Raw genomic sequence first — 57,671 nt, 5'->3', positions numbered from 1 at the left:
CCGGTTTTGGTAAAGCGCTCAGGTCAAGAGCAACGCCTTTACTCAAATCGGCATCTTGTTGGTGAATTTTCACTTCCATCGGCGTCGGGATAATCTGCCCGCGCAGGTTAGCTGCTGCCAATGTTTTCACCGCTTCATTTTTAACAAAGCGGGATTCCGGCGTCATCAGCACGTTATTGTCGTCTTTGGTGCGCTTCCACTGATCGCCCGTAAACTGAGTCAGATATTCATTAATATCCTCAGTATCAGTGCTTTTCAGGACTTTTGGTTTCGCATCACCTGAAGTGGCGTACCAACGCGGCATAAAGTCAGTGGCAAATAACTGCCAGTATTCACCAGTGATCGGGATTTCAACCGCCTGATTGGCGGGGAAGCCGGTGAATTTAGCGGTAGGTTCAATTTTATGCAGATCGCCGGTCAGGTGAGTAATTTTGAATTGGTCGTCATCGACAGTCAGGATCCGACGGATGCTGTGGAAGTAAATGGCCCAGTCTTGGCCTTTGATCTCATCCCCGGTGTTGGTCAGAGTAATCAGGACTTTATTACATGATGCCCAGTCAGCGCCCAATTTGGCGCAATCTACACCATTTTCAGCCGCGCGGTTATCCAATATTTTATAGTTAACTTTCAAGGTGCTGAGTTGATCAACCAGCTGTTGGTTGGTGGTGTCCGCATGAGCGTACCCCATCAGGCCAAAGGTTGCGGTTATCGCCGCTAATGCATTTAATCTGAATTTGTTCATCACTAACCTCATCCGTAATGAATAACCGCTGTCAAAATAGCTACTGGAAGTCGCGCAGATGACAGAATTATTGTTAGTTCAAGTGATATTGCGAATTAATTATTTTGGCGAATTTCTTGCCACAACTTGCCACACTGCGCGTCATAGGCCTGGCCATTACCGGTATGGGCCGCATCAATACAACGCTGATAATCCAATACCCGAACGGTCTCTTTGTCAGTAAAGGCTTGATGCGCTTTTTCTTGTTTCAAGACGTTCAACACCGCCTTACAAGGGATCAGCCTTTCCGGCTGGCCTTCGCTGGCATTGATACAAGCGCTGTAAGCTTGCTTAAGTTTGCTGTCTTCTGGCTGGACTGGGCCTTGTGTGGCGCAAGCACTTAATCCCATGACTGCAGCAATGATAAAAAATATTTTTTTCATGGTGGCACTCCATTGTGTCCCCGGCACGGCGGCCGGGGATGGCAATCAAACGGGGTAAAATCAGAAGATAGTAAATGGCGCAATCACGATGAATTTGACGTCTTTTTCATCCTGGAATACGTTGCCGAAACCGCCACCATAGCTTGGGATGTTGGTGTGGTTGTCATACATGGTGTAATGCAGTTTGAATAATGTGCCTTTCGCCCGGCCTTCTTGCAGGGTGTAGAGCACGTCAAAGTTCCATGCAGATTCTTTCAAACGCACATTCTGGTCATAAATTGGATTGGTGCTCGGTTTGGCATCCCAACCATAAGCATAGGAAGTCCCAACTGACCAACCGGCCATATTCCAGTTTTTCAGGTCATACATCACGCCACCAAACAACGCTTTTTCGCCGTTGGCGTTGAAGTCAGAACGGGAATCCCACCACACGTCCAAGCGACCATTGGAAGTTGCATAGCCTGGGGTCATACGTTGCAAGAAGTAACCTTGGTTACCCTCAGCTTTGGCCCAAGTCCCCTCCAAACGCCAATCCAATGGCCCGGTGGTATAACCCAGAGTCAATGCTTGTAACCAGGCAAGACCGTCATAGACGTCATTCACATCGTTGAAACCGCCATCGACTTTATCTTTCGCGCCGTAGAACTGGTAAGAAGTCCGCAGATCATTACCCGCCACCGGGAAAGCATAAGAGGCTTTCGCAAAGTATTGGTCCATGTAATCTTTGGCTTGACCGAATGCGGCTTCCAGCACTAGCTTGTTTTTAAAGTCGTATTTGGCACCAATTGATTGCAGGTAACTTATGCCAGTCTTGCCATCAGCTTGGCGGAAGTTATACATATTCTGATACCACGGCGCTTTATATTCATCAGTCCACATGTAAGACATGGACAGTGCGCCCGCAGAATCGAAATCGAATTTCGCGCCACCCTCAGCACCACGATAGGTGCCTGGCATAAAGCTCCAGTGTGGGGCTAACAGTGTCTGGCCAGTAGGTTGGATATAACCACCACGCGCCCAGAAATCACCTAATTTGAATTTGGCGGCAGCTTTGTAAATACTGACACCACTCTTATCGCCGGTCCATTTTTCATCCCAACGGGTTTTGGCATCACTGAAGCCAATTTCGTTTGGTGCCGCGGGGCCGCTGTTGGTCATTTCAACTGCGCCAAAAGCCGCTAAGTCGATACCGAACATATCTGCGGCATAGCCGGACGAGAAGTCCAGGTTGGCGTTAAATGTGGAGTGATGCAGGTTAGCAACATACTTGCCATACTCTGCGCTACCCGGCGTTAAATCCTTACGGTCACGCTGACGCTGCCAATAGTAAATACCACCCGTCAGTGATGAATCATCAACAAAGCCCTCTGCCTTGGCTTCTGGGGCAACCATAAACCCCGTTCCTAACAATGCACCCGCGACTGCGAGCGCCAATGTTTTACGTTTAGCACCGTGCGTAACCATATGAAAAAATTCCTCTTTGACATCACATTTAAAGTGCCGTCCCTGTGTCCACCACAGCTCACAGGTTTAGCCTCAAAAAAACCCTAGTGGGTAAAGTTTTGCTGGGAAGAAATCTCCACCAGCAGTTGCTCATTTAAAAAACAACCCTCGCTGTCGAAATACACACTCACGAAGATTGCTGCTGGAATATAGACTATTTTTCGCGACGCGAATTATCAATCAAAAAAGGAGCTAATTATTCAAAGTATGACAATGAGCACATAACTGTGAAAAAATATTACAGAGTTCACAAAAGCTTTAAAAACAATGCATAAGAGGATGGCGGCGAAGTAAAATCGTCTCATATTGACATCTTGAATGGTTTCAGCTTAACCAATAAAACATAAGATTTATCCGAGTAAAATAGTGTTATTTACTTAGTTAATTCGTAAAGCGAATATTTAAGAAAGACTTACAGATAGCCACTCAAAGGAGGGAAAAGAATACAATCAGTCGAGATTGACCATAGAAGAGGATGGGAAAGAGAGAAAATTGAAAGGATAGGGCCGCGTTTAGTAAAACTAACAATAACCCTATAATGGGCATAAAAAAGGCGTGGATTAAGCCACGCCAATTGAAGTGAATCTGGGGACTAAAATCAGTTAGTGACTTTAGCAGCCCAAGTATCACGCAGACCTACAGTACGGTTAAACACCAGCGAGTCTGGGCGTGAATAGCGACTATCGGCACAGAAATAACCTTCACGTTCAAACTGATAGGTTTTTTCTGGTGTCGCATCAACCAGGCTCGGTTCAACAAAGCCCTGACGGATAATCAAAGACTCAGGGTTAATGGTGGACAAGAAGTCTTCCGCTGCCGCAGGGTTTGGTACACTAAACAAACGGTCATATAAACGGATTTCCGCTGGCAAGGCATGTTTAACCGAAACCCAATGGATAACCCCTTTCACTTTACGGCCGTCAGCAGGATCTTTGTTTAAAGTCTCTGCGTCATAGCTGCAATAAAGTGTCGTGACATTACCTTCTGCGTCTTTTTCAACGCGCTCAGCTTTGAGCACATAAGCATTACGCAGACGCACTTCTTTACCCAGTACCAAGCGCTTGTATTGTTTATTGGCTTCTTCACGGAAATCAGCGCGATCAATATAAATCTCACTGTCAAAAGGTACCTGACGGGTGCCCATATCCGGGTTATTCGGGTGATTTGGCATGGTCAGCCACTCTTCCCCTGCCGCACGGTTCTCAATAACCACCTTGATAGGATCAAGAACGGCCATAGCCCGTGGGGCATTTTCGTTGAGATCATCACGGATACAGGATTCCAGCGCCATCATCTCAACGTTGTTATCCTGCTTGGTGACACCAATACGGCGGCAGAATTCACGAATGGATGCGGCAGTATAGCCACGGCGACGCAAGCCAGAGATGGTCGGCATACGTGGGTCATCCCAACCCTCAACTACCTTCTCAGTCACCAATTGGTTCAGCTTACGCTTCGACATAATGGAATATTCGAGATTCAGGCGCGAGAACTCATACTGACGCGGATGACATTCAATGGAGATATTATCCAGCACCCAATCATACAAGCGACGGTTATCCTGGAACTCTAAAGTACAGAGTGAATGGGTAATTCCTTCGATCGCATCAGAAATACAATGGGTAAAGTCATACATCGGGTAGATGCACCACTTGTTACCAGACTGGTGATGCTCGGCAAACTTAATGCGATACAGCACGGGGTCACGCATCACCATAAACGGCGACGCCATGTCGATTTTAGCACGCAAACAAGCGGTGCCTTCAGCAAAACCACCGGCACGCATTTTCTCAAACAGCGCCAGGTTCTCTTCCACACTGCGATCGCGATAAGGGCTATTTTTGCCCGGTGCGGTCAGTGTGCCGCGATATTCGCGCATTTGCTCAGCAGTCAGCTCATCCACATACGCCAAGCCCTTGTTAATCAGCTCTACAGCGTACTGGAACAATTGATCAAAATAGTCTGAGGAGTAGCGTACATCACCGCTCCAGGTGAAGCCTAGCCACTCTACGTCGTGTTTAATCGACTCGACGAACTCGACATCTTCTTTCACCGGGTTGGTGTCATCAAAACGCAGATTGCATTGGCCCTGATAGTCTTGTGCAATACCAAAATTCAGGCAAATAGACTTCGCATGGCCAATATGCAAGTAGCCGTTTGGCTCAGGTGGAAAGCGGGTATGAACCGACGTGTGTTTGCCGCTGGCTAAATCTTCGTCAATAATCTGACGGATAAAATTACTCGGGCGGGCTTCTGCCTCACTCATTGTTCTATTCCTCAATGCAAACGCAACAAATATAACCGCATATTTACCTAATAGATTTCAAGCATGCAGGAAGGCGGCAAACGAGAGAGTCCCGATGAGCTTACACAAGTAAGTGATTCGGGTGAATGAGAGCAGCCAACACACCTGCAACTTGAAAGATGACAGGTATAATCCAACAAGCCCGACTTGGAAACAACCGTTTGTTACAGTAAATAAAACAAAAAAGCGGGAAGAGATTGCTCTCTTCCCGCTGCTTCGATTAAAACTCAGGTCAGTGACTCAGTACATCAGCACTTTTTCACTGCGAATCTTAAACTGATTATTTGCCTTGGATCTCAAATAACTGGCTTTGACCGGCAACCACAGAGCCGCCCGCCAACACCGAGATACCGGCATAATCATCAATATTACTGACGACAACTGGGCTAATCATTGAGCGCGCATTAGCATTCAGATAAGCCAAGTCCAGTTCCAGCACCGGTTGACCAGCAACCACAGTGGCACCTTCTTCAACCAGACGTGCAAAGCCCTGGCCGTTCAGTTTCACGGTATCAATCCCGATATGAACCACAATTTCAGCGCCGGTTTCAGTTTCCAGGCAGAAAGCATGGTCAGTATTGAAGATTTTTACGATGGTACCGTTCGCCGGAGAAACCACTGTTTTATCCGTCGGACGAATGGCAATACCTTCACCTACCGCTTTACTGGCAAAGGCTTCATCAGGAACCTCTTCCAAAGCCACAACATCACCGGTGATTGGAGAAACCAATATCAAGGAAGCTGTTTTCGCGGTATTAATGACCGCTTGAGGCTTGGCCGCAGCAGGAGCAACGGAGCTACTTGCCGCTGGAACCGGGCCACCGGCCAATACCGTACGCATTGCCGAAGCGATTAATTCCGCACGAGTACCGACAATCACTTGCACACTTTGTTTGTTCAGACGAATAACACCTGAAGCGCCCAAACGTTTGGCAACACTGTCATTGACCAAAGCAGAATCTTTCACGTTCAAACGCAAACGGGTGATGCAAGCATCAATCCCTGTCAGGTTATCTGAACCGCCGATGGCACCAATGTAACGACGCGCTAAACCATTAATTTCGCTTTCGTTAATTTCTGGCGTTTTATCAACATTCACGTCATAGCCATCTTCTTCACTGCCTTCAACCGCCAGTTCACGGCCTGGAGTCAGCAAGTTGAATTTATTGATGGTGAAACGGAATACCACGTAGTAGATGACGAAGAACACCAGACCTTGCGGGATCAGCATGTACCAGTGTGTCGCCAGCGGGTTGCGGGAAGACAGCACCATATCCACCAGACCAGCACTGAAACCAAAACCTGCAATCCAATGCATACTGGCGGCAATGAACACAGAAATACCGGTCAGCACAGCATGGAGGAAGTACAACACTGGAGCCACGAACATGAAGGAGAATTCAAGTGGTTCAGTGATACCGGTGAAGAAGGCAGCGAATGCCCCCGCCAACATGATACCCGCTACTTTTGCTCTGTTTTCCGGGCGTGCGCAGTGATAAATCGCCAGCGCAGCACCAGGTAAACCAAACATCATAATTGGGAAGAAACCTGCCTGATAACGGCCAGTGATACCGACCACAGCTTTACCGCTATCGATGGACTGTTGGCCACCCAAGAAGTTAGGGATATCGTTAATACCGGCAACGTCAAACCAGAACACCGAGTTCAGGGCGTGATGCAGACCGACTGGAATCAGTAAGCGGTTGAAGAAGGCATAGATACCCGCGCCCACAGAACCCATATCTTTGATGTATTCGCCGAAAGTCACCAATGCGTTATAAATCAGTGGCCAAACGTACATCAGAATAAAGGCAACCACGATCATCAGGAAAGACGTCAGAATCGGAACCAGACGGCGACCGCTGAAGAAAGAGAGTGCTTTTGGCAATTCAACGCTGCTGAAGCGGTTGTACAACTCAGCAGAGATGATACCCACCAGGATACCCACGAACTGGTTGTTGATTTTGCCGAAAGCAGCAGGAACCTGATCAACCGGAATCTTTTGAATCATTGACACCGCGGCTGGCGAACACAATGTCGTCAATACCAGGAAGCCCACAAAGCCGGTCAGTGCAGCAGCACCATCTTTGTCTTTTGACATACCATAAGCCACACCAATGGCGAACAGCACGGACATATTGTCGATGATGGCGGCACCGGACTTGATAAACAATGCCGCTAGCGCATTATCACCACCCCAGCTGACCGGATCTATCCAGTAGCCCACACCCATCAATATCGCGGCAGCAGGCAGTGTGGCCACTGGGACCATCAAAGCCCGACCCACTTTTTGCAAGTAACTAAGAATATTCACCTTTCCCCCTATTCGTCCGATATCGGACCCTTTAAGTAGTTTATTTATTTGACTCACTACCTTTTAGAAAAACGCATGGCACACTTTCTATTTATTCACGGCACGTATTACTCATTGCGGAGTGTAAAAAATTTATTTCGTAACGCAAATTAAAACCCCCTATTTTGTGATAAATGTCACCAAAAACCAGTCAAAAAGCACCAATGCACTAGCCATGACACAAAACTTATTTTATCATTCGAAAAATGAACAAAGCATTGTACCAACGCATGAGTCAAAATCTGAGTTACGCTTATCTGAATGATTCAATCCGCGTAGAGTATAGCCATTATTAGCAATCAAAGAGGTGCAAGATGAGACTTATCCCACTGAAAAACACCACAGAAGTTGGTAAATGGGCCGCACGTTATATCGTTAACCGCATCAATGCATTTAAACCAACCGCCGAGCGCCCATTTGTACTGGGTTTGCCTACTGGCGGCACACCGATGGAAGCCTATAAGCACTTGGTTGCGTTGTATAAAGCCGGTGAAGTTAGCTTCAAGAATGTGGTTACTTTCAACATGGATGAATATGTTGGGCTGCCGCAAGAGCACCCAGAAAGCTACTACACCTTCATGCACACTAACTTCTTTGATCATGTCGATATCCCGGCTGAAAATATCAATCTGCTGAATGGTAACGCGCCTGATATTGATGAAGAATGTCGTCGTTACGAAGAAAAAATGAAGTCTTACGGCAAAATTAACCTGTTCATGGGGGGCGTGGGTGTTGATGGCCACATTGCCTTTAATGAACCGGCGTCTTCTTTAGCCTCTCGTACCCGCATCAAAACCCTGACCGAAGAAACTCGCATCGCGAACTCACGCTTCTTTGGTGGTGATGCAAACCTCGTGCCGAAATATGCACTTACCGTCGGTGTGGGCACATTACTGGATGCTGAAGAAGTGATGATTCTGGTGACCGGTCGCGGTAAAGCGCAAGCCTTGCAAGCCGCCGTCGAAGGCAGCATCAACCACATGTGGACCATCAGTTGCCTGCAACTGCATGCCAAAGCCATCATGGTGTGCGATGAACCTTCTACTATGGAATTGAAGGTTAAAACTGTAAAATATTTCAGCGAATTAGAAGCTGAAAACATCAAGAATCTGTAACAGTTATTAGGGGGCTAAGATGTACGCTTTAACTCACGGCCGTATTTATACCAGCCATGAAGTACTGGATAATCACGCTGTTGTCGTGGCTAACGGATTGATCGAACGTATCTGTCCTGCCGATGAACTTCCGGCTGGCATTGAGGTACGCGACCTGGGTGGCGCCATTCTGGCCCCCGGTTTTATCGATGTTCAGCTTAATGGCTGCGGTGGCGTGCAATTCAATGATTCGCTTGAGGCCATCTCCGAAAAGACGCTGGAAATCATGCAGCGCGCGAATGAAAAGTCAGGATGCACCAGCTTCCTGCCAACACTGATTACTTGCAGCGATGAATATATGAAGCACGGCGTAGATGTCATGCGTGCATATCTGCAAAAAAATCAGCATCAAGCTTTGGGCCTGCATCTGGAAGGGCCTTATATTAGCCCGCAGAAGAAAGGCACTCATAACCCGGCATTTATCCGTAAACCTAGCGCTGAAATGATTGATTATCTGTGTGCCAATGCAGATGTCATAACCAAAGTGACTTTGGCTCCAGAAATGGTTGACGCCAAATATATTCGTCAGCTTACAGAGGCCGGTATTTTGGTTTCTTCCGGTCACTCAAATGCGACCTATCAGCAAGCCCGTCAAGGTTTTGCCGCCGGTATCCGCTTTGCCACGCACCTTTATAATGCAATGCCTTACATCTCCGGGCGCGAACCGGGCCTGATTGGGGCAATTTTCGACACGCCAGAAGTGTACACTGGCGTCATTGCTGATGGGTTGCATGTAGATTGGGCCAACATTCGTAATGCGAAGAAGCTGAAAGGCGAAAAGTTGGTGCTGGTCACTGATGCAACTGCTCCGGCTGGCGCGGGTACTGAAATTGATCAATTTATTTTTGCTGGTAAAACAATATACTATCGCAATGGCTTATGTGTAGATGAAAATGGCACACTAAGTGGCTCAGCACTGACCATGATAGAAGCAGTACAAAATAGTGTTGAGCATGTTGGCATTGCGCTGGATGAAGCATTGCGCATGGCGACACTTTATGCGGCCCGCGCAATTGGCGTGGATAAGCAGTTAGGGAGTATTGAAGCTGGCAAAGTGGCCAACCTGACTGCCTTTACCCGCGATTATAAAATCACTAAAACCATCGTTAACGGTAACGAGGTTTTAAAATAAGCGAGTAATTTTATTGATGAGCACCGGCGTACAGTCACAAATTGGTAATGTGGATCTTGTGAAACAACTCAATGGCGCCGTTGTTTATCGGCTCATTGATCAGCAAGGCCCGATTTCGCGCATTCAAATTGCCGATCTCAGCCAGCTCGCTCCCGCCAGTGTCACCAAAATTACTCGTCAACTGTTGGAGCGCGGGCTGATCAAAGAAGTCGATCAGCAAGCCTCCACCGGTGGTCGCCGGGCGATTTCTATCGTGACCGAAAATCGCCAATTCCATACCATCGCGGTCCGTCTGGGCCGCCATGATGCCACTATCACGCTGTTTGATATGAGCGGTAAGTCGCTGGGTGAAGAGCATTATCCTCTCCCTGAGCGCACACAAGAAACTCTCGAACACGCATTATTTAATATCATCAGTCAGTTTATTGAAGCTTATCAGCGCAAATTACGTGAATTGATCGCCATCGCCGTCATTCTCCCTGGTTTGGTTGAGCCGAGCAAAGGTATCGTGCGCTATATGCCACATATCAATATTAGCAACTGGCCGTTAGTCGAAAATCTGCAAAATCGGTTTAATGTCACCAGCTTCGTCGGCCATGATATTCGTAGTTTGGCGCTGGCTGAGCACTATTTTGGTGCGACCCGTGACTGCGAAGACTCCATTTTGGTTCGCCTGCACCGCGGTACCGGTGCCGGTATCATTGTTAACAGCCAAATATTTTTAGGCAGCAATGGCAACGTAGGTGAGATAGGCCATATTCAGATTGATCCCCTGGGTGAACGCTGCTATTGCGGTAATTTTGGTTGTCTGGAAACCGTGGCATCTAATGCGGCCATTGAAAACCGCGTACGCCACCTGCTCACGCAGGGCTATCCGAGCAAGTTAACCTTGGATGATTGCCATATTGGTGCCATCTGCAAGGCCGCGAACAAAGGTGATTTGCTGGCAAGTGAGGTAATTGAACATGTAGGCCGCTACTTGGGGAAAGCCATCTCCATTGCGATCAACTTGTTTAACCCGCAAAAAGTCGTGATTGCTGGGGAAATTATTGAAGCCCATAAAATCCTGCTCCCCGCCATTCAAGGTTGCATTAATACACAAGTGCTGAAAAACTTCCGCCAAAATTTACCGGTGGTCACTTCTCAGCTTGACCATCAATCAGCCATTGGGGCTTTTGCCTTAGCCAAGCGCGCTATGTTGAACGGGGTATTACTGCAACGCCTGTTGGAAAACTGACTTTAAGATAAGGCAGTTGCATAGTCGATCCTATAATCGGCCATGTTATAGTGACTCATTGCTGCGGCTAAAAGAGTAATTTAAACAATGACAATTAAAAGCGTTATTTGCGATATCGATGGTGTGTTGTTGCATGATAATCACCCAGTACCCGGTGCTGATGTATTTCTGAACCGAATTCAAGAAGCCGGAATGCCGCTGGTTATTTTGACCAACTACCCCTCACAAACGGCTCAGGATCTGGCGAACCGTTTTCATTCTGCTGGGCTGGAAGTGCCGGAAAGTGCTTTTTATACCTCTGCAATGGCAACGGCCGATTTTCTGCGCCGCCAGGATGGGAAAAAAGCTTATGTCGTGGGTGAAGGCGCATTAGTTCACGAATTGTATAAAGCAGGCTTTACCATTACTGATATCAATCCTGACTTTGTGATTGTGGGTGAAACCCGCTCATACAACTGGGACATGATGCATAAAGCGGCCTATTTCGTCGCCAATGGGGCGCGTTTTATTGCTACCAACCCCGATAGCCATGGTCACGGTTTTGCACCGGCCTGTGGCGCATTGTGTGCACCTATCGAGAAAATCTCTGGCCGTAAGCCATTTTATGTGGGTAAACCTAGCCCGTGGATTATCCGCGCTGCACTGAATAAAATGCAGGCGCATTCAGAAAGTACCGTCATTGTGGGGGATAACCTGCGCACTGATATTCTGGCGGGGTTCCAGGCGGGTCTTGAGACTATTTTGGTTCTATCCGGTGTCTCAACATTAACGGATATCGAAGCAATGCCATTCCGCCCAAGCTACGTTTACCCCTCTGTTGCAGAAATTGACATCATCTAATTTCAGTTGGCGGTCATGGCCGCCATCCCCCTTTTTCACCACTCTCCCTTGCCAAGCTGCGCCCTTTTTTAGTGCAACACACCAAAGTTTCTTGCCATTACGCCCTCTTTTGGCGCATTTTATTTTTATATTCTTCGCCCTTAAAGCTGCAAGGCTGTTAGCTGCACGCACTTATCCGTAGCACGATAAATTGGCGTATTTTTTGCATGTTTTATACAAATTATTCGGATGAATGCATCGTCATTGAGCATAGCTTGCATCAATTACAGGCAAGTATGAGAAAACAATTTCAGCGATGACCGAGTCAAATTCAACATCATCACCGCCAAAGCAGAAAAGTTAGGGAGATTACTATGTGTTCTATTTTCGGGGTCCTCGACCTTAAAACCGACCCCATTGAATTACGCAAAAAAGCGCTGGAAATGTCACGTTTAATGCGCCACCGCGGCCCGGACTGGTCTGGTGTGTGGGCAAATGATAAAGCCATACTCGCCCATGAACGTTTATCTATTGTTGACGTCAATACCGGTGCCCAACCGCTGTATAATGCTGCTCATACGCATATTTTGGCAGTCAATGGTGAAATCTATAATCATCAAGCATTGCGCCAACAATATGCTGACCGCTATGAATTCCAAACCGGTTCTGACTGCGAAGTCATTCTGGCGCTGTATCAGGAGAAAGGGCCTGAATTCCTTGATGATTTGCAAGGTATGTTCGCTTTCGTCTTATACGATACAGAAAAAGACGCCTATCTGATTGGCCGTGACCATTTGGGGATTATCCCGCTGTATATGGGCCACGACGAACACGGTAATATGTTCGTTGCTTCCGAAATGAAAGCCTTGGTTCCGGTTTGCCGCACCATTAAAGAATTCCCGGCAGGGAGCTATCTGTGGAGTCAGGATGGCGAAATCCGCGAATATTATCATCGTGACTGGTTTGATTTCGATAATGTCAAAAACAACGTCACTGACAAAGTAGAATTGGCAAACGCATTAGAAGACGCGGTAAAAAGTCATTTGATGTCGGATGTCCCTTACGGCGTGCTGCTGTCCGGTGGGCTGGATTCCTCGGTTATTTCTGCCATCACCAAAAAGTTTGCCGCTCGCCGTGTCGAAGACGATGAGCGCAGTGAAGCCTGGTGGCCACAACTGCATTCCTTTGCTGTTGGCCTGATTGGCTCGCCCGATTTACGTGCAGCAAAAGAAGTCGCCAACCATTTAGGGACTGTGCACCATGAAATTCATTTCACCGTGCAGGAAGGCCTGGATGCCATCCGTGATGTGATTTATCACATTGAAACCTATGATGTCACTACTATCCGCGCCTCAACACCAATGTACTTGATGTCACGTAAAATCAAGGCGATGGGTATCAAAATGGTGCTATCGGGTGAAGGTTCTGATGAAGTCTTTGGCGGTTATCTCTATTTCCACAAAGCACCTAACGCCAAAGAATTGCATGAAGAAACTGTGCGCAAACTATTAGCCTTGCATATGTATGACTGTGCCCGTGCCAACAAAGCCATGTCTGCCTGGGGTGTTGAAGCCCGAGTACCTTTCTTGGATAAAAACTTCCTTGATGTCGCAATGCGGATTAACCCGCAGGATAAAATGTGCGGCAATGGCAAAATGGAAAAACATGTCCTGCGTGAATGTTTTGAATCCTATCTGCCACATAGCGTCGCCTGGCGTCAGAAAGAACAATTCTCCGATGGTGTAGGTTACAGTTGGATTGACACACTAAAAGAAAAAGCAGCGGAGCAAGTCACTGATCAACAAATGGAAACTGCTCATTTCCGTTTCCCATACAACACTCCGTCTTCAAAAGAGGGTTATTTGTATCGTGAAATTTTTGAAGAGTTATTCCCACTACCAAGCGCTGCTGAGTGCGTACCTGGCGGCCCATCAGTCGCCTGTTCATCAGCTAAAGCTATTGAGTGGGACGAATCATTCAAAAGTATGGATGACCCATCAGGACGCGCTGTAGGCGTGCATCAGGATGCCTATAAATAATTGAACCCTATGGCAGGGCGTGACTCTGTTTGTTCGAACATTCTGCTCTCAAGGCCACCTACGGGTGGCCTTGTCTTTTGTTGGCAAATTCAACAATTAATCATCATAAGTGCTGCTTTAATCACCAGACTGTTCACAAGCCAAACAAACAAACCCCTTCAGCGCTTTTTTGGGAAAAAATTAGTTGACGCAATTCGGCCATATACGCATAATGCGCCCCGCAACGCCGATGAAGGTTGTGCAGAAAAAAGATGGCTACGTAGCTCAGCTGGTTAGAGCACAGCACTCATAATGCTGGGGTCACAGGTTCGATTCCCGTCGTAGCCACCATCTTTTTTCATGTATGCGGGAGTGGCGAAATTGGTAGACGCACTAGATTTAGGTTCTAGCGCCGCAAGGTGTGCGAGTTCAAGTCTCGCCTCCCGCACCATTTTCATCGGTTGTCACAGTAGATGGGATATCGCCAAGCGGTAAGGCACCAGGTTTTGATCCTGGCATTCCCAGGTTCGAATCCTGGTATCCCAGCCATTTCTTTGAAATGGTTTGTCGTTAAACACAAACACTGTTAGACACCCGTTGTGCTAAGTCAGTAAAAAATTGTATTTCAGTTGGGATATCGCCAAGCGGTAAGGCACCAGGTTTTGATCCTGGCATTCCCAGGTTCGAATCCTGGTATCCCAGCCATACAATTTCTCAAGGTTAAAGATTTTAAGATGGCTACGTAGCTCAGCTGGTTAGAGCACAGCACTCATAATGCTGGGGTCACAGGTTCGATTCCCGTCGTAGCCACCATCTTTTGGGGTATCGCCAAGCGGTAAGGCACTGGATTCTGATTCCAGCATTCCGAGGTTCGAATCCTCGTACCCCAGCCAAATTTAGAAAAGCTCGCTTCGGCGGGCTTTTTGCTTTTCTGCATTCTATTTTTTTCAATACGATGAGATTTTTTGCTGCGATGTAAGTTTTACTTTTCAGCAAAGGAAGAAAAACTGCGCCCACCGTCGCCAGGAAACCATTTTTCTGGCGACAATTCGTTAGAATAGCTACAACCCTAATGCATACTTCAACGCGTGCTCTTTAAGTTTACCGGCACGTTGAGCAGCCATCAGTGCCAAATTACGGGCAAATTTCACGACGGGTAAATCATTACTAAATGCGGTGTAAAACACATCCATCCCACTTTGCATAATCAGATTATCGGTACGGCGACGGCGCTGATAGCGTAATAACACCGGCTCACTGTGCCAAGATTCAGCCTGTTCGCGCGCCTGATTCAATACATCCAGCAAAGCATCAACATCCCGATATCCCAGATTAACCCCCTGCCCGGCCAATGGATTGATGGTATGGGCTGCATCGCCCAGTAATACTAAACCCGGCTGCACATATTGCTGCGCATGGCGGCGAACCAAGGGGAAAGAGCCCGCCGCAATAGCCTTAACGGCCCCCAAACGGGACGGGAAAGCAGCGGTAATTTCTTGATTCAATTGCGTCATCGGCATCATTTGAAGCTGGCGGATGCGCTGCGGGCTATCGTACCAAACCAATGATGCCCAGTTATCAAACAAGGGCAGGAAGGCGCGTGGGCCACTGGGGAAAAACTGCTGCCAGGTGGTGTCTTGCTGAGCAGTATCGGTCTCGACAGTCATTAACATACAGGACTGCCGATATTGCCAACCACTGGTGCAAATTCCGGCTAAACGACGCACCAAAGAATTAGCCCCATCCGCACCTATCACTAAATGGCTCTGTATCTCTTGCTGCGCATCTAAGGTGATTTTCCAGTAGTCATCTACTCTAATCATTGTTTGCAGCCGTGATGGGCACAGTAACGTCAAATTTGGGCATTCTGCCATCTGTTGCCATAGCGCCAACTGTAAAACCCGGTTCTCGACCATAAAACCTAATTCAGGTAAAGACAGCGAGGCCGCATCAAAGACGACTTGAGAGCCCGGCTGTTCCCACGTCTCCAGCCGGCGATAAGGCGCATAGCGCATCTGCTGCACCGATGACCATACCCCAAGTTGTTTAAGCAAGGAAACCGAAGTGCACCCAATCGCAGAAACCCGTAAGTCTGGAGCACTTTCAGCCTCAAATGGCAGCGGAGCCTCATGCTCCAGTAACGCCACTGACCAGCCAGTTTGTGCTAACCCAAGTGCGGTAGCAGCCCCAACCATACCGCCACCCACGACCACAACATCATAATTTGGTTGCGATTTATCCATTTTTGCTATTCTTCAAAGTTAAAATAATACCTACATTTTGTCTGCATGCAGTGTACCGGATTTTTCATCACTCAACAGAATAAGTAAGCCGTTATGCGGTGGTCATCGCAACAGCAAATGACTACAATAGCCCCATAATCACGGAGCCTTTGTGCTACCCACTATTCTATGACGGCCCAGAACACTGCGCCGCGCGATGTAACTTTTATGATGAATTTTTTGGCGGTAGATAGGTTATGACTAAAAAACTACACATCAAAACTTGGGGCTGTCAGATGAACGAATATGATTCATCTAAAATGGCCGATTTACTGGCCAGCACCCATGGCTACCAGTTGACCGAGATCCCGGAAGAAGCGGATTTATTGCTGCTAAACACCTGTTCTATTCGCGAAAAAGCCCAAGAAAAAGTGTTTAGCTTGCTAGGCCACTGGAAGCTGCTAAAAGAAAAAAATCCGGAACTGATTATTGGTGTTGGCGGTTGTGTCGCATCACAGGAGGGCGAGCATTTACGCCAGCGAGCCCCTTGTGTTGATGTCGTTTTCGGGCCGCAAACCCTGCATCGCCTGCCGGAAATGATTAACCATGTAAAAGGGACTCACAGCCCGGTGGTGGATATCAGTTTCCCGGAAATTGAAAAGTTTGACCGTTTGCCGGAACCGCGTGCTGATGGCCCTACGGCCTTTGTCTCTATCATGGAAGGTTGTAATAAATACTGCACATTCTGTGTTGTACCTTACACCCGTGGTGAAGAAGTTAGCCGGCCGAGTGACGATATCTTGTTTGAAATCGCACAGTTAGCGGCCCAAGGCGTACGGGAAGTGAACCTACTCGGCCAGAATGTAAATGCTTACCGTGGTGCCACTTATGATGGTGAGATCTGTAGTTTTGCCGAGCTATTGCGGCTGGTTGCAGCCATTGATGGTATTGATAGAGTGCGTTTCACCACCAGCCATCCTATTGAATTTACTGATGATATCATTGATGTTTATCGAGATACGCCCGAACTGGTGAGTTTCCTGCACCTGCCGGTACAAAGTGGTTCTGACCGCATTTTGACCATGATGAAACGGGCGCATACCGCGCTGGAATACAAAGCAATTATCCGCAAACTACGTCAGGCGCGGCCTGATATCCAAATTAGTTCTGATTTTATCATCGGTTTCCCCGGTGAAACTCAGCAAGATTTTGAGCAAACCATGAAGCTGGTGGCGGATATTCGTTTTGACACCAGTTACAGCTTTATTTACTCCTCACGCCCCGGCACGCCTGCGGCAGATCTTCCGGACAATGTGTCCGAAGAGGAGAAAAAACAGCGGTTACACATCCTGCAGGAACGCATTACTCAGCAAGCAATGGAAATCAGCCGCGAGATGGTAGGCACCGTGCAGCGCATTCTGGTGGAGGGCACATCCCGTAAGAACCTCATGGAATTGGCGGGCCGCACCGAAAATAACCGGGTGGTTAACTTTGAAGGCACTCCTGATATGATCGGTAAATTCGTTGATGTTGAAATTGTTGATGTTTATGCCAGTTCACTGCGTGGCATTTTGGTGCGTACTGAAGACCAGATGGATCTGCGGATTCATGAATCACCGCAATCAGTTATTGCCCGCACCCGCAAAGAAAATGAGATAGGTGTCGGCCTTTACCAGCCCTGATTTCTATTTTTCGAGCCAACACGCACCAGCAGGCACTGCATTGTCAGTGCCTATTTTATTTTAGCGGCGCGCTGCGCAGATTCAGATTTTTTAAGTTGCGCCATCCGTGAGACGCTATTTCAATAAGGGGCGAGGGCACGGATTCATAAGTAAACTTGCGCCAGTACCGTGCACCATGAATAATTCACAAATGACATGTATGATTGACGTTATAGCAGCAATATCACATAACCAATATTCGTGAGTGATATCCCCCAGCAATGGGAGTTGCAGCCAGGCTTCAAATAAACCGGCCCTAAGTGACCCAGAGGAACGCAGTGACTCAGAGAAACAATTTGCACGTAGTGACACAAGAAATCTTGCTGGAACCCGCCGATAATCAGCGTCTGCTGAGTCTGTGTGGCCCTTTTGATGACAACATTAAGCTGTTGGAACGCCGGTTGGGTATTGAAATTAATCGTCGTGATAACCGTTTTAAGTTAGTCGGTAAGAATATCTGCGTTGTTGCAGCGGCAGATATCCTGCGCCATCTGTATGTCGATACCGCTCCTATCCGCGGTATCATCCCAGATATCAGTCCCGAAGATATCCATCTCGCGGTCAAAGAAAGTCGGGTGTTAGAGCAAACTGCTGAGAGTGTGCCGGATTACGGAAAAGCCGTAAATATCCGCACCAAACGCGGGATGATCAAGCCCCGAACGCCAAATCAGGCGCAATACATCGCCAATATTCTCGATCATGATATTACTTTCGGGATTGGGCCAGCCGGTACCGGTAAAACCTATTTAGCGGTTGCTGCTGCGGTCGATGCTCTGGAGCGCCAGAATGTACGGCGTATTTTGCTGACCCGCCCGGCGGTTGAAGCCGGTGAAAAGCTAGGTTTTTTACCCGGCGATCTCAGCCAAAAAGTCGACCCTTATCTGCGCCCGCTCTATGATGCGCTGTTTGAAATGCTGGGCTTTGAGCGCGTTGAAAAACTGATTGAGCGCAATGTGATTGAAGTGGCTCCGCTGGCGTATATGCGCGGCCGCACACTGAATGACGCGTTTATCATTTTGGATGAAAGCCAAAATACCACCGTCGAACAGATGAAAATGTTCCTGACCCGTATGGGCTTCAACTCCAAAGCGGTGATTACCGGTGATATCACGCAAACGGACTTGCCACGCCACCAGAAGTCGGGCTTAAGCCATGCCATTGAAGTGTTATCAGGGGTAGAGGAATTGAGCTTTAACTTCTTCCATAGCGAAGATGTGGTGCGCCATCCCGTCGTCGCCCGTGTCGTCATTGCTTATGAGGCCTGGGAAGCAGCGGAACAAAAACGTAAAGATACTATTGCCGAACAACGTAAGCGGGAAACTCACACCCCGTCTGAGCAGGAGGCTCCGTGAGCCAAGTTATTCTCGATTTACAAATTGCCTGCGCCGACAGCCAGGGTTTACCGACCGAAGCCGATTTTCAGCAGTGGTTGGAAGCAGTATTACCCCAATTTCAGGAAGTCTCTGAAGTGACGATTCGAGTGGTTGATGAGGCAGAAAGTCATGAGCTGAATCTAACCTATCGCGGTAAAGATAAACCGACCAATGTCTTGTCTTTTCCGTTTGAGGCCCCACCTGAGATTGAACTGCCATTACTCGGTGATTTGATCATTTGTCGCCAGGTGGTTGAACAAGAAGCGGTTGAACAAGAGAAAGCACTACTGGCTCATTGGGCGCATATGGTTGTTCACGGCAGTCTCCATCTGCTAGGGTATGACCACATCGTTGACGATGAAGCCGAGGAAATGGAGTCGATTGAGACTGAAATAATGCAAAATTTGGGTTATCCAGATCCGTATATTTCAGAGAAAGACCCCGAATAAATTCACTTTATCAGCTATAAACTAGCTGATAAATATGAGTAAAAAGCTGTCGGCGGTGTGTGTTTACCACTGCCGGTAAAATATAATCTTATATGGGTAAACTTAACTAAAACGCCATGAGCGACGACCACTCACAAAACAGCGATAGCCCCAGTCCCAAGAAAGGGTTCTTTACTCTCATTCTTAACCAGTTATTCCACGGCGAACCTAAGAACCGTGGCGATCTGGTAGAGCTTATCCGTGATTCTGAGCAAAACGATTTGATCGATCCCGATACCCGCGACATGCTGGAAGGTGTGATGGATATCGCCGAGCAGCGCGTACGGGACATCATGATCCCCCGCTCTCAGATGGTCACACTAAAGCGTAATCAAACGCTGGATGAGTGTCTGGATGTGATTATTGAATCCGCTCACTCCCGCTTTCCGGTGATCAGTGAAGATAAAGATCACATCGAAGGTATCCTGATGGCCAAGGATTTGCTGCCGTTTATGCGCACAGATTCCGAGCCATTCAGTATTGATAAAGTCTTACGGACGGCGGTTGTAGTGCCGGAAAGTAAGCGTGTCGATCGGATGCTGAAAGAGTTCCGCTCCCAACGCTATCATATGGCCATTGTCATTGATGAGTTTGGCGGCGTTTCAGGCCTGGTGACCATTGAAGATATTCTTGAGCTGATCGTTGGCGAAATAGAAGATGAGTATGACGATGAAGAAGACAGAGACGTTCGTCAGCTCAGCCGGCACACGTATACCATTCGTGCGCTGACACCTATTGAAGATTTCAATGATGTATTCAATACCCATTTCAGCGACGATGAAGTGGATACTATCGGTGGTTTGGTGATGCAGGCGTTTGGTCATTTACCTGCTCGCGGTGAAACCATTGAAATTGAAGGTTACTTATTTAAAGTTGCCATGGCAGATAGCCGACGTATTATTCAGGTTCATGTGAAAATCCCGGATGATGCTCCGCAACCAAAATTGGAAGAATAAATTCTCGATGCCTAACGCTTCACTCCTTCAACGCCAGTGGGTTCGCGCCCTACTGGCGCTATTTTTTGGCGCCTGCGGTACGCTGGCCTATTCACCATTTGATAGTTGGCCCGCAGCCATTGTTTCACTGTTTGGTTTACTCAGCCTGACATTGAATCGCAGCACCAAACAAGCCGCTTTTATTGGCTTCTGTTGGGGGATGGGGCTGTTTGGCACCGGTGTTAACTGGGTCTATGTCAGTATCTCCGAATTTGGCGGTATGCCGACGGCCATCAATATCTTCTTGGTGGTATTGCTGGCAGCGTATCTTTCGCTCTATACCATGCTGTTTGCCGGTATATTAGCCCGTATATGCCCGAAAGTGACCTGGTGGAGACTGGCGATTGCAGCCCCCGTGGTGTGGCAACTGACCGAATTCTTGCGCGGCTGGGTATTAACGGGCTTCCCATGGCTACAATTTGGTTATAGCCAAATTAATGGCCCGCTACGCGGCATTGCTCCCATTCTTGGGGTCGATGGCATCACTTTCATGCTGATGTCCATCAGCGGATTACTGGTGTACGCCTGCTATCAACGCCGGATAACTGCGGCAATTATTGCAATAGCCATGTTATTACTGCCGTGGCCGCTGCGCCAATTACATTGGTTCACGCCGGAACCTGAACGCGCGGTCAATGTGGCGATGGTGCAAGGTAATATTGCTCAGTCAATGAAGTGGGACCCTAAAGTCCTGCTCTCGACCCTGCAAGTCTATCTGGATGAGACCCGCCCATTTATGGGGAAAGCACCCATTATCATCTGGCCAGAATCTGCCATTCCTGATATTGAAACTGATCAAATCGGTTTCCTGACAATGGTTGATGACCTCATGCGGGCCAATCACAGCAGCTTAATCACCGGGATTGTAGATGCGCAGCGTCGGCCGGCGGGCCAAGGTTACCATTTCTTCAACAGCATCATTGTGCTGGGGGATAAAGAGCCCTACCAATATCCGACCCGTAATCGCTATAGCAAACACCACTTGGTACCCTTTGGTGAGTTTGTGCCGCTGGAGTCCCTGTTACGTCCACTGGCCCCCCTATTTGATTTACCTATGTCAACGTTCAGCCGGGGCGATTATGTGCAGCCGCAGTTGAATGTGGCTGGATTTAACCTCACAGCCGCTATTTGTTATGAAATTGTCTTGGGCCAGCAGGTTCGGGATAACTTCAAGCCAGATACCAACTTCTTGCTAACGGTCTCTAATGATGCCTGGTTTGGTCACTCTATCGGGCCATGGCAGCATTTCCAGATGGCACGTATGCGCGCCCTTGAATTAGGTCGCCCGTTGTTGCGCAGTACCAATAATGGTATTACAGCAGCGGTTGGCCCAAGCGGTGAAGTCTTGGCACAAATTCCACAGTTCACCCAGCAAGTGCTGGAAGTGAAAGTCACGCCAACGACCGGCATGACCCCTTATGCCCGCTTTGGCTCGTGGCCAATGTGGATTATCACGTTGATATTAGGGGCATTGACGCTATATCGTGCCGTCCGCTGTCGCTCCGACAAAAAATGTCAAACTGATAAAAATAACCCAAAAAGCTAGAGTAACTTGAGCGCCTTATGCCATTGAAACCTGAATATATCCTCACGACTGAAGCGCAATTAAGTGAGCATTACGCCTCGCCTAATCAGAATGTGTTGAAAAAACAAATAGATCATATTGATGATTATGCTAGAAAGCTGATTGCCGCCGCACCTTTCGCCGTTTTGGGGACTCTGGGCACTAACGGAATAGACTGTTCACCCAAAGGGGGGGAAGCAGGTTTTATTCATGTGCAAGATAGCAAAACACTGATGTTGCCAGACAGACCAGGCAATAACCGCCTGGATGGTATTCGTAATTTGCTGCATAACCCCTTTGTCGGCATCTTGTTCTTGATCCCCGGTTGGACTGAAGGTTTTCGGGTGAATGGCCGGGCAAAAATATCTATCGACCCACAATTGTGCGAACGTTTTAGCCAAAACGGCCACCCCGCTCGCAGTGTATTAGTGATTGAAGTCGATGAAGTATTTATCCACTGTGGTCGTGCAATCACCTTTGCTGACTTGTGGAACCCAGAAAAGCACATTGGCAAAGAAAATGTTCCGACCGCACTGGAAGTTTTTAAAGCTCATCTGGCTATCAATAACCATCAGTTAAGCTAACCAGCTGTTAAACAGACCGATACTTAAGCTAATCGATAGTATTTCATGACTGGCTGCGGGGTAATTAACTCGCCTCCCTCGCTTAATATTTCATAGCCCTGATAAACAGGGCTATTTATCCGCGCTACTTTCCCTTGTCTGGCACAGACCTTGCATCGTTTCTAATCAAATAGTGTTAGTTATTCCCCCATATCTAGCTTGCATTCAGTCATCAAAGGGGATTACCTCAGTGAATCGGCGAAGGTCAGTTTTGAATAAAGGAATAGCGGTTATTGGCCCGCACATTTATGGGGCGCACCACGCACCGTAATAGTGCGATACTGTTTTATTGCCTCTATTTGGTGCGATTTGCATCCCAAAAAACAAACATTTATTCATCATTTGCATAACAATTTGCTATTTTTTAAAGATAATCTGATACAAGTAACAATGAAAATAGCGGGTTGACCAACAAATATCTCTGGTTATGCAATCACTACAAAATAAGACGATTTTTGGGTATTTCTTGTTTTTAACATGACTACATTTTAAGTATCACAACATCGAGTTAGAAAATATTAAGTAAAAAACAACATTAAAGGAGTTGGACCATGCATATGCGTAAATTGGCGTTAGCGCTACTATTAGCTGGGATGGCAAGTGGTGTAGCCCAAGCGGAAGAAGCAGCAAAGGCAGATGCGTCTGCTGACACACTGAAGAAGATCAAAGATAACGGCGTTATCGTGGTCGGTCACCGTGAGTCTTCCGTTCCATTCTCTTATTATGATAATCAACAGAAAGTGGTTGGTTATTCACAAGATTATTCCAATCTGATCGTCGATGCGATCAAGAAAAAACTTAATGCACCTGACCTACAGGTGAAACTCATCCCAATCACTTCACAGAACCGTATTCCACTGCTGCAAAACGGGACTTTTGATTTCGAGTGTGGTTCCACCACTAATAACCTCGAGCGTCAGCAGCAAGCCGCATTCTCTAACACCATTTTTGTTGTCGGAACCCGTTTGCTGACCAAAAAAGGTTCTGAAATTAAAGATTTCAAAGACTTGGCTGGGAAACCTGTAGTCGTCACATCAGGAACCACCTCTGAAGTTCTGCTTAATAAATTGAATGAAAAAGACAACATGAACATGCGCATCATCAGCGCCAAAGACCACGGCGACTCTTTCCGTACCTTGGAAAGTGGCCGCGCAGTGGCCTTTATGATGGATGATGCTTTGCTGGCTGGCGAGCGGGCGAAAGCCAAGAAACCGGATCAGTGGGACATCGTCGGTACTCCGCAATCTCAGGAAGCTTACGGCTGTATGCTGCGTAAAAACGACCCAGCCTTTAAAGCTCTACTGGATGAGACCATTGCCTCCGCACAAACCTCTGGTGTGGCGGAGAAGTCCTTTGATCGTTGGTTCAAAAATCCAATTCCACCTAAAAATCTTAACCTGAATTTCTCACTGTCTGATGAAATGAAGGTGCTGTTCAAAGCCCCTAACGATAAAGCATTGAACTAACAATAATAATCAGGGTGGGCGATGCCTACCCTACAGATTGATGATGGACCGATCGGGATACAGGAAATGAATGCGGGGTGGCCGTTCCCCACTCCGCATTTTTTTGTTAACCCTCGGGAGGCCGCAACGCATTGAATCATCAGTCATCAGGGTGGCTTATCCATCCTTTTAAGGGAGTTTGTTATGTCAATAGACTGGAACTGGGGCATTTTCTTGCAACCTGCCCCTTTCGGTAATACCACCTATTTCGGCTGGATTTGGTCCGGTTTTCAGGTCACTGTCGCATTATCCTTGTGCGCTTGGGTTATCGCTTTCTTCGTTGGTTCGTTATTTGGGATTTTAAGAACAGTTCCTAACCGCATTCTGTCTACCATCGGGGCCACTTACGTCGAGCTGTTCCGTAACGTGCCGCTGATTGTGCAATTCTTTACCTGGTATCTGGTGGTCCCTGAGCTTTTACCGGCCAATCTTGGCATGTGGTTTAAAAGTGAGTTAGATCCGAATATACAGTTCTTTCTCTCATCAATGATGTGTCTGGGTTTATTTACCGTCGCCCGTGTTTGTGAGCAAGTACGTGCCGGGATTCAATCACTGCCTCGAGGTCAGAAAGCGGCAGGTTTGGCAATGGGGTTAACTCTGCCGCAGACCTACCGCTATGTTTTATTGCCCAATGCTTATCGGGTCATTATTCCCCCGATGACCTCAGAAATGCTCAACCTGGTTAAAAACTCAGCGATTGCATCAACAATCGGGCTGGTGGATATGGCGGCACAAGCAGGGAAATTGCTGGATTATTCAGCTCACGCCTATGAGTCGTTTACTGCCATCACCCTTGGTTATGTACTGATTAACGCCGTGATCATGTTGCTGATGCGATTAGTTGAAAAGAAAGTGCAGTTGCCCGGCAACCTGGGGAGTAAATAATGTACGAATTTGATTGGAGTTCCATTGCCCCAAGCCTGCCATATCTGCTGCAAGGTTTGGCCGTTACCGCCAAAATAACCCTTATCGCCATTGTCTTTGGGATTATTTGGGGCACGATTTTGGCCGTGATGCGGCTATCGCCGATTAAAGCTATTCGTTGGTTCGCCACCGCCTATGTCAATGTGTTCCGCTCTATTCCGTTGGTCATGGTGCTGCTGTGGTTTTATCTGGTGGTCCCGAGCTTATTACAAAATGTGCTGGGCTTATCACCAAAAACTGATATTCGCTTAATCTCTGCCATGGTAGCCTTTTCATTATTTGAAGCGGCTTATTACTCAGAAATTATCCGTGCCGGGATCCAAAGCATCTCTCGTGGGCAATCCTCCGCAGCTCTGGCGTTGGGCATGACCCAAGGTCAGTCAATGAGATTGGTTATTCTGCCCCAGGCTTTCCGCGCCATGGTGCCATTGCTGTTAACCCAAGGGATTGTATTATTTCAGGATACATCGCTGGTGTATGTCCTTAGTCTGGCGGATTTCTTCCGCACCGCGACCACCATTGGCGAGCGCGACGGGACTCAGGTCGAAATGGTGCTGTTTGCCGGTTTGGTGTATTTCGTTATCAGTTTTTCCGCGTCGATGCTGGTTAACTATTTGAAGAAAAGGACTGTTTGATGATTTCCCTGAAAAATGTTTCTAAGTGGTACGGCCACTTTCAGGTGCTGGCTGACTGCACCACCGAAGTAAAAAAAGGCGAGGTCGTGGTGGTCTGCGGCCCTTCGGGCTCAGGCAAATCGACCTTAATCAAAACTGTTAATGGGCTGGAACCTATTCAAAAAGGCAACATTACAGTAAATGGTATTGCTGTGAATGATAAGGGCACCAACTTGGCGCAATTACGTTCCAAAGTCGGCATGGTGTTCCAGCATTTTGAACTGTTCCCGCACCTGTCTATCATTGAAAACCTGACTCTGGCGCAAGTCAAAGTGCTCAAACGCGATAAAACAGAAGCGCGGGAAAAAGGGCTAAAGCTGTTAGAGCGGGTCGGCCTTACCACCCATGCAGATAAATTTCCCTCTCAATTATCTGGTGGCCAGCAACAGCGTGTGGCGATTGCCCGTGCACTGTGTATGGACCCTATCGCCATGCTGTTTGACGAACCCACTTCCGCCCTTGACCCAGAAATGATCAACGAGGTGCTGGACGTGATGGTCAAACTGGCGCTAGAAGGCATGACTATGATGGTGGTGACTCACGAAATGGGCTTTGCCCGTAAAGTGGCTAACCGGGTTATTTTTATGGATGAAGGAAAAATCGTCGAAGACAGTAACAAAGATGATTTCTTTAACAATCCTAAATCTGACCGAGCCAAAGACTTCCTGGCAAAAATCCTGCATTAACCGCCCTCCTCTCCTGCGCCAGTGGGGGAGGAAATTTGCTCTGGTTCTCTTTTTACCCCCGTCAAGATTGCTTATCCATTTTATTGTGCGCATCCTCCAAGGAATGCTGCCACTAAAGAGGAAAAGTGATGTCCCGCTCTATTATCATTGATTGCGACCCCGGTCATGACGATGCTATTGCGCTGATTTTGGCTCTGGCCTCCCCCGAACTGAATGTACAAGCCGTGACCACTTGTGCCGGCAACCAAACCCCGGATAAAACTTTGCGTAATGCGCTGCGTATTCTGACGTTACTTGAGCGCCAGGATATTCCAGTGGCAGGGGGTGCATTAAAGCCGCTGCTGCGCGAACTGATTATTGCTGACAATGTTCACGGCGAAAGTGGCTTAGATGGCCCATCGTTGCCTGATCCGAGCTTCGCGCCACAAGCTGAAAATGCAGTGGAGCTGATGGCGAGAATATTGCGTGACAGCCCTCATCCCGTAACCCTGGTGGCAACTGGCCCGCTGACTAACGTCGCTTTATTGCTGGCCGGCCATGGTGCACTGGCGGCCAAAATAGACCGTATCGTCATCATGGGCGGTGCGGTGATGTTAGGAAACTGGACGCCAGCGGCTGAATTTAACATTTTTGTTGATCCCGAAGCAGCTGATCGCGTCTTTAAATCGGGTATCCCTATTACCATGGCGGGGTTGGATGTCACTCATCAAGCACAAGTAATGGACGCGGACATTGACAGAATTCGTCAGTTGGATAACCCCATAGCTGAGGTCGTCGCGGGCTTATTGGATTTCTTTATGTTGTATCACCGGCAGGAGCGCTGGGGTTTTCAAGGCGCGCCATTACATGATCCTTGCACCATCGCCTGGTTATTGGCGCCGGAATTATTCACCAGTATTGAACGTTGGGTCGGTATCGAAACTCGTGGTGAATATACCCAAGGAATGACAGTGGTCGATTATTACCAACTCACTGGCAATAAACCTAATGCAGAAGTGCTGATGGATATTGATCGAAAAGGATTTATTGATTTACTGGTCGAACGTATTGCCCGCTACGGCGAATAAGCTTTTGACACTCCGCCCGCGCGGAGTGTCTCTGTTTAGCCTAATTCAACCTTAGGGCTGGAAAGGCCGGCGATTAAATTGGTCATGGCCACATTTAGGGCAAAGCGGCAACACTTCCGGGGTATAAAAAGCCAGGTGGTAATGGCATTTTTCACAGACCAGGTTCCCTAACCCGACCACCTCTCCACTATGATAAACCCCATGATGACTGACATCTTTAAACACCTCACGCCACTCCAATTGCGTTTTGTCGGTGATATCAGCCAGCTCCTGCCATAAACTTTCTTTGATAACCCGCATAAATACACTATCAGTAAATTCATCCTTACTTTCTTCATAGCTCCGAGCAAACTCTTCCAGATCCCGCCGCACCGCCTGAGTAATTTGCTCAACTTCACTGCGGGTTAAATCTTCTACCGCATCTAACCGCCGCTCAGCGCTGTCCACCAGCTTATCGATATCACGTTCACCATTTTTCAAGCGTTCAGTGAGTGATGCTACCAACTCACGATAATATTGAGCTACCTTGTTCATACAGTCTCCTCGATCCACGATTGTGATGAAGCAAATTGTGATAAAGCAAAAGTTGTGACAAAGAAAATAGGGATAAAGCGCCTTCTTTACTTACCTCGTTCTTGTTATCTGCAGGTACTGACTCTGATATTAAAGCTAACGTTAATTATTTTAGTCGTAAATGACTGAAGTCACGTCATCATCAGGTTGTTCTCGCGCCACTTTGATGATTTCTGCCAGTCACTGCGCAGAAAATGCCTCCTGTAGGATGCAGAGTGTTGTTGCCGCTGCCGCTTATCAGCTATGCTATGCGGATCTCTCTTTATGATATGAAACAGATGATGCTACAGGCGTAGCTGTTTTTCACTATAGGACCACCGGCCGCCATGCAAGAGCAATACCGCCCAGAAGATATCGAAACGCAAGTACAGCTTCACTGGCAAGAGAAGCAAACTTTTAAAGTCACTGAAGATACCAGCAAAGAAAAATATTACTGCCTATCCATGCTGCCGTATCCGTCAGGACGCCTACATATGGGGCACGTTCGTAACTACACCATTGGTGATGTTATCTCCCGTTACCAGCGCATGCTGGGCAAAAACGTGTTACAGCCTATCGGCTGGGATGCATTTGGTCTGCCAGCTGAAGGCGCGGCGGTAAAAAACAATACTGCCCCCGCCCCTTGGACTTACGACAACATTGAATACATGAAGAACCAGTTAAAGTTACTGGGCTTCGGCTATGACTGGGATCGCGAGATTGCCACCTGTAAACCTGATTATTACCGTTGGGAACAGTGGTTCTTCACCAAGTTGTATGAAAAAGGCATGGTCTACAAAAAGACCTCCGCGGTTAACTGGTGCCCACACGATCTGACTGTTCTGGCAAATGAACAAGTGATCGACGGCTGCTGCTGGCGCTGTGACACCAAAGTGGAACGCAAAGAAATTCCACAGTGGTTCATTAAAATCACCGATTATGCTGATCAGTTACTTAATGACCTGGACACGCTGGAAAGCTGGCCAGAACAAGTTAAGACCATGCAACGTAACTGGATTGGCCGCTCTGAAGGGGTTGATATCGTTTTCGCTGTCGCCGATAGCGAAGAGAAACTCTCCGTCTACACCACTCGCCCAGACACCTTTATGGGTGTGACCTACCTGGCGGTTGCTGCGGGCCATCCATTGTCATTGCAAGCCGCGGCCACCAATCCGGCACTGGCTGATTTTGTCGCTGAATGCCGCAATACCAAAGTTGCCGAAGCTGAAATGGCCACGATGGAGAAAAAAGGCATGGCAACCGGCCTATATGCCATCCATCCACTGACGGGTGAAAAACTGCCTATCTGGGCGGCTAACTTTGTCTTGATGGATTACGGCACCGGCGCAGTCATGGCGGTTCCAGGCCACGATGCTCGTGACTGGGAATTTGCGACCAAATATAACCTGCCCATCAAACCGGTTATTTTGACGGCTGATGGCAGTGAACCCGACTTGAGTCAGGAAGCTATGACCGAAAAAGGCACTCTGTTTAACTCGGGTGAATTTGATGGTCTGAATTATGAAGATGGCTTCAATGCTATCGCTGACAAACTGGTGGCACTGGGTGTCGGTCAGCGCAAAGTCAATTATCGCCTGCGTGACTGGGGTGTATCCCGTCAACGTTATTGGGGTGCGCCTATCCCAATGGTGACTCTGGAAGACGGTACCGTAGTGCCGACACCTGAAGATCAACTGCCGGTTATCCTGCCGGAAGATGTCGTCATGGATGGTATTACCAGCCCAATCAAGGCCGATCCTGAGTGGGCTAAAACTACTGTCAATGGTATGCCTGGCCTGCGTGAAACCGATACTTTCGATACCTTTATGGAATCTTCCTGGTATTACGCGCGCTACACCTGCCCACAATATGATGAAGGGATGCTGGATCCGGCAGCGGCTAACTATTGGCTACCAGTCGATCAATACATCGGCGGGATTGAGCATGCCATCATGCACCTGATGTACTTCCGCTTCTTCCACAAACTGCTGCGCGATGCCGGTCTGGTGAATTCAGATGAACCCGCAAAGCGCCTGCTGTGTCAGGGTATGGTGCTGGCAGATGCTTTCTACTACACCGGCACTAGCGGTGAGCGGATCTGGGTTTCTCCCGCTGATGCTATTGTCGAGCGTGATGACAAAGGCCGGATTATTAAAGCGGCAGATGCCGAAGGCCATGAGCTGGTTTACGCCGGTATGAGCAAAATGTCGAAATCGAAAAATAACGGTATCGACCCGCAAGTCATGGTAGAGAAATACGGTGCCGACACCGTGCGCCTGTTTATGATGTTTGCTTCACCAGCAGAAATGACGCTGGAGTGGCAGGAGTCTGGTGTTGAAGGGGCTAACCGCTTCCTGAAACGCGTCTGGCGCTTGGTGTTTGACCACACCACAAAAGGGCCGGTAGCAGCACTGGATATCGCCAACCTGACGGAAGAGCAAAAATCCTTGCGTCGTGAGTTGCACAAAACAATTGCCAAAGTCACTGATGACGTAGGCCGCCGTCAAACTTTCAACACCGCCATTGCGGCAGTGATGGAGTTGATGAACAAGCTGGGCCGCGCACCTCAGGAAACCGAGCAAGACCGAGCGCTGCTGCAAGAAGCATTGCTGGCAGTGGTGCGTATGCTATATCCATTCACCCCTCACGTTTGCTTCAGCTTATGGCAAGCTCTGGGTGGCGAAGGTGATATTGATATCGCACCATGGCCAATTGCAGATGAACACGCGATGGTCGAAGACTCTAAATTAGTGGTCATTCAGGTTAATGGTAAAGTGCGGGGCCGAATTACTGTGCCTGCCGATGCCACTGAGCAGCAAGTACGTGAGCGCGCTGGCCAAGAGCACTTGGTGGCTAAATACCTGGATGGCGTTACTGTGCGTAAAGTCATCTATGTCCCAGGCAAACTGCTTAACCTGGTTGTGGGTTAAGACAAGGAGGAGTTGTGCGACATCGTATTCTGACGTTGTTGCTGGGGTTGGCGGTGCTAGTCACCGCTGGCTGTGGCTTTAATTTGCGGGGCACCACTCAGGTGCCACCTGAGCTACAAAAACTGTTGCTGGAAAGTAGTGACCCTTATGGCCCGTTAACTCGTGCGATACGCCAACAATTGCGTTTAAGTAACGTCACTATTGTTGATGACCCGATGCGTAAGGACCTACCGATACTGCGGATTATTGGCTCATCCCAGAGTCAGAATACAGTGTCCATCTTCCGTAACGGTGTGACGGCTGAGTATCAGTTAGTGCTGCATGTACAGGCGCAAGTCCTGATTCCAGGTCATGATATTTACCCAGTACAGGTCAGTATCTTCCGTACTTTCTTCGATAACCCGTTAACCGCGCTGGCGAAAGCGGCTGAAGCCGAGGTTTTACGTCAAGAAATGCGTGATCAGGCGGCTCAACAGTTAGTGCGTAAGCTCTTAGTTGTGCATGCTGCGGAAGTGAAAAACGCGCGGGAAAATGGCGATGCACTGAAGAACAGTGATACTGCCACTGGTGCCGCTAAAACGGCGGCTGTCGAAGAAATCAACATTGGCGCACCTGCCATCAGTACCCCGGCCCAATGATCCGAGTTTATCCTGAACAACTTGTCGCGCAGCTCCATGAGGGGCTGCGTGCTTGTTATCTGTTATGTGGTAACGAACCCTTATTGTTACAGGAAAGCCAAGACCATATTCGCCGTGTAGCAACTTCACATGATTTCACTGAGCATTTCAGTTTCGCGCTGGATGCTCACACTGAATGGGACAATATTTTTAGTCTTTGCCAGGCGTTGAGCTTATTTGCCAGCCGCCAGACACTGCTATTGAGCTTCCCAGACAGTGGGTTGACTGCGCCGATGAATGAGCAACTGGTCAAATTATCCAGCTTGCTACACCCAGATATATTGCTGATATTGCGCGCCAATAAGCTCACTAAAGCGCAAGAAAACAGCGCCTGGTTTAAAGCCCTCAGCCAAAATGGTGTTTTTGTCAGTTGCCAGACACCAGAGCAAGCACAGCTTCCCCGCTGGGTAAGTGCTCGCGCCAAAAATCTGAATCTGGAGGTAGACGATGCCGCCGTTCAGCTACTTTGCTACTGCTATGAAGGTAACCTGCTGGCGTTATCACAGGCATTGGAACGGCTCTCGTTGCTTTATCCTGACGGCAAACTGACACTGCCCAAAGTAGAGCACGCCGTCAACGACGCCGCACATTTCACCCCTTATCACTGGCTTGATGCCTTACTGGCTGGGAAAAGCAAACGCGCCTGGCATATTCTGCAACAGTTGCAGCAGGAAGACAGTGAGCCCGTTATTTTACTGCGCACCCTTCAGCGCGAGTTATTGCTGTTGTTAACCCTAAAGCGCCGGATGGAACAGGTACCACTGAGAACCTTATTTGACCAATTCAAAGTGTGGCAAAATCGCCGTCCGATGATGACTCAAGCACTACAGCGCCTTTCCATGCAACAACTGCAACACGCTGTGCATTTATTAGCACAGATAGAAGTTCGCCTGAAACAGGACTATGGCCAGTCAATCTGGCCGGAGCTAGAAACACTGTCTATGCTGATGTGTGGAAAAAATTTACCTGAGAGTTTTTTTGATGCCGAATAAATCCCCGACTCGCACCCTGTATGCCCTGTTCGGCGGTACTTTTGATCCCATTCATTATGGCCATTTAAAACCGGTTGAAGCCTTGGCTCAACAAGTGGGTTTACAGCACATTATTTTGTTGCCCAATCACGTCCCGCCCCATCGTCCGCAGCCTGAGGCCAATGCACAGCAGCGGCTAAAGATGGTCGAACTGGCGGTGGCTGGCAATCCGTTGTTCAGCGTTGATTCACGCGAGTTATTACGTGACAGCCCATCATTCACCATTGATACACTGGAATCACTTCGTAAAGAACATGGTGCTGAACGGCCTTTAGCGTTTATTATTGGGCAGGACTCATTATTGTCGCTGCATAAATGGCATCGCTGGCAATCGTTGTTAGATGTGTGTCATTTGTTGGTTTGCGCTCGCCCTGGCTACTCGCAAACACTGGAAACACCTGAGTTACAGCAATGGCTTGATGCCCATCGTGTCTTTGAACCAGAGGTGTTAAACCTTCGGCCTCATGGGGCAATCTATCTGGCAGACACCCCTTTATTGGACATTTCTGCTACCGATATTCGCCATCGACGTCATAATGGCGAAAGTTGCGATGACTTACTGCCCCGTGCTGTTCAGCGATATATTGAGTTACAAGGTTTGTACCGCGGCTGAGGGTTTATATCGCGATGCATTTACCCATGTTATACTCCGCCGCTAAATTTCAGGTATTCGCTGAAAACCCCTGTGAATTAGCATAAACAGCTGGCTTTCAGCGGCATCCTGCCGATAAATACATCATAACCGTTCAAAACCGGTCACTGTCCACGGGGTATCCTGTGAAACAGTACCTGAGAACGTTATAGACAGAAATCACCCGAGGGGGAACCTTTGCAAGGTAAAGCGCTCCAAGAATTTGTTATCGACAAGCTCGATGATTTAAAAGGCCAAGACATTATCACTCTGGATGTTCAGGGTAAGTCCAGTATCACTGATTTCATGATTATTTGTACCGGGACGTCCACTCGCCATGTTATGGCACTGGCAGATAACCTGGTCCAGGAATCTCGCGCAGCAGGCATGATACCTTTTGGCATCGAAGGTCAGGGTGTCTCTGACTGGGTCGTCGTCGATTTAGGCGAAGTGATTGTGCATGTGATGCAAGAAGAAAGCCGCCGTATCTACGAACTGGAAAAACTCTGGAGCTAAGCGGTGAAACTGCAACTGGTAGCCGTCGGCACAAAAATGCCAGACTGGGTGCAGACAGGTTTTATTGATTACCTGCGCCGCTTTCCCAAAGATATGCCCTTCGAGCTGGTAGAAATACCTGCAGGTAAGCGGGGTAAAAATGCGGATATCAAACGCATTTTGGAAAAAGAAGGCGAGCTGATGCTGGCGGCGGTTGGAAAAAACAACCGCATTGTCACGCTGGATATCCCAGGGACGCCCTGGGAGACCCCGCAATTGGCTCAACAATTAGAACGCTGGAAGCAGGATGGCCGCGATGTCAGCTTGCTGATTGGCGGGCCGGAGGGGTTAGCCCCGGCCTGTAAAGCCGCCGCCGAGCAGAGCTGGTCGCTCTCTCCGCTGACGCTACCTCATCCTTTAGTGCGTGTTTTAGTGGCCGAGAGCCTCTATCGCGCCTGGAGTATTACGACCAATCACCCTTATCACCGGGAATAAGTGGGCGATGAATCTGAGTGAAGTGATAACCCTGAATAGAGTGAAGTCAGTAGCGGGATGAAAAAAGAACCTAACCCTTTTCGCGACTATTCGGCTGAATCAGCCTTGTTTGTCCGGCGTGCCCTGGTGGCCTTTCTCGGTATCCTGCTGCTCAGCGGGATATTGGTCGCTAATCTGTACAATTTGCAGATAGTCCGTTTTGAAGACTATCGCACCCGATCCAATGAGAACCGCATTAAATTGGTTCCCATCGCGCCAAGTCGTGGCATGATATTTGACCGAAACGGCACTCCATTGGCGATGAACCGGACAATTTATCAGTTAGAACTGATGCCGGAAAAAATTGAAGACCTCCCCGCCACCCTCAATGCACTGCGCCCGGTAGTGGATCTGACGGATGAGGATATCGCCAACTTTGAAAAAGAGCGTAAGCGCTCACGCCGCTTCACTTCAATTGCGGTTAAAACGCCGCTTTCCGAAGTACAAGTCGCTCGTTTCGCCGTTAATCAATTCCGCTTCCCCGGCATTGAAGTCAAAGGCTATCAACGCCGCTTCTACCCTTATGGTTCGGCACTGACACATGTTATCGGTTATGTTTCCAAGATTAACGACAAAGACGTTGAACGCCTGGATAAAGAGGGTATTCTCGCGAACTATGCCGCAACGCACGATATCGGCAAGCTTGGTATTGAACGCTATTATGAGTCGGTATTGCACGGAAAAACCGGTTATGAAGAAGTTGAAGTGAATAACCGTGGCCGGGTGATCCGCCAATTGCATGAGCAGCCGCCACAGGCCGGTAAAGATATCTATCTGACAATTGATTTGCATCTGCAAACCTATATTGAGCAATTGTTAAGTGGCAGCCGCGCGGCGGTTGTCGTTAGCGACCCGCGAACCGGTGGGATTTTAGCCTTGGTATCCAACCCCAGCTATGACCCTAACCTGTTTGTTGATGGTATCTCCAATAAAGATTATCAAGGGCTATTGAATGACCCGAATCGCCCACTGATAAACCGTGCCACTCAAGGGGTTTACCCGCCAGCGTCGACAGTAAAACCCTATATTGCTGTTTCGGCTCTCAGCGCCGGTGTTATCACCAAAAATACCAGCCTCTTTGACCCCGGTTGGTGGCAGTTACCCGGTTCAGAAAAACGCTTTCGCGACTGGAAAAAATGGGGCCATGGCCGCTTGAATGTCACCAAAGCGCTGGAAGAGTCGGCTGATACCTTCTTCTATCAGGTTGCTTATGACATGGGGATTGACCGCTTATCCGCGTGGATGACCAAATTCGGTTATGGTGAATATACCGGTATCGACTTATCCGAAGAACGGGCTGGCCTGATGCCGACTCGTGAATGGAAACAAAAACGTCATAAAAAGCCGTGGTATCAAGGGGACACCATCCCGGTGGGTATCGGTCAGGGTTATTGGACTGCCACCCCTATCCAGATGGCAAAAGCATTGACGACCCTGATTAATGATGGTGCGGTTAAAACACCTCACTTGTTGCAAAGCACGCGTATTGATGGCGCTTTAGTCCCTTATAAACAAGAAGATACCACTCAAATTGGTGATATCCATTCCGGTTACTGGGAAATTGCCAAAGATGGCATGTATGGTGTAGCCAACCGCCCGAACGGAACAGGCCGTAAGTTCTTTGAAGGGACTCCGTATAAGGCTGCAGTAAAATCCGGTACGGCACAGGTGTACAGTTACGAAACTTATAATGCTCATAAAGTGGCGGAGCATTTACGTGACCATAAGTTAATGGTCGCGTATGCCCCCTACGAAAACCCGACGGTATCTGTCGCCATGATCTTAGAAAATGGCGGTGCCGGGCCTGCGGTGGGGACGATTACTCGTCAAATTCTCGACCATATCTTATTGGGCGATAACAACACTGAATTACCGGACGCAGCTCCCCTGCCTCCGGGCGTTGAAGCAGACTAGCGAAAGCAAATTAGTTGAAGCGGATTAAGGTAACTCATGACTGATAATCAACAAAAAGGCTCTTTGTGGTACAAAATGCACATCGACCTGCCGTTTCTAATTTGCGTATTGGCGCTGCTGGCTTATAGCGCCTTCGTGATGTGGAGCGCGAGCGGTCAAGACATCGGCATGATGGAACGCAAGGTAGGTCAAATTGCGATGGGCCTGATTGTCATGCTGGTGATGGCACAGATACCGCCCCGCGTCTACGAAAGCTGGGCGCCCTACCTCTATTTCGTGTGTGTCATTTTACTGGTGCTGGTCGATGCATTTGGGCAAATCAGTAAAGGGGCACAGCGCTGGCTGGATTTAGGTTTTATCCGCTTCCAACCCTCTGAAATAGCAAAAATTGCAGTTCCATTGATGGTCGCACGTTTTATGAACCGCGACGTCTGCCCGCCTTCATTAAAAAACACCGGCATCGCACTGATTTTAATCTTTATGCCGACTTTATTGGTCGCTGCGCAACCCGACCTTGGCACCTCTATCTTGGTCGCCGCCTCTGGGTTATTCGTTTTGTTCCTTTCCGGTATGAGTTGGCGCTTAATCGCGATTGCCGCTGTTTTGGTTGCCGCATTTATTCCTATCCTGTGGTTCTTCCTGATGCATGGCTACCAGCGCGATCGCGTGATGATGCTGCTGGATCCGGAAAGTGACCCGCTTGGGGCTGGCTATCATATTATTCAGTCTAAAATTGCGATTGGCTCCGGTGGGCTATCAGGTAAAGGCTGGCTACACGGAACTCAGTCACAGCTGGAATTTTTACCAGAGCGCCATACAGACTTTATCTTTGCCGTATTAGCCGAAGAATTGGGCTTAATTGGTGTGCTGGTGTTATTAGCCCTTTATCTGTGCCTTATTATGCGCGGCCTGGTCATTGCAGCCCACGCGCAAACCACTTTCGGCCGGGTGATGGTCGGCGGGTTAATGCTGATACTCTTTGTCTACGTGTTTGTTAACATAGGTATGGTCAGTGGAATTTTACCTGTGGTTGGCGTACCTTTGCCTTTGGTCAGCTATGGAGGCTCGGCGCTGATAGTGCTGATGGCCGGGTTTGGTATCGTGATGTCGATACATACTCATCGAAAAATGTTATCTAAGAATTTATAGAGGTGAGCAATGCGTAAGGAATGGCTTTGGATTGGCATCGCAGGCGTGCTGTTATCAGCATGTACCAGTCAGCCTCCGGCACCCCAGCAACAGGTGCAGCAGACATATAATGGCCCTGTGGAAGAAATCGGCGGTGCAGAACCTCGCTATGAGCCCTTTAATCCTAATTTCAATCAGGATTATAAGGTTAATGGCCAGTCCTACAGCATAGTCAAAGACCCACAAAACTTCAGTCAGGTTGGCCTCGCGGCGTGGTATGGCGAAGAGGCCAATGGTAACACCACGGCTACTGGCGAAATTTTTGATCCCAACGCATTGACGGCAGCTCACCCCACTCTGCCCATCCCAAGCTATGTGCGGGTTACCAATATCAGTAATGGCCGCCAGATTGTGGTTCGAGTCAATGATCGTGGCCCCTACACGCCAGGTCGGGTGATTGATTTATCCAAAGCCGCTGCTGACCGTCTGAACATTTCGAATAATACCAAAGTGAAGATTGATTTTATCAATGTGGCACCGGATGGCTCATTATCTGGCCCCGGTATGGTGGGTACCACTATTGCGAAGCAAAGCTATGCATTGCCAAGCCGCCCAGACCTGACTTCCAGCGAGATGGGAACCCCAGTTCAGCAAGATGCTCCCGCAGTCAGTGCGCCTGTCCGCCCTATAGATAATAGTCATTTATCCGGTGCGGATGCCGCCCAGCCAGTAGCCCCACAAAGCAGTGGCTTCCTGCGTGCATCAACTCCAGTCCCGGCGGGGGTGCTGGAAAGTTCAGAACCCACAGCAGTGAGTTCACAACCGGTACAACCGCCAGTGGTTGCCAACCCCGGCCCTGTCACCTCGTCAGCTGCTGCAACGCCATCATCGGGTGGCTATGTGGTTCAAGTCGGTGCATTGAGTGATGCGCAGCGAGCGCAAACCTGGCAACAAAGTTTGAGTCAACGTTTTGGTGTGCCGGGGAAAGTGACAACCAATGGTAGCGTACACCGCGTTCAACTGGGGCCATTCAGCAACCGCCAGCAGGCCGTTGAACTGCAACAACGCCTGTCGAGCGAAACTCAACAGCAGTCATTTGTGGTTGCGGCACCTTAAACCATACATACCTTGTAGCAATTTAAGGCCCGTCGACTAAAAATAACCGTAACTCTCTGTCCAAACAGGATGTTACGGTTAAAAGCATAAACGCTACATACGTTTATAACCCAATTAATTGGCGTTGCAGCAAGGCAGCAACGTCAAGTAAGAAGGCTATGGTATGATGTAGCACTTTTTTAACTTACTCCCACGGATGTTGTTGTCCTGATCATGAAATATGTAACTACTTCTCGCATTATCAAGAGCCTGGCGCTCGGTACTGTCATTGTTATGAGCGCAGCTTCTGCTGCAAACGCTGATGACGTCAATTTAAAAACCATGATCCCCGGCGTGCCACAGATCGACGCGGAAGCCTACGTTCTGATTGATTACAACTCAGGCAAAGTATTAGCAGAAATGAATGCGGATGCGCGCCGCAACCCCGCTAGTCTGACCAAAATGATGACCAGTTATGTTATTGGGCAGGCAATCAAAGCCGGTAAAATCGGGCCAGAAGATATGGTTACCGTGGGTAAAGATGCCTGGGCGACTGGCAATCCAGAGTTCAAAGGCTCCTCGTTGATGTTCCTGAAACCAGGCGACCGTGTGCCAGTCTCTAAACTGACCCGTGGTATCAACTTGCAATCAGGTAACGATGCCTGTGTCGCGATGGCCGATTACGTTGCTGGTAGCCAAGACTCATTCGTTAACCTGATGAACAACTATGTTAAAGCGCTGGGCCTGCAAAACACCCAGTTCAAAACAGTTCATGGTTTAGATGCTGAAGGGCAGTACAGCTCAGCACGCGATATGGCATTGATCGGCCAGGCACTTATTCGCGATGTGCCAGATGAATACGCTATTTATAAAGAGAAAGAATTTACCTTCAACAATATCCGCCAGATGAACCGTAATGGCTTGCTCTGGGACACCAGCCTGAATGTTGATGGTATTAAAACCGGCCATACCGAAGCGGCGGGTTATAATCTGGTAGCATCAGCTACTGATGGGCAAATGCGTTTGATTTCAGCCGTTTTGGGGGGCCACACTTATAAAGGCCGTGAAACCGAGAGCAAAAAACTGCTGACCTGGGGCTTCCGTTTCTTTGAAACCGTAGCACCACTGAAAGTCGGCAAAGAGTTTGCTTCAGAGCCAGTCTGGTTTGGTGACAGTGATCGCGTACAGTTAGGGGTTGATAAAGATGTTTATCTGACAATCCCACGTGGCCGGATGAAAGACCTGAAAGCCAGCTATGTGCTCAATACCCCTGAAATTCATGCGCCACTGGCGAAGAATCAAGTTGTTGGGATGATTAACTTCCAGTTGGATGGCAAAACCATCGATCAACGCCCATTGGTGGTGATGAACGAAGTTAAAGAAGGTGGTTTCTTCAGCCGCATGGTGGATTACGTCAAGCTTATGTTCCATCGCTGGTTCGGCTAGGCCGCTGGCTTGAAAAGCCGTAAATAATCCCCACATTATAAAGAATGTCAAACTCCCGCCTCGGCGGGAGTTATAATTTTATAGTCGGACGTTTTTATTGTTATCTTAATACCTATCCGGCAATAATTGTTCCGACAGCAATCTGTCCGTCAACCCCAGGAGTGCACATGAAAACTAAACTGAATGAACTGCTTGAGTTCCCTTGTCCCTTTACCTACAAAGTCATGGGCATTGCTGAACCTCAACTGGTTAACCAGGTGGTTGAAGTGGTACAGCGCCATGCTCCGGGAGATTATACCCCGCAGGTAAAACCGAGCAGCAAAGGCAACTATCACTCTGTTTCCATCACCATCACCGCGACCCATATCGATCAAGTGGAAACGCTGTATGAAGAATTAGGTAACCTGGAGCTGGTCAGAATGGTGCTGTAATGCTATTCCAATACTGCCTTTTCACCTATGGTCCGAACTGCTGACTCAGCTTTCGGGCCTTATTTTTACCACAAAACTATTCTTTCAATCATCAAACTCTCTCTTTCAATCGCCAAAACAGTGGCTCCTCACTGCTGGGCTGGTATACTGACGCCACCATTTCTGTAACCAGATGATGCCTCGCTTGCAACAACACAAGATCATTTTACGCCAGCTAGGGTTACAACCCTATGCCCCCGTATCTCAAGCCATGCATAATTTCACTGAGTTCCGCACCGATAGCAGCGCGGATGAAATCTGGTTGGTTGAGCATCAGCAAGTTTTTACTCAAGGTCAGGCAGGAAAAGCCGAACATATTCTGATGCCTGGAGATATTCCGGTTATCCAAAGTGACCGAGGGGGCCAGGTCACCTACCATGGCCCTGGCCAGCAAGTCATGTATATCATGATTGATCTCAAACGCGCCAAATTGGGCGTGCGGCAATTAGTCACCGCGATTGAGAATACTGTCATTGAGACACTAGCTCATTTTGGCATTGATTCACGAGCTCGCCCGGATGCTCCTGGCGTGTATGTTGACCAACAGAAAATTTGCTCATTGGGCCTGCGCATTCGTCGAGGCTGTTCATTTCACGGCTTGGCCCTCAATGTTGCCATGGATTTGGAGCCATTCCAGCGCATTAATCCATGTGGTTACGCCGGAATGCAAATGACCCAGGTCAGTGCGCTAAAAGCGGGCACCACTATTGCGGATATCCAACCCATATTAGTGCGTGAGTTTATCCGTGAATTAGGCTATTCACCGGCAGAACAACAACCCTGGTCATTGGCTGACTATTTACCTGTCGGCACCCAATAGCTCAATAACTGTCAATATGTGGTGTTCAAATGCCCTATAGCATCCCATTTACAAACGCCTACAAAATTGGGGGCTGAATGGGACTGGCGAAAGATGATATAATTTTTAAACAATTTTCAAAAATTTTTTAACGAACGCCACATCCCGTTGAATTTAATAAAAAATCTCAAATTGAGAGATTCAGAACTGGAACCTGTACGATTATGAGTAAACCGATTCAGATGGAACGCGGCGTCAAATACCGCGACGCAGATAAAATGGCGTTAATCCCGATTAAAACCGTGGTTACTGAACGCCAAGAGCTGCTACGAAAACCCGAGTGGATGAAAATCAAGCTTCCTGCTGACTCCAGCCGCATTCAGGGTATCAAGGCTGCAATGCGTAAAAATGGTCTGCACTCGGTTTGCGAAGAGGCGTCCTGCCCTAACCTGTCGGAGTGCTTTAACCACGGTACCGCAACATTTATGATCCTCGGGGCAATTTGTACCCGCCGTTGCCCATTCTGTGACGTTGCCCATGGTCGCCCGGTCACACCGGATGCCAATGAGCCAGAAAAACTGGCTCAGACTATTAAAGATATGGGTCTGCGCTATGTCGTTATCACGTCTGTCGACCGGGATGATTTGCGTGATGGTGGTGCTCAGCACTTTGCAGATTGCATCTCAGCAATTCGAGCCAAGAATCCAACAATTAAAATAGAAACGCTAGTGCCTGATTTCCGTGGTCGTATGGATCGCGCATTAGATATTTTGACGGTAACTCCACCGGATGTGTTTAACCATAACCTGGAAAACGTTCCCCGGGTGTATCGTCAGGTTCGCCCAGGGGCTAACTATGAATGGTCGCTTAAATTATTGGAGCGCTTCAAAGAAGCTCACCCAGAGATTCCTACCAAGTCTGGGTTAATGGTGGGCTTAGGTGAGACCAATGCCGAAATCGTGGAAGTGATGCATGATTTACGCCGCCACGGCGTCACTATGCTGACACTAGGGCAGTATTTACAGCCTAGCCGTCACCATTTACCGGTACAGCGCTATGTCAGCCCAGCAGAGTTTGATGAGATGAAAGCGGAAGCAATGGCAATGGGCTTCACCCATGCCGCTTGTGGCCCGTTTGTGCGATCCTCTTACCATGCAGACTTGCAAGCAAAAGGGTTGGAAGTTAAGTAAGCAAATTAGCCTGAATAAATACTCAGGCTAATTTCAATGAAATGTTTTATTACACCTTAAATAATAAACGACCAAAAACGGATTTCCAGTGAAGATCCGTTTTTAGCTATCAGCCTGTTTCCATTATCAGCTACAGAAGAATTGCTGATAATACCCCAGCTAATGAATGATCATTCTTCTATGGCAACCGAGATGGCGGCCAAGCAAGTATAATCAGTCTTTATGCTCGATCGGCGGTTTGGCTTCTGTTGCTGTTTTAGACTCAGCAGTCGTGCTGGCTGGCGGAGCATCGTCATTGCCCATGGCCTTTTTAAAACCTTTTAAGGCCGCACCTAAGTCCGCACCCAGCGTGCGCAGTTTGCTGGTACCAAACAACAACACAATCAATATGCCGACTACCAATAACTTGGTAATACTGAGACCTTCCATACACACCTTCTTGATTAGCACTGTTTATTAAAGCATGGGCTATTTACGAATAAATTGCCGATTAAAACAAGAGTAATATGTAACAGATTTCGTTAGTGAACTATGATTTACTCAGAGTCCATTCTCGCTTATTTGACTCACTCCGGATGAGACATTGCCGTTAACATCCCCCCAAAGCAAAAATAACGAGGGAATCGCCAATTGCCTTATTCAAGTAGAATAAATACCCGCCGATCTGGGTTAAGTTTTGCTAAAATGACTTATTTACCGCGTGTATTTGGCTTAGGCATTGGTATGTTTTGTGTCGGCTCAGTACTCTACACTCAGAATTCTCCATTATGGCTTTGGTTCTTGCTCGCCCTTAATGGATTAGTCTGGCCACATATTTCATACCTGCTGGCCTTACGCTCTGAACAACCGTTTGAGCAAGAAATCATAAATATGAAAATAGACTCAGCACTAGGTGGTGTCTGGGTCGCAATAATGTCGTTCAATGCTCTGCCGTCTGTTGTGATTCTGTCCATGATGAGTATGAACAATATTGCTTCTGGCGGAAAAAACGTTTTTTGCAAAGGCCTCGCATTGCAGATTGCCTGTAGTTTACTGACCGCATGGATATTTAATTTACCCTTTAAACCTGAGACCTCACCACTCCAGGTCTATGCCAGCTTACCGATGATAATTATCTACCCTTCCCTACTTGGATTAGTCACCTATCGCACCGCAAAACGTCTGGCCGAAAATAAAGAAGAGTTATTGCGTATTAGTGTCAGGGATGGGTTAACCGGGCTTTATAACCGCAGACACTGGGAACATCAACTACATAATCAATTTGATAGTTGCCGACGCTACCAACACGGTGCCACACTTATTTTACTTGATATTGATAATTTCAAATCGATTAATGATACTTTTGGTCATGCGGTGGGTGATGAAGCTATTACTATTCTTGCCGAAGAATTATTGCTAGGGCTACGAGCCATCGACATTGTTGGCCGTTACGGTGGGGATGAATTCGGTGCCATTTTACCTAATACTACAGCAGAACAAACACGGGAAATATTATTGCGAATTCAGGAAAAACTGGCTGATTTAGTTTTTATCCAAGCCCCGACTTTACAGCTAAGAGTCAGTGCTGGTATCGCGGATTACCGGCACGACATGGTTAACTATCAGCAATGGCTGAAAGCTGCCGACTCTGCGCTATATCTGGCAAAAGACAATGGTCGTAACCGCATTGAACTGGCAAGCTGAATAACAGCAAAGTACCGGCATAGTGGTATCTCTAAAGAAAGGTGTTTATGTTTAATACATTGCTGGCAGTATTTATTGGTGGTGGAGTAGGTAGTGTTGCCCGTTGGCTAGTCAGTATGAAGCTAAACAATTTTTCGCCCAATATCCCAGTGGGGACACTTATTGTAAACTTGGTTGGTGCTTTCATTATCGGCCTGACATTAGCAGTATTCACCCGAATTGCACACATTGACCCCGTTTGGAAGTTACTGATTACCACGGGTTTTTGCGGTGGTCTAACGACATTTTCAACCTTTTCTGTTGAAGTTGTCTATTTACTTCAGGATGGGAAATTAGCTTGGGCGGCTGGTACGGTTGCACTTAATCTGGCTGGTTCACTTGCCATGACTATGCTGGCTTTCATATTGGTTAATTACTTTGCTGGTCAATAATAACGAGCAAGATAGCGCTATTTTTACACCGTCTTAATGTTTTCTTAATCTACAGATAAGATAATTATTTAGCTGAGAACAGTTAACCGATGGGGTGACTGATGTGCTGGATAAATCCTATGTTTAGTTTACCTAAAACAGGAACCGAATGGCTGGCAGTCATTTTTTGCCTATTGATCACCGCCACCTTCTTAAAGGCATATCTCTTTTAGCTAATCCCTTTAGGGCTAAAAATAAAAAACCCGCCTGATAAAAATGGGGCGGGTTTTAAGAAATATTGGCTACTTAGATAGCGATAACATTAGCAGCAGATGGCCCTTTGGCACCGTTCGTGATTTCAAATTCTACACGCTGGCCTTCAGCAAGAGTTTTGAAACCGTTGCTAGCGATGGCGGAGAAGTGAACGAAAACGTCCTTACTGCCATCTTCTGGGGTAATGAAACCAAAGCCTTTAGATTCATTGAACCACTTAACGCTACCTTTAATCTTAGACATCAAACTTACCTTTACGTGAATGTTGGACACAAAATGTGTGTCCAATACAGTACAGCAATAGAACTGTTTTTTGTCCACGGCAGAGATCACAAAAATTAGATAAAAAGTGAAAAAGCCACCTTTCATGCTCAATTACTAGCACAGAAATCCATATTTTTTTCTTTTACAACACACCCTAAAGGTGTTGTAAGAAAGCACCAGACTGTATCTGAAAGCGATTCACCTGTATTATACTTACCCATTGGATACGCTAATATGAGATGCATGATGAACGGTAGAATAACAACTTTTTTTGAAGATAAAGGTTTTGGTTTTATCACCGATGAGAACGGAGATAACCGTTATTTTCACGTTATTAAAGTTGCTAATCCCGAGATGATCAAAAAAGGTGCGGAAGTCACTTTCGAGCCGACAACCAATACTAAAGGATTATCCGCATTTGCAGTGAAAGTGGCAATTGAGAGCAAATACATATTTATTGCTAATGAGAGAATCAAACTCACCAGTATCAAGTCATTCAATACCTTTACTAAAGAAATTCCTGCGCAGGCTGAAGTCGATAAAGCCAACACTATCCTTTCAGTCAATTTACTGATGAATAAAATCCGGCCACAGGAAGAAGATATTTCAGAAAAAACAGTACCATTGAGAATGCTATCAATAACGACGTTCCAAAATGTCACATACACATTCTCTGAGTACGAGGTTGATATCGACAGTACGATTACCAAGTTGAAGAGTATTTAGTCTGGGTTTTGTTTTTACTGAAACAACGCGGCATCGCAACCCATAAACAGCCCCAAATAACTTTGGGGCTGTTTGGGGTTTTGAAGCTGGCATCCCTGCCCGCTAGCACAAGAAAATCCCTTTGGTATTCTCTGGTGTCGACGGAAAAAGTAACCAAAATTCAGTCCATTGTTATATTAACTATTTGAACATAAACATTTTAATTAACTCAACATCAGTACGGGCACCCAGTTTTTTCATGGCCGACCGTTTTTGTCCACTGACTGTTTTTTCACTCTTTTTCAAAATTCTGGCGATATCTCCCCCCGAAAATCCTTCATTAAACAATTTCAACACGATATTTTCATTAGGTGTCAAATACTGCCGCTCTGACGATGATGGACTCAATACTTTCGGGGATTTTCGCTCAATTAAATTTTCTTTAAGCCCGCGAACTTTACGTTTAAAAACAGTCGCAATCTTATTGGTAACGGTATCGATGGAGTCTTCTCTGAAGATCATCGTCACATTACTGAACCTTGGAATACCCTGTAAAAAGCTATTCAACCGGGAATCACAAATCAAAAAAACATCTGCTTCTGAAGGCGCTTTATCCAGACGTTTCAGAGCATCGAAAAAACTAAACTCATCAACGCCAATAAAAATGATATCTGCCGAATAAAATGCTTTACGATAGAATTTAATCTCTTTTTTAAACCCTAACGATGTAAATATCTTTTTTACGATGGTTACCATACCCAACGTTTGGTATTTATCATTATCAACGATCATACAGCTTATCATATTGGCCACACCCGCTAGTGCTTCAGCACCCTATGAATTGTTAACTCACATCTGTTTGTGATGAAATAAAAGCTATTAAAAATTATGTAGATAGCCCAGAACATACCTTACTTTGCAGTAAACCATAGAGGAGTGAGGATATATATAGGATGTCAACACCAGAGAGTGTAGGAAACGTCTTTTTCTAAAAAGAATATTTCTTAGTTGTTTATTTATCTTTAGGTCTGCCGAACGTGACAGCATTAGGATTGTATGTAAAAATAGTGAAAAATTAGTAGCCTAAACAGGAAGGTTCTAATGCTATACCTACGTTATCTGAAGCTGGATATCTCGTTTAACTTTATTTTAAGCCAAACAACTTTATGAGAAACGTCGGTTTACATGCACTGAAAACATTAAGCTGCTTTTCTGCCGTTACCTTTTATTCTGCCAGTAAAACGTGTACTGAACAGTGCTTTCTCGGTGGCGAAGTGATGAGTATTCTGTACTTTTTATCGATCATCGCAACTCCACTTTTCTTTATGATTATTGGTTATATCGATTCAAATGATGAGATAGATCAATCAGATATACTCAGAAAGTTAAAATCTATAATAACCATTATTATTTTCTGGAATGTGCTTTTCTACTTCATCAATGAAGATGGCTTCAAGCGGGGTTACTTCCTGCAAAGTTGGCTTTTATTCAGTATTGCTATTATTTATCTAATCAATCCAATAATCTCTAAGATATTAAAAAGTAACAGAACAGCAATCATAACCCTCTCGTGTTTGGTGATATTTTCTGTTTCTATCGATTTAATCAGTGCATTTAGTGAAAAACCCTACCTAATTGATTTTCCGCAATACTTTAGATTATGGACGTGGATCTTCTATTATATGACCGGCAGGTTCCTTTGCTCCAAAGTATGTCAAAGAATAACCAAAATTCCGAGAATACGTTTTGTGGCAAAAGTACTTCTTATCCCGACAGCAGTTTCCATGTACTTCTATGAAAGTTTTATGTCGATATATGTTTATAAAACAGTAAATGCCAGCTATTTCCTCGATAACTTACACGTTTTAATACTGAGCTTATGCTTATTTGTCATATTTGATAATTTTGACACTAAACACGAATGGATAAAGAAAACATTAGCCTATATCAGTCCATCCATGATTGGAGTCTATATTTTGCATGATGGGATTTTCTATTTCATTGCCAGCGCATATAACTTATCGGATGTCACACTGAGGTTCACATTACTGTTATCCGTATTTGCGGCGTCAGTGCTGTTATCGCGGATTTTATTACTCAATAAATATACGTCACGCTTTATCTCGTTTTGATTTATGTGATCGCAAGCACATGTCCATTTTTTTCTATGAGATATGAGCATCACACCTGTACTCCTGTACTCCTGTACTCCTGTACTCCTGTAAGTGTATTTGGTCAAATGGGGTGTCGGACTGGAATTTTGTCTGGCACGGTGTCAATTTGACGTGACCATGAGGGAATACGATGTCTATCTCTGCACGAAACCAGTTATCCGGAACAGTCCATGCCATTGTTGAAGGTTCAGTCAATGATGAGGTTGTTCTATCTTTAGACGGTGGTGAAAAGCTGACTACCGTAATTACTAAAACGAGCTGCAAAGCATTAGGTCTGTCGGTAGGAAAACCCGCAATTGCCTTAGTCAAAGCACCTTGGGTTATTTTAGCTTCTCTGGATTGTGGTTTGAATTTTTCAGCCCGTAACCAATTTACGGGTAAAGTCCAAACCATCTCAAAAGGCGCCATTAACTCTACTGTTAAAGTTGTTACCGTTAATGGGTTAGCACTGATCTCAGTTATCACTAATGAAAGCCTGGAAGAAATGGCGTTATCTGTAGGAAGTGAAGTCACTGCATTATTTAAAGCATCCAGTGTCATTCTTGCTACCAAGAAAGCATAAAAGCACCTTATCTTCAGAGATTCTATTCTAAAAATAGAATAAGCCGCCACCAGGCGGCTTATTTAATGTTGAATGCAGGACAAAACAGCCGTAAGATCACTGAGGCCGATATATGTCTCTGTAATGAGCTAATCTTTCCCGAAAGAAATCGCATTCATCTGGCGAAAGTTTCGCTTCAATTTCATCAACATTTATTTTCTTTTTTTGGTTTTCCATAAAAGCAACCGTGGATGCCACAAAGTCCAGGCTGGTATGGCAATATGCTGAAATGAGTTTCTCAAGTGCTGACATATTATCCCCCTTATGTGACGATGCACATCGTAAAAGTTAACACAAATAATTATATTAAAAATGAGATCAATATCAACTTACGCAGGATTAACCTCCCGTAAGAACCCCGTCCTGTGTGACTTTATTGATTTTGCTGACATTACCCTGAAACGGAATATTTTGTCGCGATAGCTGTTTTTTAGCGGAATTTACGTTATCGTTTGGCGAGCCAACTTGAAACTCATCATTTATAACGAGAATTAAAATGAGAAAAACGACGATGATTATGATCGCTATTGCGCTGGCAGTATTCGCTTACACGCATTTTACCGGAGCCTAGCGCTAATACACCTATGTTAAAAGTCATTGCACAAGATTTTATAAAACCTGAGCACATCAGTGATGTCATGCCACTCTATAAAGAATTAGTGGAAAGAACAAAACTTGAGCCACTTTGTATTTCCTATGATTTATTTATCAATCATAAAGATCCCGGCAACTTTATTTTTGTTGAAGAATGGCCAAACCAAGCGGCATTAGATATACATTGCGCATCCGAGCATTTCCAGCGGTTGGTTCCGCAAATCAATCAATATCAGCGGAAAGAGTGCACATTCATGTTTATGCACCCTTTTGCAGAGTCTTTATAAGCAACTTGTTATTACGCAAGTTGCTCGTCTTCATGGTATTGATTCTGCCACATGGCTGCGTACCGGCCATTTTTCAGCAATAACGCCTCATGCCGCCCACGTTCAACTATTGAGCCCGCATCCATCACAATAATTTCATCGGCATCAATAATAGTGGATAAGCGGTGAGCAATAACCAAGGTAGTGTGGTCGCGGCTAACTTCGCGCAGGTGGGCCTGTATTTCGCGCTCAGTATGAGTATCTAACGCGCTGGTCGCTTCATCAAAAACCATAATAGCCGGATTTTTAAGAATCGTGCGCGCAATCGCCACTCGCTGTTTCTCACCCCCTGATAACTTAAGCCCACGCTCCCCTACTCGCGTGTCATAGCCATCTGGCAAACCAATAATAAAATCATGAATATGGGCCAGTTTCGCCGCGCGTTCTATTTCTGCAAAACTGGAAGAAGTTTTGCCGTAAGCAATGTTATAACGCAGCGTGTCATTGAATAGCACCGTATCTTGCGGCACGATGCCAATAGCCTCACGTAAACTGGCTTGAGTCACATTGCGGATATCTTGATCATCAATATAAATCGCGCCATCAGTGACATCATAAAACCGGAATAATAGACGAGATAGTGTTGATTTACCGGCTCCCGATGCACCAACAACCGCCACTGTTTTGCCAGCAGGGATAGTGAAACTCACTTTATTCAGAATAGGTCTACGCGGATCATAACCAAAACTGACTGAGTCAAACCGCACTTCCCCTTTTGTAAGATGTAAAGCCGGCGCATCAGGGCAATCTGTAATCTCTTTTTCCACCATCAATAAATCGAGCATATTCTCCATATCAATCAGTGCTTGTCTGATCTCGGAATAAATAAACCCAAAGAAATTGAGTGGCTGGTACAGCTGAAGAAGGTAAGCATTGACCAACACAAAATCACCAATGGTCATACGGCCCTGTGTAATACCTTGCGCCGCCATGGACATCATCACCACCAGCCCTATGGAGATAATGGTAGTTTGCCCCAAACTTAAAGCGGTATAACTGAATTGACTTTTTATCGCTGCATATTCATACAGTTTTCGTGACGAGTTAAAGCGCTCGGCTTCAAACTGTTCATTACCGAAATATTTTACCGTTTCATAATTTATCAAACTGTCGATGGACTTGGTGTTGGCATCTGAATTGGCTTGATTAACCTCCCGCCGAAAACGGGTTCGCCAACTGACCGCCACCACAGTAAATAGGATATAGCATGCCACTGTCACCAGAATAGCGACTGCGAACCAACCATCTAGCAAATGCCACATGATAAGAGAGACCAGGGTTATCTCAAATAAAATGGGGAAGATAGAGAACAAAATGCGGGAAAGTACTGTGGCAACCGCTTGTGTACCACGCTCAATAGATAAAGATAACCCGCCGGTTTGCCTGTCCAGATGAAAACGCAAACTTAGCTCATGTAATTGTTTAAATACCCGTAAACCAAGCAACCGAGTTGCGTTCTGGCTGACGTGTACAAACATCACGTTACGCAGTTCTTCGAATAGTGAGGCACTGACTCTCGCGATCCCATAAGCAATGATCAAAGTGATGGGAATAGCCATCATCTTGGCATTTTCAGTGCTTAATGTGTCGATCATCGCCCTGTAGGCAAGGGGCACCAGTGTGGTACTGACCTTAGAAACCACCATAAATATCACGGCGGCAATCAGGTAGTAGCGGAGTTTCGAATTATTTTTAGGCCACAAATAAGGTAATAGGAACTTGAGTATACGGGAGCGATCCATATTGATGTGTTTGTCATCCCAGGTGAAATAGCTGTCATTATTTTTTTATATTCTGCCACGTATCCGGGTTATGGGCTAATGAACCTGGCAATATCATAGAATTATAGGAACATATCTTTTACCCACTCCTGGCAAGTGATTAACAGAGGAGTCTTATAAATCATAAAAGTATATGCACTATAATTAATTGGAACTTATCTAAACTTGAGGCAATCAAATGGTATGGATTGAACAAGGTTTATATTTAAGAATCAGTGAGATGGTCAATGGTCCTAGGCCACTTCCGCTTCAGAGTGGTTTTAATGTGGCATCAGCCTATCGGGCTTTGGGTCTCTTCAATCCATCAGAAACTTCTGATGCTTACTACATATTGTCCAATGACCGTAATGAAATATGGTTCATCTGTAACCGTCATTTAAGAACCGTCGCACTATCCCCTAAACCGGAAGATTTCAGAAGACCACTGTCATCATTTACTGATTTCGTTCTGTGATGATTGATAAAGATCTACAACTACCTCCCAAGAGGAATGAAAATGTAAAATTGGATAATCTCACTTAATATTGAGGAGATTTTTTCAGCATTATCAATGCTATTTATTCTCGCTAAAATCTGATACCCAATTCGTGAGCACTCACGGTTCTATCTTCTTGATATAAGCATTTGCACGGATATAGAATATCTTAGCAGCGGCTTTCAAATGACGTCATATATACGCACTCAAAAACCGCTATTAAAAATATAATTACTCGTCGAAGAACCAGTATCCCTGATTAATTAGCTCAGTTAACTCCGCCACGAAAGCCGGATCACAGAGCGCCTCCCCCAGTTCTTCCTTGCCAAGAATGGTATAGCGGCACAACGCATCAGCGGCTTTAGCGTCGCGTATTTCCAACCGATCACTATTGATAAAGAAACTGTCGCCCACTTGTAGAACCCGCAGCCCGCTAAGACGAGTCAAGACTTCACCGTCCATTAAGGCGTCGACAATCTCATTCGGCTCGTAAGGCGGCTCCGCCGGAGCAATATCCAACTCATGGCGGGGTGTCGTTGCAAAGCGGCCAAACCATTGCTTAAAGTCTTCTGGTTGATTAATCATTTCGATCATCATCCCACGCAGGCGCTCGAGTTCAACCTCTTCAACCCGGCCTGGATGTTCTCGGCAGGTTAAATCAGGGTCGCTGTAGTGCTCATTACCAAGATCGTTTTCTAGCGCATAGTCGGCAAAGCTGCTGATTAAATCTCGCCCATTTGGCCCGCGAAAACCTACTGAGTAGTTAAACGCCGTTTCGTGAGTGAAACCATCGTGCGGGAAGCCGGGTGGAATATATAAAATATCGCCTGGGGCCAAATCTTCATCAATAATGGGTGTAAAGGGTTCAACATGTAGCAATGCCGGATGTGGGCAAAACTGCTTTAATGGTTGCTTATCGCCAACTCGCCAACGGCGGCTACCCATCCCCTGGATAATAAACACATCATATTGATCAATATGTGGCCCAACCCCACCACCTGGGACCGAAAAGGAGATCATTAAGTCGTCTAAACGCCAATCTGGCAGCACACGAAACGGCCGCACTAACTCAGCAGAGGGGGCATGCCAATGGTTAACCGCCTGAGCCAGCAGTGACCAGTTGGTCTCACCCAGATTATCAAAGTGCTCAAATGGCCCGTTACTCGCCTGCCACTGACCATTTTTATGGCTGACCAGCCGGCTATCGACCTCTGCTTCCATTGTCAAACCCGCCAATTCGTCCGGCGTAATCGGATCGACAAAATTCGGGAAAGCATTTTTTAATACAACTGGCTGTTTTTGCCAATATTTTTCTAAAAATTCGGGCCAATTAAGGTTAAGTTGATAAGCCATACTTTCATACCACTGAGAAAATAAATGGGCTTGATTATAAAGTGGATAACATCCTGACCGCCTTGTCATGGGTCAATGACGCGACGCAGTTAAGTTAAAAACTCAACATTTCAAACACAAAACATTGGCCGAAGATATCAATAGCACTGCATCAGTAATCTCCGGTAGGCACGTTTATTTCAGTCGTTCCATCGCGTTTTTAAGTGAAGTATCAACCAAAGTGTTTTCGGTAAGACTGGCTGCGATCACCGCCTCAGAGGTTCGCAGTGCCTGCCGAGCCTGAAGAGGTTTGCGAATATGTTCAATAGCCGCCATTGTGTCTTGGTAACCTTGCTCAATCCACGAATCTATATGCGTAGCGGTAAAGCCCAATAAATCTTTCGCCCCGCCCAGAACACCTTCGTTACGTTTTAATAAGCGCTGTGGCCGGATTTCCAGCACTGTCGTATCCGGGAAACGGTGACGATCCCACAAGGAAGCATCGCTAAGATGGGTGACGATGACCATGTTACAGCCCGCATCCACCAATGGCTGAACCGGAGTATTGCCCTGCACTTCCCTCCAACCTCCCATTCCGCCGTCACTGTAACGCGTGCCGTTGACCTCACGAGATTGGAATAATAGCGGCAACGCTGCTGAGGCTAATAACGCCTCTTTTTGCTGGTTGAGTGGCAAGTTCTGAATATGATGGAATTCTGAGTCGCGAGTAGACCCAAGACCAAACTCGGCAGCAATACACTTGATGATATCCAGCATACCGCCTTCTGTTGGATATAACGACACGTACAATGGCAGCCCGGAAGCTAAAGAATCAATATCGAGATAACGATTCATCAGGTCAATAAGCGGTTGGTCAGAAATCAACGGCTCATTTTGCAACCCTTTAATCCCCGCGGAGACACCGGCATGGCGAAGGAGAGTGCTGAGCAGAGTGCCGGCCTTACTAAATGCCGGTGTTAGCCCCATCCCAATACCAAACTGCACAAGTAGCGAGATGTAAACCGATTTGTTCACCTCCATAACGTTGCTATTACCCAGATGCGCCCAGATTTCTGTCATTCTCTGTGCCGCTTGAGTGAGGCTCGGCGAGGCCGCCACAATAGCGCCATTTAACGCACCGATACTGGCTCCGGCGACAACATGCACCTCCGTGCCCGACTCAGCAAGAGCTTTCACTACCCCGACTTCATAAGCACCGATAGCCCCACCGCCAGAAAGAGCAAGACCCACTTTCATTGCCTGACTCATACGGCCCCCTGATTAAAGACTTCATCAACCATACTGTGAGCAATGCGTTCAGCAGAGCTTAAACGCGGCATTCGTAGCGGCAAGGCGGTGTATTGTTGGGTAGTAGACCAAGTGATAGGGTGAGCCTCCTCGCTACACCAATCCGCCATCCAGTTAATGACTTCCGGCCAGTCATTTTGCTGGATCTGACCAGCTTGCCACACCAGCCAACTTTGAGAATCATGACGCGCCCCAGCCAGGCTATTGTGGTCTTGGGCCAGCTGTGTCAGTGCTTTATTTTTGAGGATGTCTATCATCTGGCTCACCTGTTTTGTTTCTCCATGACGAATAACATCACCAAACGCGCCCCAGCGCAGTTCTTCCAATGCAACAAAACACCGTCCGGCCAGCGGTAGCGCGGTATAGCGACCTGCCCCCCAGGCTGAGAAAATTTGATCCAGATGCAGTTGCCCGCGTTGGAGCATATCTACGCGGTTGAGCTCTTGCTCCAGTCTACTGAGCTTTTCGTTGACCTGATCAGCCAGTTTTGTTAACTGCTCACGGGTATCCGCCGAATAATGCGCGATAGCGGTGGTATCCCTAATGAGTGAAGTGACTCTGTCATTCACCTGCGCCAGCGCATAGTTGGTACTTGCCAGTGATGAGGTTAGCTCCGTGAGCCAGGTCAGAGAGGCCTGAACACCCTCCGCGAGCGACGCAGTAATAGCATGCTGACGAGAAGAGGCTTGCCCTGTAACCCCCTCTTTGACTCGCAGGAAAAAACTACGGTCTTTTTGCTGACGCAGATGGTCCTGCGTCACGTCGATCCCATTGGCAAAATCCACAATAAACTTTTCCGGCAGACACGCCAGATGTTTGCATGCCTCATTATCGGGAAATTTTTCAGTCAATATGTTCATCACAACATCGGCTCCAACTCTTCTTTTAGTGCTTTACTGTCACGAATCATTTCTGGAGTGAGTTTTTTCAGTTCCTGCAAGCGTTCAGTAAGCTGTTCCTGTTCATGCTGATTGTTTTCATGGTCTTCCCTACTCTGAATGAGGGTATTTCTCAGTTGCTCGACCTTACTTTTGAACGCGCTGAAGAAAGTTTCAATTTCTTGCAGAATAGGTTTGTTGATGTGTGTTTCAATGGTCTGATTCAACTCAGCAAAATGCTCTTTGGTCTGTTCAACCACAGCAGTCTGAATTTTCTTAATATTCACCATGCTGCGGGTAACATTGACACTGTAATCCTCCCAACCCCAGTCATCGGTGTTAAACAATTTGCAGACGGAACCCCATGCACCACTCGAACGGCGGCGGCGCGATTCACTGTAAGTTTTCTCCTCCAGCAGATTGGTCATGCGAGTTCTGACAGCAAGGTTCGTCTGTAGCTGATTCACTTTCGGGAAGTTAATATTCACCGTAAAACCATCATCTTCAAGGCGAGTGTTAATCTGGCGAGCAATATTCTCTACCGCCTGCATGGCAGTGCCATGGAAGCTTTTTTCAATATTGGCGACAATCTCAGTGAGCGTAGGTTTGATTTTTGTCTCCGTCTCAGCCAGCAGGCTGGATACAGACTCTTCGATCTGCTGGATAAATTTAATCGCTTCACTTTGTTCTTCGAATTTTACTTCCGATTCGTTAGGGTCAAAATCACGAGGGGCAGACCGCTGACCGCCTGCCACGGTATTGATGAAAGAACTGAAAAGCCCTCTGGGAGCTTGAGTTGCTGGCAGTTGCGCTTCAAATGCTTCTCGTTCTTTGCTTTTTCCATTTTTGAAGTAATGGCTCAGAGAGTCTTTAAGTGTTTTTTCTGCATCCTTTAGCAATGTATCGATTTCACGGGTAATCCCCTTCATCGCACTTCCGACTTCGTCATCGACGTTTTTCTGACATGTACCAATATTATTGATATCACTCAGTAAATCATTAATCTGCGCTTTTAAGGTTTGAATGCTGGTCAGCAATCCCTGATGCCGTACTGACAAATATTCATTGGTATTTTCCGCATTCTGCACCAATTTAGCGGCGGCAGAATCGACTGCCAGAGCTGCGGCCTTGGCATGCGCAGCTTGAATCACTTCAGTAATTAATTTATCAAATAATGAACGGCGCCATATTCTATCGGCACTCTGACTGACACTCTCCAGATCAAAAAGATCCTCTTCTTCCCAGGTGTAACCGAACGCTAGCTGAGCAAAATCCTCTACCCACTCTTCACTGATTGAAAGTTTACCCGCCTGACTCACTATGCTGCGCGCGCGGTTGGCCAGATAAGCATGACGAGAAGAACCGGGGTAAACACGGTCACTATTCAAAGCACCGTTGGCTAGCATGGCTGGGACAGTTTGTTTAACCGTTTCAGCGTCATCGCTGTTGCGATCTTTCTGATCAAATTTATTGACCAATACAAACAGACGGCCCGCAGCAACCTCTGCAATATCATTCAATTCTTTACGGACCTGCTGATCGGCTTCCGAGTTGAGTTGGGTGTAATCCAACACCGCGAGGACGGCGGAGGCTTTTTGCAACTGGTCACGCATCATCGCTTGTAACTGCGGCTGCCCAGCTTCGTTTGGCCCAGGTGTATCAAGTAATGTCAGAGTGCCCTGGCTATCATCCATTCCCGTTAGATGGCTGAATTCAACTTCGATAACCGGCAGCTCATGAACATCTTTGTAGGCGTCAAAGGGGAATTCCACACGCAGTGCAGTGGCCAGACGCACCAGATCATTGAGAGAAGTCAGACAAGTAAAAATATCGGCTTCACCACAATAGTTTTTTTTCAACCAGGTATCATCAGTGACAATACTTAATAATTTGCGCTTTTCCGGATCGTTATTCAGTTCAAGAGCCAGCTTTTTGCCTTCATCAGTCGTGATTTTTTTACGCAATGCCACGATTAATTGCTCGATAGGCTCAACATTATTAAGTTGCAAATCTGGAATGATTTTCCCCGGCACATGGCGAATCAGGGTGGGAATAGAGGTCATTGGCCGGTTTCGATTAGGGAGGACTTCTTTACCGACAATCGCGTTAATCGTGGTGGATTTACCGGCTTTCATGGTACCGACAACAGCAAGCACCATTTCTTTACGAGTGATTTTTGTTTGCTCGCCCTGCAATTCTTCAATTCTTTTTATTGCTTTGTTTTTATTAAATAATTGCTCTTTACTGCTTTGCATATTGTCGACGAGAACATTGGGTTCTTCGAGCATTTTGTTCAGCAAGTGAATGTTAAGCTGCAATAATCTTTCCGCCTCACTACACAGCAACGCAATATTGTTCTCGTGCATTATGGTTCCTTTTTACATTTCAATTTTCTCTTTTAATCAAGATATTAACGGCAAGCCCACAAAAAACATAAGTGATATTTAC

The 57,671-nt window shown here is 46.9% G+C and carries 52 protein-coding genes and 6 tRNA genes (1 of these 58 cut by a window edge); 42 read left to right on the top strand and 16 right to left on the bottom strand.

Annotated elements, in window-relative coordinates; translation table 11 throughout:
* The 5 genes from DX162_RS12350 to nagE form a co-directional block, all read right to left on the bottom strand.
* Positions 1–742 carry the 5' portion of a beta-N-acetylhexosaminidase gene (locus tag DX162_RS12350; protein ID WP_004390571.1) on the bottom strand. 1,934 nt of this gene lie to the left of the window's left edge, so 742 of the gene's 2,676 nt are visible here — the first part of the coding sequence; its start codon is at positions 740–742; the stop codon falls past the left edge of the window.
* A 95-nt stretch (positions 743–837) separates the two neighbouring features.
* Complete coding sequence (gene chiQ, locus DX162_RS12345; protein WP_049560561.1) at positions 838–1,164, bottom strand: ChiQ/YbfN family lipoprotein; 327 nt, start codon at positions 1,162–1,164, stop codon at positions 838–840.
* Positions 1,165–1,224: 60 nt separating this feature from the next.
* Positions 1,225–2,628, bottom strand: coding sequence for a chitoporin ChiP (gene chiP / locus DX162_RS12340; RefSeq protein WP_004390574.1), 1,404 nt, complete (start codon positions 2,626–2,628; stop codon positions 1,225–1,227).
* A gap of 637 nt (positions 2,629–3,265) precedes the next feature.
* Positions 3,266–4,933, bottom strand: coding sequence for a glutamine--tRNA ligase (gene glnS, locus DX162_RS12335; RefSeq protein ID WP_004390575.1), 1,668 nt, complete (start codon positions 4,931–4,933; stop codon positions 3,266–3,268).
* A gap of 319 nt (positions 4,934–5,252) precedes the next feature.
* Positions 5,253–7,286: an N-acetylglucosamine-specific PTS transporter subunit IIBC gene (gene nagE, locus DX162_RS12330; RefSeq protein ID WP_032819847.1), complete on the bottom strand. Its 2,034-nt coding sequence runs from the start codon at positions 7,284–7,286 to the stop codon at positions 5,253–5,255.
* Between the two features lie 353 nt (positions 7,287–7,639).
* Here nagE and nagB point away from each other — a divergent pair, with 353 nt between their 5' ends.
* From nagB to DX162_RS12275, 11 genes are all read left to right on the top strand, one after another.
* Entirely contained in the window at positions 7,640–8,440 is an 801-nt protein-coding gene (nagB, locus tag DX162_RS12325) for a glucosamine-6-phosphate deaminase (RefSeq protein WP_004390578.1), read from the top strand.
* Positions 8,441–8,459: 19 nt separating this feature from the next.
* Entirely contained in the window at positions 8,460–9,611 is a 1,152-nt protein-coding gene (gene nagA, locus DX162_RS12320) for an N-acetylglucosamine-6-phosphate deacetylase (RefSeq protein WP_004390579.1), read from the top strand.
* A 16-nt stretch (positions 9,612–9,627) separates the two neighbouring features.
* Positions 9,628–10,848, top strand: coding sequence for a DNA-binding transcriptional regulator NagC (gene nagC, locus DX162_RS12315; RefSeq protein WP_004390580.1), 1,221 nt, complete (start codon positions 9,628–9,630; stop codon positions 10,846–10,848).
* Positions 10,849–10,935: 87 nt separating this feature from the next.
* Positions 10,936–11,688, top strand: a complete 753-nt coding sequence (locus tag DX162_RS12310) for an HAD-IIA family hydrolase (protein ID WP_004390581.1) — start codon at positions 10,936–10,938, stop codon at positions 11,686–11,688.
* Positions 11,689–12,041: 353 nt separating this feature from the next.
* Complete coding sequence (asnB, locus tag DX162_RS12305; protein WP_004390582.1) at positions 12,042–13,706, top strand: asparagine synthase B; 1,665 nt, start codon at positions 12,042–12,044, stop codon at positions 13,704–13,706.
* Positions 13,707–13,959: 253 nt separating this feature from the next.
* Positions 13,960–14,036 (top strand) — tRNA-Met (locus DX162_RS12300).
* Positions 14,037–14,051: 15 nt separating this feature from the next.
* Positions 14,052–14,136, top strand: a tRNA-Leu gene (locus DX162_RS12295).
* Between the two features lie 23 nt (positions 14,137–14,159).
* Positions 14,160–14,234, top strand: a tRNA-Gln gene (locus DX162_RS12290).
* 81 nt (positions 14,235–14,315) lie between these two features.
* A tRNA-Gln gene (locus DX162_RS12285) sits at positions 14,316–14,390 on the top strand.
* Positions 14,391–14,421: 31 nt separating this feature from the next.
* Positions 14,422–14,498, top strand: a tRNA-Met gene (locus DX162_RS12280).
* Between the two features lie 5 nt (positions 14,499–14,503).
* Positions 14,504–14,578 (top strand) — tRNA-Gln (locus DX162_RS12275).
* Between the two features lie 168 nt (positions 14,579–14,746).
* Here DX162_RS12275 and ubiF read toward each other — a convergent pair.
* Entirely contained in the window at positions 14,747–15,928 is a 1,182-nt protein-coding gene (ubiF, locus tag DX162_RS12270) for a 3-demethoxyubiquinol 3-hydroxylase (RefSeq protein WP_004390583.1), read from the bottom strand.
* A 236-nt stretch (positions 15,929–16,164) separates the two neighbouring features.
* Between ubiF and miaB the strand changes: the two genes are divergently transcribed.
* From miaB to rihA, 11 genes are all read left to right on the top strand, one after another.
* Complete coding sequence (gene miaB / locus DX162_RS12265; protein ID WP_098081184.1) at positions 16,165–17,589, top strand: tRNA (N6-isopentenyl adenosine(37)-C2)-methylthiotransferase MiaB; 1,425 nt, start codon at positions 16,165–16,167, stop codon at positions 17,587–17,589.
* Between the two features lie 317 nt (positions 17,590–17,906).
* Positions 17,907–18,980 (top strand): PhoH family protein, encoded by a 1,074-nt coding sequence (locus DX162_RS12260; RefSeq protein WP_172460434.1) that lies wholly within the window; start codon positions 17,907–17,909, stop codon positions 18,978–18,980.
* Positions 18,977–19,450, top strand: a complete 474-nt coding sequence (ybeY, locus tag DX162_RS12255) for an rRNA maturation RNase YbeY (RefSeq protein WP_032819849.1) — start codon at positions 18,977–18,979, stop codon at positions 19,448–19,450. Before DX162_RS12260 ends, ybeY begins: the two co-directional genes overlap by 4 nt.
* Positions 19,451–19,566: 116 nt before the next feature.
* Positions 19,567–20,445 carry a CNNM family magnesium/cobalt transport protein CorC gene (gene corC, locus DX162_RS12250; protein ID WP_004390588.1) on the top strand — a complete coding sequence of 293 codons (879 nt, stop codon included), beginning with the start codon at positions 19,567–19,569 and terminating at the stop codon, positions 20,443–20,445.
* Positions 20,446–20,452: 7 nt separating this feature from the next.
* Entirely contained in the window at positions 20,453–22,030 is a 1,578-nt protein-coding gene (lnt, locus tag DX162_RS12245; RefSeq protein WP_004390589.1) for an apolipoprotein N-acyltransferase, read from the top strand.
* 17 nt (positions 22,031–22,047) lie between these two features.
* On the top strand, positions 22,048–22,632 hold the full coding sequence (locus DX162_RS12240) for an MSMEG_1061 family FMN-dependent PPOX-type flavoprotein (protein ID WP_004390590.1): 585 nt from the start codon (positions 22,048–22,050) through the stop codon (positions 22,630–22,632).
* A gap of 590 nt (positions 22,633–23,222) precedes the next feature.
* Positions 23,223–24,137, top strand: a complete 915-nt coding sequence (locus DX162_RS12235) for an amino acid ABC transporter substrate-binding protein (protein WP_004390592.1) — start codon at positions 23,223–23,225, stop codon at positions 24,135–24,137.
* Positions 24,138–24,320: 183 nt separating this feature from the next.
* A complete protein-coding gene (locus tag DX162_RS12230; protein ID WP_115155863.1) occupies positions 24,321–25,061 on the top strand; it encodes an amino acid ABC transporter permease in 741 nt (246 codons plus the stop codon).
* Positions 25,061–25,735, top strand: a complete 675-nt coding sequence (gltK, locus tag DX162_RS12225; protein ID WP_032819850.1) for a glutamate/aspartate ABC transporter permease GltK — start codon at positions 25,061–25,063, stop codon at positions 25,733–25,735. The genes DX162_RS12230 and gltK overlap by 1 nt, the downstream gene beginning before the upstream one ends.
* Positions 25,735–26,460, top strand: coding sequence for an amino acid ABC transporter ATP-binding protein (locus tag DX162_RS12220; protein ID WP_004390594.1), 726 nt, complete (start codon positions 25,735–25,737; stop codon positions 26,458–26,460). The genes gltK and DX162_RS12220 overlap by 1 nt, the downstream gene beginning before the upstream one ends.
* A 128-nt stretch (positions 26,461–26,588) precedes the next feature.
* Entirely contained in the window at positions 26,589–27,527 is a 939-nt protein-coding gene (gene rihA, locus DX162_RS12215) for a pyrimidine-specific ribonucleoside hydrolase RihA (protein WP_004390595.1), read from the top strand.
* A gap of 51 nt (positions 27,528–27,578) precedes the next feature.
* Here rihA and DX162_RS12210 read toward each other — a convergent pair whose 3' ends face one another.
* Positions 27,579–28,061 carry a zinc ribbon-containing protein gene (locus DX162_RS12210; RefSeq protein WP_004390596.1) on the bottom strand — a complete coding sequence of 161 codons (483 nt, stop codon included), beginning with the start codon at positions 28,059–28,061 and terminating at the stop codon, positions 27,579–27,581.
* Positions 28,062–28,426: 365 nt separating this feature from the next.
* Between DX162_RS12210 and leuS the strand changes: the two genes are divergently transcribed.
* The 13 genes from leuS to lipA all read left to right on the top strand — a co-directional run bounded on the left by leuS (position 28,427) and on the right by lipA (position 42,419).
* The gene (leuS, locus tag DX162_RS12205; RefSeq protein WP_004390597.1) at positions 28,427–31,009 is read left to right on the top strand and encodes a leucine--tRNA ligase; all 2,583 of its coding nucleotides are present in this window, start codon (positions 28,427–28,429) and stop codon (positions 31,007–31,009) included.
* 14 nt (positions 31,010–31,023) lie between these two features.
* Complete coding sequence (lptE, locus tag DX162_RS12200) at positions 31,024–31,647, top strand: LPS assembly lipoprotein LptE (protein WP_004390598.1); 624 nt, start codon at positions 31,024–31,026, stop codon at positions 31,645–31,647.
* Positions 31,644–32,678, top strand: coding sequence for a DNA polymerase III subunit delta (gene holA, locus DX162_RS12195; RefSeq protein ID WP_032819851.1), 1,035 nt, complete (start codon positions 31,644–31,646; stop codon positions 32,676–32,678). Before lptE ends, holA begins: the two co-directional genes overlap by 4 nt.
* On the top strand, positions 32,668–33,330 hold the full coding sequence (nadD, locus tag DX162_RS12190; RefSeq protein WP_032819852.1) for a nicotinate-nucleotide adenylyltransferase: 663 nt from the start codon (positions 32,668–32,670) through the stop codon (positions 33,328–33,330). Before holA ends, nadD begins: the two co-directional genes overlap by 11 nt.
* A gap of 216 nt (positions 33,331–33,546) precedes the next feature.
* The gene (gene rsfS, locus DX162_RS12185; RefSeq protein WP_004390601.1) at positions 33,547–33,864 is read left to right on the top strand and encodes a ribosome silencing factor; all 318 of its coding nucleotides are present in this window, start codon (positions 33,547–33,549) and stop codon (positions 33,862–33,864) included.
* A gap of 3 nt (positions 33,865–33,867) precedes the next feature.
* A complete protein-coding gene (gene rlmH / locus DX162_RS12180; RefSeq protein WP_004390602.1) occupies positions 33,868–34,338 on the top strand; it encodes a 23S rRNA (pseudouridine(1915)-N(3))-methyltransferase RlmH in 471 nt (156 codons plus the stop codon).
* A gap of 57 nt (positions 34,339–34,395) precedes the next feature.
* Complete coding sequence (gene mrdA / locus DX162_RS12175; protein ID WP_004390604.1) at positions 34,396–36,291, top strand: peptidoglycan DD-transpeptidase MrdA; 1,896 nt, start codon at positions 34,396–34,398, stop codon at positions 36,289–36,291.
* 36 nt (positions 36,292–36,327) lie between these two features.
* The gene (gene mrdB / locus DX162_RS12170; RefSeq protein ID WP_004390606.1) at positions 36,328–37,440 is read left to right on the top strand and encodes a peptidoglycan glycosyltransferase MrdB; all 1,113 of its coding nucleotides are present in this window, start codon (positions 36,328–36,330) and stop codon (positions 37,438–37,440) included.
* A 9-nt stretch (positions 37,441–37,449) separates the two neighbouring features.
* Entirely contained in the window at positions 37,450–38,535 is a 1,086-nt protein-coding gene (rlpA, locus tag DX162_RS12165; protein ID WP_004390607.1) for an endolytic peptidoglycan transglycosylase RlpA, read from the top strand.
* Positions 38,536–38,748: 213 nt separating this feature from the next.
* On the top strand, positions 38,749–39,960 hold the full coding sequence (dacA, locus tag DX162_RS12160; protein WP_004390608.1) for a D-alanyl-D-alanine carboxypeptidase DacA: 1,212 nt from the start codon (positions 38,749–38,751) through the stop codon (positions 39,958–39,960).
* A gap of 167 nt (positions 39,961–40,127) precedes the next feature.
* Positions 40,128–40,391: a DUF493 family protein YbeD gene (gene ybeD, locus DX162_RS12155; protein WP_004390609.1), complete on the top strand. Its 264-nt coding sequence runs from the start codon at positions 40,128–40,130 to the stop codon at positions 40,389–40,391.
* 172 nt (positions 40,392–40,563) lie between these two features.
* The gene (lipB, locus tag DX162_RS12150; RefSeq protein ID WP_004390610.1) at positions 40,564–41,250 is read left to right on the top strand and encodes a lipoyl(octanoyl) transferase LipB; all 687 of its coding nucleotides are present in this window, start codon (positions 40,564–40,566) and stop codon (positions 41,248–41,250) included.
* A 203-nt stretch (positions 41,251–41,453) separates the two neighbouring features.
* Positions 41,454–42,419: a lipoyl synthase gene (lipA, locus tag DX162_RS12145; RefSeq protein ID WP_032819853.1), complete on the top strand. Its 966-nt coding sequence runs from the start codon at positions 41,454–41,456 to the stop codon at positions 42,417–42,419.
* Positions 42,420–42,632: 213 nt separating this feature from the next.
* Here lipA and tatA read toward each other — a convergent pair whose 3' ends face one another.
* Positions 42,633–42,848, bottom strand: coding sequence for a Sec-independent protein translocase subunit TatA (gene tatA, locus DX162_RS12140; protein WP_004390612.1), 216 nt, complete (start codon positions 42,846–42,848; stop codon positions 42,633–42,635).
* Positions 42,849–43,103: 255 nt separating this feature from the next.
* Here tatA and DX162_RS12135 point away from each other — a divergent pair, with 255 nt between their 5' ends.
* On the top strand, positions 43,104–44,102 hold the full coding sequence (locus tag DX162_RS12135) for a diguanylate cyclase (protein ID WP_004390613.1): 999 nt from the start codon (positions 43,104–43,106) through the stop codon (positions 44,100–44,102).
* Between the two features lie 47 nt (positions 44,103–44,149).
* The gene (gene crcB, locus DX162_RS12130) at positions 44,150–44,533 is read left to right on the top strand and encodes a fluoride efflux transporter CrcB (RefSeq protein ID WP_004390614.1); all 384 of its coding nucleotides are present in this window, start codon (positions 44,150–44,152) and stop codon (positions 44,531–44,533) included.
* Positions 44,534–44,818: 285 nt separating this feature from the next.
* Here crcB and cspE read toward each other — a convergent pair whose 3' ends face one another.
* The gene (gene cspE / locus DX162_RS12125) at positions 44,819–45,028 is read right to left on the bottom strand and encodes a transcription antiterminator/RNA stability regulator CspE (protein WP_002210315.1); all 210 of its coding nucleotides are present in this window, start codon (positions 45,026–45,028) and stop codon (positions 44,819–44,821) included.
* Positions 45,029–45,295: 267 nt separating this feature from the next.
* Here cspE and DX162_RS12120 point away from each other — a divergent pair, with 267 nt between their 5' ends.
* Positions 45,296–45,775 (top strand): cold-shock protein, encoded by a 480-nt coding sequence (locus tag DX162_RS12120; protein WP_032819854.1) that lies wholly within the window; start codon positions 45,296–45,298, stop codon positions 45,773–45,775.
* 180 nt (positions 45,776–45,955) lie between these two features.
* Here DX162_RS12120 and DX162_RS12115 read toward each other — a convergent pair whose 3' ends face one another.
* Positions 45,956–46,546, bottom strand: coding sequence for a helix-turn-helix transcriptional regulator (locus DX162_RS12115; RefSeq protein WP_004390619.1), 591 nt, complete (start codon positions 46,544–46,546; stop codon positions 45,956–45,958).
* 374 nt (positions 46,547–46,920) lie between these two features.
* On the opposite strand from DX162_RS12115, the gene DX162_RS12110 reads away from it, so the two are divergent.
* Together DX162_RS12110 and DX162_RS12105 are read left to right on the top strand one after the other, a co-directional pair.
* Positions 46,921–47,886, top strand: a complete 966-nt coding sequence (locus DX162_RS12110) for an acyltransferase (RefSeq protein ID WP_004390620.1) — start codon at positions 46,921–46,923, stop codon at positions 47,884–47,886.
* A 172-nt stretch (positions 47,887–48,058) separates the two neighbouring features.
* Complete coding sequence (locus DX162_RS12105; protein ID WP_004390621.1) at positions 48,059–48,490, top strand: TOBE domain-containing protein; 432 nt, start codon at positions 48,059–48,061, stop codon at positions 48,488–48,490.
* Between the two features lie 96 nt (positions 48,491–48,586).
* On the opposite strand, the gene DX162_RS12100 is transcribed toward DX162_RS12105, so the two are convergent.
* Positions 48,587–48,781 (bottom strand): glycogen synthase, encoded by a 195-nt coding sequence (locus DX162_RS12100; RefSeq protein ID WP_032819855.1) that lies wholly within the window; start codon positions 48,779–48,781, stop codon positions 48,587–48,589.
* Between the two features lie 332 nt (positions 48,782–49,113).
* On the opposite strand from DX162_RS12100, the gene DX162_RS12095 reads away from it, so the two are divergent.
* Positions 49,114–49,410: a putative quinol monooxygenase gene (locus DX162_RS12095; RefSeq protein ID WP_004390622.1), complete on the top strand. Its 297-nt coding sequence runs from the start codon at positions 49,114–49,116 to the stop codon at positions 49,408–49,410.
* 11 nt (positions 49,411–49,421) lie between these two features.
* Here DX162_RS12095 and DX162_RS12090 read toward each other — a convergent pair whose 3' ends face one another.
* Positions 49,422–51,191, bottom strand: coding sequence for an ABCB family ABC transporter ATP-binding protein/permease (locus DX162_RS12090; RefSeq protein WP_032819856.1), 1,770 nt, complete (start codon positions 51,189–51,191; stop codon positions 49,422–49,424).
* Positions 51,192–51,408: 217 nt separating this feature from the next.
* Between DX162_RS12090 and DX162_RS22580 the strand changes: the two genes are divergently transcribed.
* Entirely contained in the window at positions 51,409–51,684 is a 276-nt protein-coding gene (locus DX162_RS22580; RefSeq protein ID WP_071777613.1) for a hypothetical protein, read from the top strand.
* Between the two features lie 252 nt (positions 51,685–51,936).
* On the opposite strand, the gene DX162_RS12080 is transcribed toward DX162_RS22580, so the two are convergent.
* The 4 genes from DX162_RS12080 to DX162_RS12065 form a co-directional block, all read right to left on the bottom strand.
* Positions 51,937–53,058 carry a ribosomal protein uL16 3-hydroxylase gene (locus DX162_RS12080; protein WP_004390624.1) on the bottom strand — a complete coding sequence of 374 codons (1,122 nt, stop codon included), beginning with the start codon at positions 53,056–53,058 and terminating at the stop codon, positions 51,937–51,939.
* Between the two features lie 174 nt (positions 53,059–53,232).
* The gene (locus DX162_RS12075) at positions 53,233–54,306 is read right to left on the bottom strand and encodes a patatin-like phospholipase family protein (RefSeq protein WP_032819857.1); all 1,074 of its coding nucleotides are present in this window, start codon (positions 54,304–54,306) and stop codon (positions 53,233–53,235) included.
* Positions 54,303–55,208 carry a diguanylate cyclase regulator RdcB family protein gene (locus DX162_RS12070; protein ID WP_408642844.1) on the bottom strand — a complete coding sequence of 302 codons (906 nt, stop codon included), beginning with the start codon at positions 55,206–55,208 and terminating at the stop codon, positions 54,303–54,305. Before DX162_RS12070 ends, DX162_RS12075 begins: the two co-directional genes overlap by 4 nt.
* Entirely contained in the window at positions 55,205–57,589 is a 2,385-nt protein-coding gene (locus DX162_RS12065; RefSeq protein WP_004390626.1) for a dynamin family protein, read from the bottom strand. The genes DX162_RS12070 and DX162_RS12065 overlap by 4 nt, the downstream gene beginning before the upstream one ends.
* Positions 57,590–57,671 lie beyond the last annotated feature (82 nt).

It is taken from the genome of Yersinia kristensenii (assembly GCF_900460525.1).
GTDB classification, from domain to species: Bacteria; Pseudomonadota; Gammaproteobacteria; order Enterobacterales; family Enterobacteriaceae; genus Yersinia; species Yersinia kristensenii.
Note: the sequence above shows the minus strand (reverse complement) of the source record. Positions and strands in the feature narration are given on the sequence as shown.

Coding starts and splice junctions, on each gene's coding strand:
- lipB (WP_004390610.1), top strand. CDS start 40,564: ATGATGCCTCGCTTGCAACAACACAAGATCATTTTACGCCAGCTAGGG.
- lnt (WP_004390589.1), top strand. CDS start 20,453: ATGCCTAACGCTTCACTCCTTCAACGCCAGTGGGTTCGCGCCCTACTG.
- cspE (WP_002210315.1), bottom strand. CDS start 45,028: ATGTCTAAGATTAAAGGTAGCGTTAAGTGGTTCAATGAATCTAAAGGC.
- glnS (WP_004390575.1), bottom strand. CDS start 4,933: ATGAGTGAGGCAGAAGCCCGCCCGAGTAATTTTATCCGTCAGATTATT.
- DX162_RS12075 (WP_032819857.1), bottom strand. CDS start 54,306: ATGAGTCAGGCAATGAAAGTGGGTCTTGCTCTTTCTGGCGGTGGGGCT.
- corC (WP_004390588.1), top strand. CDS start 19,567: ATGAGCGACGACCACTCACAAAACAGCGATAGCCCCAGTCCCAAGAAA.
- DX162_RS12235 (WP_004390592.1), top strand. CDS start 23,223: ATGCATATGCGTAAATTGGCGTTAGCGCTACTATTAGCTGGGATGGCA.
- nagA (WP_004390579.1), top strand. CDS start 8,460: ATGTACGCTTTAACTCACGGCCGTATTTATACCAGCCATGAAGTACTG.
- miaB (WP_098081184.1), top strand. CDS start 16,165: ATGACTAAAAAACTACACATCAAAACTTGGGGCTGTCAGATGAACGAA.
- nadD (WP_032819852.1), top strand. CDS start 32,668: ATGCCGAATAAATCCCCGACTCGCACCCTGTATGCCCTGTTCGGCGGT.
- DX162_RS12080 (WP_004390624.1), bottom strand. CDS start 53,058: ATGGCTTATCAACTTAACCTTAATTGGCCCGAATTTTTAGAAAAATAT.
- mrdA (WP_004390604.1), top strand. CDS start 34,396: ATGAAAAAAGAACCTAACCCTTTTCGCGACTATTCGGCTGAATCAGCC.
- DX162_RS12310 (WP_004390581.1), top strand. CDS start 10,936: ATGACAATTAAAAGCGTTATTTGCGATATCGATGGTGTGTTGTTGCAT.
- DX162_RS12120 (WP_032819854.1), top strand. CDS start 45,296: ATGAACGGTAGAATAACAACTTTTTTTGAAGATAAAGGTTTTGGTTTT.
- rihA (WP_004390595.1), top strand. CDS start 26,589: ATGTCCCGCTCTATTATCATTGATTGCGACCCCGGTCATGACGATGCT.
- dacA (WP_004390608.1), top strand. CDS start 38,749: ATGAAATATGTAACTACTTCTCGCATTATCAAGAGCCTGGCGCTCGGT.
- DX162_RS22580 (WP_071777613.1), top strand. CDS start 51,409: ATGGTATGGATTGAACAAGGTTTATATTTAAGAATCAGTGAGATGGTC.
- tatA (WP_004390612.1), bottom strand. CDS start 42,848: ATGGAAGGTCTCAGTATTACCAAGTTATTGGTAGTCGGCATATTGATT.
- rlpA (WP_004390607.1), top strand. CDS start 37,450: ATGCGTAAGGAATGGCTTTGGATTGGCATCGCAGGCGTGCTGTTATCA.
- DX162_RS12105 (WP_004390621.1), top strand. CDS start 48,059: ATGTCTATCTCTGCACGAAACCAGTTATCCGGAACAGTCCATGCCATT.
- DX162_RS12110 (WP_004390620.1), top strand. CDS start 46,921: ATGAGAAACGTCGGTTTACATGCACTGAAAACATTAAGCTGCTTTTCT.
- leuS (WP_004390597.1), top strand. CDS start 28,427: ATGCAAGAGCAATACCGCCCAGAAGATATCGAAACGCAAGTACAGCTT.
- holA (WP_032819851.1), top strand. CDS start 31,644: ATGATCCGAGTTTATCCTGAACAACTTGTCGCGCAGCTCCATGAGGGG.
- DX162_RS12220 (WP_004390594.1), top strand. CDS start 25,735: ATGATTTCCCTGAAAAATGTTTCTAAGTGGTACGGCCACTTTCAGGTG.
- lipA (WP_032819853.1), top strand. CDS start 41,454: ATGAGTAAACCGATTCAGATGGAACGCGGCGTCAAATACCGCGACGCA.
- crcB (WP_004390614.1), top strand. CDS start 44,150: ATGTTTAATACATTGCTGGCAGTATTTATTGGTGGTGGAGTAGGTAGT.
- DX162_RS12135 (WP_004390613.1), top strand. CDS start 43,104: ATGACTTATTTACCGCGTGTATTTGGCTTAGGCATTGGTATGTTTTGT.
- DX162_RS12065 (WP_004390626.1), bottom strand. CDS start 57,589: ATGCACGAGAACAATATTGCGTTGCTGTGTAGTGAGGCGGAAAGATTA.
- DX162_RS12240 (WP_004390590.1), top strand. CDS start 22,048: ATGCCATTGAAACCTGAATATATCCTCACGACTGAAGCGCAATTAAGT.
- DX162_RS12230 (WP_115155863.1), top strand. CDS start 24,321: ATGTCAATAGACTGGAACTGGGGCATTTTCTTGCAACCTGCCCCTTTC.
- DX162_RS12100 (WP_032819855.1), bottom strand. CDS start 48,781: ATGTCAGCACTTGAGAAACTCATTTCAGCATATTGCCATACCAGCCTG.
- DX162_RS12115 (WP_004390619.1), bottom strand. CDS start 46,546: ATGATCGTTGATAATGATAAATACCAAACGTTGGGTATGGTAACCATC.
- mrdB (WP_004390606.1), top strand. CDS start 36,328: ATGACTGATAATCAACAAAAAGGCTCTTTGTGGTACAAAATGCACATC.
- DX162_RS12095 (WP_004390622.1), top strand. CDS start 49,114: ATGTTAAAAGTCATTGCACAAGATTTTATAAAACCTGAGCACATCAGT.
- ubiF (WP_004390583.1), bottom strand. CDS start 15,928: ATGGATAAATCGCAACCAAATTATGATGTTGTGGTCGTGGGTGGCGGT.
- DX162_RS12210 (WP_004390596.1), bottom strand. CDS start 28,061: ATGAACAAGGTAGCTCAATATTATCGTGAGTTGGTAGCATCACTCACT.
- DX162_RS12090 (WP_032819856.1), bottom strand. CDS start 51,191: ATGGATCGCTCCCGTATACTCAAGTTCCTATTACCTTATTTGTGGCCT.
- nagC (WP_004390580.1), top strand. CDS start 9,628: ATGAGCACCGGCGTACAGTCACAAATTGGTAATGTGGATCTTGTGAAA.
- asnB (WP_004390582.1), top strand. CDS start 12,042: ATGTGTTCTATTTTCGGGGTCCTCGACCTTAAAACCGACCCCATTGAA.
- chiP (WP_004390574.1), bottom strand. CDS start 2,628: ATGGTTACGCACGGTGCTAAACGTAAAACATTGGCGCTCGCAGTCGCG.
- chiQ (WP_049560561.1), bottom strand. CDS start 1,164: ATGAAAAAAATATTTTTTATCATTGCTGCAGTCATGGGATTAAGTGCT.
- nagB (WP_004390578.1), top strand. CDS start 7,640: ATGAGACTTATCCCACTGAAAAACACCACAGAAGTTGGTAAATGGGCC.
- ybeD (WP_004390609.1), top strand. CDS start 40,128: ATGAAAACTAAACTGAATGAACTGCTTGAGTTCCCTTGTCCCTTTACC.
- gltK (WP_032819850.1), top strand. CDS start 25,061: ATGTACGAATTTGATTGGAGTTCCATTGCCCCAAGCCTGCCATATCTG.